We start from the raw sequence: 57340 nt of genomic DNA, 5'->3' as shown, positions 1-57340 counted from the left end.
ACCGCGGGCTTCTCGGTCGGTATCGGCGCCGGAGCGGCGGCGCTGCTGCTCGCGCTGTGCAGTCTGCCGATGCTGCGCGGCCGGCTGCGGAACGCCTCCGGGGCCCCCGCGCCCGCCGCGGGAGCCCCGGAGACCTCGGAGACCGAGCTCACCCCTTCAACGGGCCCTCGCAGCTGAAGTCCGACGTGCCCGCGCGGCCGTTGGACCAGATGTCCACCCTGCCGAACGAGCAGTTCATGTCGGTCAGGTTGTTGTCACCGGACGCGGCCCGGTCCAGGACGAAGTAGTCCACGGTCTCGGACATGTCCTTGAAGACGGCGTCGGGATCGCCGGACGCGCTGAGGTTCGCGGTGATCCTGCTCCTGCAGGTGAACCGCGGACGCTCCGGCGCCCCGTTCGACGTGCACACGGGGGTGATGCCCGTCGTCGCCGTGAAGGAGGCGCGCACCTGGTCGGCCGAGGTGTCACGCAACTCGCCGACCGGCACGTACGTCGTGTCGGGCACGAAGAGGTCGTCGACCCGCGCGATCTGCTTGTCGAGGAAGGCGTCGTACGCGCTCTGCAGACCGCCGTCCCTGCCGAGCCGATTGCGCCACGCGTCGAAGCCCGCCGGGTCGTCCGCCCGCAGGTACCCGTACATCTCCTTGAGCAACGCGGGGCGTTCGGTCCACAGGAACTCGAAGAACGTGCCCGCGTAGTTGTAGAAGCGGAAGCCGTCGCCGTCGTACGTGGCGTGCAGGATCCGGTCCACGCTCATCCGAGGACCGCCGTTCGCCGTGTCGGCGATGATGCCCTTGACCAGCGACTTGCGGACCTTGATGCCGTCGTCGCGGGTGGCGCCGTCGAAGAACTCGGCGGTGCCCTCGTCCATGGCGGTGGTCCGGTCGCCCTGGTACCACGCGCCCTCGCCGAAGAAACCGGGCACCGCCCAGCGGCCGTTGAGGTAGTGCGTGTACTCGTGGCGGAACAGTTCCTCCAGCGTCAGCGAGGAGTCCTGCGGGACGCGCCGCTGGTAGGTGTAGAAGGTCGCGCCGCGCTCGATGTAGATGCCGCCGTTGTTCGTGTCCATCCCGGTGAGCAGCGGGTGGTAGTTCTCGTACTCGGCGCGCGAGGCGTAAAGGACCGTCGTCAGCGTGGTGTTGGGGTCGCCCGCGAGCGGCTCCTCGGTGCCGACGACCCGGTGGAACTGCGCCTTGACCTGCTTGCTCGCGTAGTAGAGCTGGTCGACGGTGCCCCGGTCGAGCGCCGTGCGGACCTTCATGCCGCCCTTGTCGTACGTGTACGTGTACGGGAACAGACGGCGCTCGATGTCCGCCCTGCAGACCTTGTACGGCGCGCAGGCGTCGAACTCGTTCAGCCACGTGGCGACCTTCGCCCAAGGGGCGCTGCCCTCGCCGAAGTTGCGGGCCGTGACGTCGACGAGGCCGCCGAGGCCGGAGACGATCTCGGCGGTGAGCCCGTCGATCTGGCCGAACCTGCCGTACTCGAGGAGCGCGTCGCGCACCACCCAGGCGTTGTCGGCGCCCTTGAGGTGGGTGTACCCGGCGAATGCCTTGAAGGCCGCGCGGTAGGAGGCGTCGCCCTTGACCGCCGCGTGGAAGGCGGTGTCCCGGTTGCCGGGGTACACGCCGAGGTAGCTCACGGAGAGCGCGGCGAGCGCGGAGCCCGCCCAGGCAGTGTCCTTGGCCGTCTCGGGGTGGGCGGCGTCCATCGTGGCAAGGACCCGCTTGATCAGGGGGAGTTGGTGCTGACGCAGGCCGGGCGCGCTCGCCGCGTAGAGAGCCTCGCGCAGCGACTCGGCGTTGGTCCGGGTGACGTCGAAGGTGCGGGGTGCCGTGCCGAATGCCTCGACGGCACGGCGCATGGCGTCCACGGTCGGGCCGTCGGTGACGTCGATCTCGTCGTGCGAGAAGTCCTGGTACGCGACGGCGTGGAGATAGGTGAGCATCTCCAGGAGGTTGCTGCCGTCCCTGCCGTCGTGGGCGGCGGCGAGCCGGGCGACGCGTCCGGAGACCGCCTGGACGTGGGCGTCCGACATGACGGGCGCCAGGCGCGCGTCCCAGGTCCAGATGAGCGTGCGCAGACAGCCGTCGGCGGTGACGGCGGGGTCGGCGAGGAAGTCGGCGAACCGCTCGGGCGTCAGACCGGTGACGCCGTCGAGGGTGCAGGGCGCGGCCGTCGGCTCGGCGGTTTTCGCCTTGGCGGTCTTCGCCTCGTTGGCCTTCGCCTCGGTGGTCTTCGGCTTCGGTGTGCGGGCGCCCGGGGTGCCGCCGCCCGTGAGGCCGCCGGGTGCGGGGATCTTGAAGGCGCTCGGCTTGGGGGCCTTCGCCTTGCGTTCGACGACGTCCAGGGGGTTCGGCCCGGCGGGCGCGGTGGCCGCGGGGGCCGCAGCCGTACGGGACTTGTCCGCCGCGGACGAGGGTTCGGCCGCCTGCGAGTACTGGGCGGCCGTGACACAGAGGGTCGCCGCTATCGCACCGGCGAGCACGGATCTGCGCAGGGATCTTCGACAGGTTCTTCGACGTGGTCGGGACACGGATGGCTCCTGGGTGGGTGGAGGGACGGAGGGCGCCGCGTCGGTCAACCGCGGCGCACTCAGAGGTAGTTGAAGGCTCACCTCCGAGTTATGTGATGCGTAACGTAGTAATGTGAAATTGCACTGACAACCCCTGGGGACCCGACAACCTCAACGGGATTGCGGTTCGCGCAAGGTGCGCAGCAGGAGCCAGCCGAGGGCGGGCAGCGCGATCAGCGGCATCAGGGCCGTCCGCAGCGACGAGGCGTCGGCGACGGCTCCGATCACCGGGCTCATCAGGCCGCCGACGCTCACGGTGAGCCCCAGGGTGACACCGCTCGCGGTGCCCATGCGGCGGGGCAAGTAGTCCTGGCCGAGGGTGATGTGGAGGGAGAACGGCACGTACAGGCCGGCCGAGGCGAGCGCGACGAACAGGAAGAGCGGCGGTCCCGGGACGAGCACGACACCCGCCACCGCGAGGACCGTCAGGGCGTACGACCACCGCACGACCGGAAGGCGGCCGTGCCGCGCGGCGAGCCTCCCGCCGGCCATGGTGCCGACGGCGCCGCCGATGTAGAGCACGAACAGCGCGACGGTGCCAAAGACTTCGCCCCCGCCGGTGCGCTCGCGCACGTACAGGGCGATGAACGTGCTCAGTCCGGTGAAGACGACCGAACGGCAGACGACGGCGCCGGTCAGCCTGATGAAGGACCGCCAGTCGTCCTCGGCCTCGGCCGGGGTCCGCGCCACGCTCTCGGCGGATGCCGCCTGCGCGGCCCGCACGCCGCGCAGCGCGGCCGCGCACAGCGCCGCCCCCGCGAGGGCGGGCACGACGAGGAGCGGCGACGCGCGCAGTCCGCCGGTGGCGACGACCGCGGAGACCATGAGCGGCGCTGCGGCGAAGCCGAGGTTGCCGCCGAGCGAGAACCAGCTCATGGCGGTGTGGCTGCCCCGGCTCGCCTGCCGGGCCACGCGCGCGGCCTCCGGGTGGTAGGCGGCGACGCCGATGCCGGACACGGCGACGACCAGCAGGGTCAGGACGTAGTTTCCGCCGACCCCGGCGAGGGCGACGCCTGCGCCGCCCACCAGCGTGCTCACCGGAAGCAGCCAGGGCAGGGACCACTTGTCGGTGAGCGCGCCGAACAGCGGCTGCACCACCGAGGAGAGCAGCGACGCGGCGAGGACGATGCCGGACGCGGCGGCGTAGGTATAGGCACGTTCGGACACGAAGTACGGGACGAGGGCGGCGACGGCTCCCTGATAGACGTCGACGCAGGCGTGACCGAGGGAGAGGAGAGGGATCGGGCCGGTGCGGGGCGGCTTGGCCTCGGCTTTGCCGCTGACTTCGGCCTGGGCCTTGACCTGGGCATCGATCCGGGCCTCGGCTGAACTCCCGTGCGTATGTGGGGTCTGATTCGCTGACACCGTCCCATCGTCGCCACGCCCTGCCCTGGCGCGCTTCCGATAAAGTGCCAATCCGTGTCGAACATCCGCCACACCCCCGAGGCACCCACCACCGTCCGCGAGCTCGCTCCCGGCGAGCTCATCGACGCGCACCGCCACGACGACCACCAGATCATCTACGCGGGCTCGGGCGTCGTGGCCGTCACCACCGACGCCGGTACGTGGTTCGCGCCGGGGACGCGGGCCATCTGGGTCCCCGCCGGGTGCGTCCACGCGCACCGCGCCCACGGGCACCTAGCCCTGCATCTGCTCGGCCTGCCCGCGCGCACGAACCCGCTCGGGCTCGACGCCCCGACCGTCCTCGCCGTGGGCCCGCTGCTGCGCGAACTGATCCTCGCCTGCACCCGGGACCCGCACGACGACTCCCCCGAGCACCGTCGGCTGCGCGCCGTGCTCCTGGACCAGCTGCGCGCCTCGCCGCAGCAGCCCGTCCAGTTGCCCGCCCCCTCGGACCCCCGCCTCGCGGCCGTCTGCGACCTGCTGCACCATGACCCGGCCGACCCGCGCGGCCTTGCCGAACTCGCCTCGGAGGCGGGCGCGGGCGAGCGCACCCTCAGCCGGCTCTTCCGCCGCGACCTCGGCATGACCTTCCCGCAGTGGCGCACCCAGCTGCGGCTCTACCACGCGCTGCGCATGCTGGCCGACGGCACACCGGTCACCTCGGTCGCGCACCGCTGCGGCTGGTCGTCGACCAGCGCCTTCATCGATGTGTTCCGCCGGGCCCACGGCTATACGCCCGGCACCCACAACCGGCGCGACTGAACCCCCAACTGGCCACGTGACATTGTACTTTGGTGATCAGCTCGGGCGCGGGGACCACCGGAGGGATCACCATGGGCCACCTGAAGCAGAAGAACCTCATCACCACCAGGGAGCGGCTGCGGGACCAGGTCGGCCACGCCCTGCGCGCCACCCTGATCTCCGGCGAACTGCGCCCCGGCGAGATCTACTCCGCGCCCGGCCTCGCCGAGGACTTCGGCATCTCGGCGACGCCGGTGCGCGAGGCGATGCTGGACCTGGCACGGGAGGGCCTTGTCGAACCCGTACGCAACAAGGGGTTCCGGGTCACCGAGGTCGACGAACGCGACCTCGACCAGTACACGGAGATCCGCGCCCTGATCGAAGTCCCCATGATCGGCCGGATCACGAAGAACGCCGCCCGCGAGGACTTGGAGGCCCTGCGTCCGGTCGCGGAGGAGATCGTCCGCGCCGCCCGCGAGCACGACCTCATCGCCTACCTGGAGGCCGACCGGCGCTTCCACCTCTCCCTGCTCGCCCTCTCGGGCAACGACCGCCTCGTCGAGACCGTCGGCGACCTGCGCAAGCGCTCCCGCCTCTACGGCCTCACCGCCCTCGACGAGCGCGACCAGCTGACCCCCTCGGCCGAGGAGCACATCGAACTCCTCGACCTGATGCTCGCGGGCGAGGCCAAGGCCGCGGAGAAGTGCATGGCCAAGCACCTGGGGCACGTACGGTCGCTGTGGGCCGAGGACGAGACGTCGGCCGCACGGTAGGGCCGCACGGCCGACGGGCCTCGGCCCTCAGTCGGACCTCGGAAGTCAGGCGCCGGGCGTCACCGGCCCGCCTTGCGCGCCCGCGCAGCACGCTGCCCAGAGCGCGCAGTTTCCGCACCTGCGTGTCGGCGATGTCCACGAGCGTGGCGACGGACGCCAGCGTGAGCAGCGCCGTGCCGGACACCGCCATGTGCACGGGCCGGTGCTCGTCGCCCTTGACCTGAAGGAACTCCGGCTCCCTCGTGGGCGCGGGCATCGTCATGTCGACCGCGCCAGGACGCTGCTTGAGCGGCAGCTTCCAGATGCCGGGGATCGCGACGTGCGCCCGCAGGCCCACCTTGACCGCGGGGAGCCTCACACCGCTGTCCAGGCGCCAGATGGCGCGCCGCTCCAGGCTGCGGTGCCAGCGCCTGCGGCCCGACCCGGCGGCGGATACGGCTCCCCGCGCGGCGCCCGAATCGGCGACGCCGGGCGCGGCTTCCGACCCGGCACCCGACCCGGACGCGGGTACAGCTCCCAGACTGCGACCCGACCCATCGGCGGGTACGGCTCCCCGCCTGCGGCCCGACCCGGCGGCGGGCGCTGGTCCCCGCGCGGCGCCCGTCCCGGCTCCGGGTGTCGGCAGTTCGGGTGCCTCGGCGAGGATCACATGTGCGTTGGTGCCGGTGAAGCCGAAGCCCGAGACGCCGGCCACGCGCGGTCCCGCCGTGGCGCGCCACGGGGTGGCGCTCTCCACGACCTGCACGTTCATCGACACCCAGTCGATGCGCGGATTGGGCTCGTTGAAGTGGAGGTTGGCGGAGAGCACTCCGTGCCGCAGGGCGAGCACCGTCTTGATGACGGCGGCCATGCCGGCGGCGGACTCGCAGTGCCCGATGTTGCTCTTGACGGAGCCGACCCGCAGGGGCGCACCGGGCCTGCGGTCGGCGCCGAGGACCCGCCAGGCGGCGCCGATCTCGATGGGGTCGCCGAGCGCGGTGCCGGTGCCGTGCGCCTCCAGGTAGGAGACCTCGGCGCCTTCGGTGCCCGCGTCGGCGAGGGCGGCCGCGAGCATCCGCTCCTGCGCGGTTCCGCTGGGCGCGGTGAGCCCGGAGGCCGCGCCGTCCTGGTTGACGGCGCTGCCGCGCACCACGGCGAGGACGCGGTCGCCGTCGCGCCGGGCGTCGGCGAGCCGCTTCAGGACGAGCACGCCACAGCCCTCGGAGCGCACGAAGCCGTCGGCGTCGGCGGAGAAGGTGCGGCGGCGTCCGTCGGGCGACAGCATGTGGGCGCGGCTGACGGCGATGGACGCGGTCGGGTCGAGGATGACGTTGACGCCGCCCGCGAGCACCGTGCCGCTCTCGCCGGAGCGCAGCGACCGTATGCCCAGGTGGAGCGCGACGAGCGAGGACGAGCACGCGGTGTCCACGGCGAGGGCGGGCCCGTTCAGGCCGAGGACGTAGGCGAGGCGTCCGGCCGCGGCGTTCAGGGCGGTGCCCGTGCTGTAGTACGCGTCGAGGTCGCCGGGGCCCGCCTGGGCGAGGAGCCGGGCGTAGTCGGCATAGCTGACGCCGACGAAGACACCCGTCCTGGTGTCCCTCAGGCGGCGCGGGTCGATGCCGCCGTCCTCTAGGGCGCGCCAGGCAGACTCCAGGAGCAGGCGCTGCTGGGGGTCCATCGCGGTGGCTTCCCTGGGCGAGATGCCGATGAACTCGGCGTCGAACCGGTCGACTTGGTCGAGGAAGCCGCCGCGCAGGGTGCCCGGGGCGTCCACGGGCACATCCTCCGCCATCTTCGTGCCCGGCAGGGTCCAGCCTCCTTCCGGTACGTTCGTGACGGCGTCGCGGCCTTCGCGCAGCAGCCGCCAGAAGCTGTCGGGGTCGGGGGCTCCGGGCAGTCGGCAGGCCATCCCGACGACCGCCACGGCCCGCCCCTGGTCCTGCTCCCGCACGGTGGCCGTCCCGCTTCCGCCGATCACACCCACGTCCCCTCGCAGACAGCACCGGCAAGGCATCCTCGGCGCGGGGCGCGGCATCTCCCACGTTGCCGGGGTCGGGCGGGGCCGCGGACTCCGTGCGAAGTGGTTGCAGGGCTTCTCCGTCCCTGTTTTACTGATCGCGCCGTACGCATACCCCCTGGGAGTACCGTCGGAGCTCAAGGAGCGTCATGAACACCACCATTGCGGACGACCCGCGGGGCTTCCTCGAGAAGCTCTACAACAATTTTCAGGACGAGATCTTCAGCGACGAGGACGCGGGTGAGGTCATCGACCGCTACTACGCTCCTGGTTTCCTTCAGGTGAGTGACGGAATCGAGATCGACAGGGACCGTCTCGTCAAGCACATTCGCCCGGTGAAGAAGAGCATTCAGAGCGGCAGTTACGAAGTTCTCGAAGCCATCGCGGACGGCAATCGGCTCGCGGCCCGCTTTGTGATTCGCGCGGTCACCAAGCAGGGCAAGGAGTCGGAGAACGAGGTCCACATGTTCTGCGAGATGACGGACGACGGCCGGTTCGCACGCATCGACCAGATCACCCGCACCATCAAGGGCTGACCTCTCCCGGCGGCGCGGCACCCGAGGTCGCCGTGGCCGCCACGCCCCCGCCGCCATCTCCTCAATTGCCCTCCGACCGTGGCAACTTGAGAGATGCCCGCACGGTGACTCGCGGCGGAGAGTCCCTGTCCTGGGCCAGCGGGCCCAGGCTGGATTTCCGTGAGAGGGCATCATGTTCCGAACCTCGACAAGAGCCGCCGCCGCGTTCGCCGGAGTCCTGGCGGTCGTCTGCGCCGCCACACTCCCCGCCTCGGCCCATGTGAACATCAAGGACCCGGCCGAGGCCACCGTGGGCACCTTCCCGACGCTCACCTTCATCGTCCCGAACGAGCGCACCGAGGCCCACACCAAGAAGCCGCAGACAATCCTCCCCAAGGAATCCGCGTCAAAGATCACGAACGCTCTGGCGAAGCGGACTCCCGGCTGGAAGCACACCATCGAGAAGTCCGGAAGCGGCGGAAACCCGGGCGAGAACGTCGTCTCCTTCACCTGGACCGCGCAGTCGGGCGAAGCCGCCATCCACGCGGGCGAATTCGAGGAATTCAAGGTTCTGGTGGGCAGGATTTCCGACACCGACAAGATCTGCCGCGCGCTCGGCGACTGCCCGGCGGCCGCGCGCCCGCGGTGGCCCGGACCGCATGGTTCCGAACCACCGCCCCTCCCCTACCGAAGCCCCCGCCCCCTCTCCCCCTCCGGGATCCCACAACATGCCAGCGCAATACAGGAGTTGAGGGACCGGATTCCGCGGTGCCACTCTGATGCCGCATCAGGCCGACCAGAGGGGCTCCAGATGACACAGACCTCCCCGGAACCGGCGGCCCTGCCCACGGTCCGCAGCCGCCCGCTCGACCCGGCCCACCAGCTGGACCCCGCGCGACTGAACGACATCGCCGCGCTGGGCCACGTACGCGTCGCGGCGCACCGCACGGAGGCCTGAGAAGCATGAATCCGACACCACCCGCAACGCCGACGGTCACGGCCCGCCGTGACGAAGCCGCCGAGGCCGTCTTCCTGGAGATCATGCAGAACCCCGCGGTCGACGACCCGTACACGGGATACCGCACGCTGCGGGAGTCGGCACCCGCGCTGATCACGGGCGACGGCACGCTGGTCCTGACCGGCCACACCGAGTGCGACGCCGCGCTGCGGCACCGCTCGCTGGGCCGCAACGACGACATGGACGGGTTCCGTATCGCGTCCGTGCCCCAGGAGCAGGTCGCGGAGGTGATGTCCACGCTCAAGCGCAGCATGGCCTTCGTGGACCCGCCCCGGCACGCGCGCCTGCGCAGGCCGGTCAACTCCGTCTTCACGCACCGTCAGGTCGAGGCGCTGCGCCCGGCCGTGACGGCACACGTCGACCGGCTCCTCGCGGGCCTCGACGGGCCGTCCGATGGCGACTTCGGCTCGCCCGATGGCGACTTCGGCTCGCCCGATGGCGACTTCGGCTCGCCCGATGGCGACTTCGGCTCGCCCGATGGCGACTTCGGCTCGCCCGGCGGCGACTTCGGCTCGCCCGGCGGCGACTTCATGGCGGCCGCGGCCAAGCCGCTGCCCGAGATCGTCATCTCCGACCTGCTGGGCATCCCCGAGGCCGACAGGGCCTCCGTGCTGCCCCACTCGCAGGCGCTTGCGGTCCCGATGGAGCCGGTCACCTACGCGGAGGTGTTCCGCACAGCGGCGAACGCTCAGCGCGCCCTGTGCGCGTACTTCGCCGAACTCCTCGCGCGGCGGCGGGCGGAGCCGACCGACGACCTGCTGAGTCGGCTCGGCACGGCTCCCGAGGGCAGCGGCCTGAGCGACGACGAGATCGTCTCCACCGCTCTGCTGCTCCTCGGCGCGGGCGTCAAGACGACCACCCATCTGCTCGGCAACGGCCTGCGGGCCCTGCTCGACCACCCCGACCAGGTCGCGCGGCTGCGCGAGGACCCGGGCCTGATCCCGTCCGCCGTAAAGGAGTTGCTGCGGTACGACACCCCGGCACAGCTGGACGCGCGCGTGGCCCTGGAGCCGACGCGGTTCGCCGGGGTCGAGCTGAAGGCGGGGCAGACGGTCATGACCGTCATCGGCGCGGCCAACCGGGACCCCGCACGGTTCGCGGACGCGGAGAGCCTGGACGTCGGCCGCGTCGAGAACGCCCATCTGTCGTACGCGGCAGGGGTGCACTTCTGCCTCGGCGCCCAACTGGCCAACCTGGAGGCGGAAGTTCTGCTCGACCGGCTGATCGCCGGGACGCGCGCGTTCGCCCCCGCGGGCGCCCCACGGCGGCGGATCGGCCTCGGACTGAGGGGCTTCGAGACGCTGCCCGTGGAGCTCACGCGGTAAGCCTCAGTCCTCGAACGGGAGGGGCGGTGGCGACCTGGTCACCACCGCCCCTCCCGTCGCGCGTACCGCGCGGGCCGTGCCGCGTAGGCTGCGCCTGATGCTGCATGCCGCATCAGGCGCGTCTGACGCGTCAGACGCGTCCCGCGAGCTCGTACCCGATGTCGTCGAGCGCCTGGTTGACCGCGCCCTCCTCGAGTTCGCGCTCGGAGCTCACGGCCACACGGCCGCCCTCTACGTCGACGTCCACCTCGCGCACGCCGTCGAGGCCGGTGAGCGCCTCGGTCACGGAGGCGGCGCAGTGTCCGCAGACCATGCCCTCGACCAGATAGGTCACGGTGACGCCCCCTGCCGCGGAGGCTTCACCGGTCCCGTTCGCCTCGGCGTCACCGTGGGAAGTTGCAGGGGAGGCCATGAGCTACTCCTGTCGTCGGTGCCTCGGTTCATCGCACTGCGCGTAATACCCTCTGGGGGTATACAGGCTACCACTCGGCGACGAGGTTCACCGCTCGGCGACGAGATCCTTCTCCGCCGCGGGCTCCGCCTGCCGCGCCTCGGCCTCCGGCACCTCGATGGCGACCCGCGGCAGGACCTTGTCCAGCGGCCCCGGCAGCCACCAGTTGGCGCGGCCGATCACGTGCATGAGGGCGGGCACGAGCAGCATCCGCAGGACGAAGGCGTCCACGGCGACGGCCCCGGCGAGCGCGACACCCGTCATCACGGCGGACTGTTCCGCGCTCAGGACGAAGGAGGCGAAGACGCACACCATGATCAGTGCGGCACAGTTGATGACGCGGCTGGTGTCCGTCAGGCCGACGCGCACGGCGCGCGCGTTGTCCTTGATGTGCACCCACTCCTCGTGCATCCGGCTCACCAGGAACACCTGGTAATCCATGGAGAGGCCGAACAGCAGGGGCAGCATGAACGCCGGGATGAAGGAGGTGATCGGCCCCTCCTTGCCGAGGCCGAGCAGGTCGATGCCCCAGCCCCACTGGAAGACGGCGACGATGATGCCGAACGCGGCGCCCGCGGCGAGCAGGTTCATCAGCGCCGCGATCAGCGGCACCACCACGCTGCGGAAGGCCACCATCAGGAGCAGCGCGCCCAGTACGGCGATCAACGCGATGAACAAGGGCAGTCGGTCGCTGATCTCCGCCGCGAAGTCCTTCTGGACCGCGGTGTTGCCGCCGATGTGCACATCGAGCGTGCTGTCGCCCCGGGCCTGCGGCACGGCCGTGTCCCGCAGCTCCGTGATGAGGTCGTCGGTGGCCTCGTCCTGCGGCGAGTGCGTGGGGATCACCTGGTAGACCCGCGTCTCGGCGCCGTCGGGCGTGGGCAGTTCGGCGACCTCCTCGACGCCGTCCATGCCCTTCACCCGGTCGACGAGACCCTCCAAGGCGCGTACGTCGCCATCGCCACCGGGAACGTCCGCGACCAGCTGCAGCGGTCCGTTGAACCCGGGGCCGAAGCCGTCGGCGAGCAGGTCGTAGGCCTGCCGTGTGGTCTGCGACTCGGGCTGGTTGCCCTGGTCGCTCGCACCGAGCCGCAGCGAGAGCGCGGGCAGCGCGAGCACCACCATCGCCGCGACGGCGACGAGGGCGACCATGCGCGGCTTGCTCTCCACGAAGGCCGCCCAGCGCACCGCGAACGAGCTCGCGCCCTCATCGGACCGCGGCCCGTCCGCGGCGAGTGCGCGGCGCTCGCGGCGGCTGAGCACCTTCATCTTGAACAGCCCGAGCAGCGCGGGCAGCAGGGTGGCCGCGCACAGCACGCTGAGCAGCACAATGATGATCATCGCGATGGCCAGGCCGTTCAGGAACTCCATGTCGAGCGCGAACATGGCGAGGAACGCCACGCACACCGTGCCGCCGGCGAACACCACCGCGCGCCCCGAGGTGTTGAGGGCCCGTTCGGCGGCGGCCTCCGGGGCCAGCCCTGCCTTCAGCCCCTTGTGGTGCCGCGTCACCACAAACAGCGCGTAGTCGATGCCCACGCCGAGCCCGACCAGCGAACCGATGACCGGTGCGGAGGCGGGCAGCGCGAAGGCGTTGCTGAACACGCCGAGCAGGGAGATGCCGGTACCGACCGAGAAGAGCGCGGTGAGGATGGGCAGCAGCATGCCGAAGAGCGAACCGAAGGCGAGCAGCAGGACGACGGCCGCGGCCAGGATGCCCACGAGCTCGGAGGCACCCTCCGGCGGCTGCTGCGCGTACTCGATCGCCATGCCGCCCAGTTCGACGTCGAGGCCGTCGGTGCGGGCGTCGTGAGCGCGGTCGATGACCTTCTCGGTGTCGTCCTTGTCGAGGTCGTAGGCCTGCTCGGCGAAGGTGACCTCGGCGTAGGCGGTCCTGCCGTCCTCGCTGATGTGGGTGGCGCCCGCCTTGTCGTAGGGGCTCAGTACGCCGCCCACGTCGGGCATCTTCTCGATGTCCCGCAGAGCGTCCGTCATGCGCTCGCGCACCGCGACGTCACGGACCGTTCCTTCCTCGGTCCGCCACACCACCGTGTCCACGTCGCCCGAGACCTCGGGGAAGACCTTCTCCATGCGTTCCATGGCGCGGGTCGACTCGGTGCCGGGCACGTCGAAGTCGTTGGAGTAGGCACTGCCTCCCGCCGAGGCGGCCGCTGTGCCGAGCAGTGCCGCAAGCCATAGGAGGAGAACCACGATCCGGTGTCTGAAGCACCAACGCGCCAGGGCAGTCATGTGAATCCTCGTATCTCACGACAGGTATCAGGGGATCAGGGGATCAGAGGATCAGGGGGATCAGGGGGATCGATCAAGGAACCGATCAACCGACCGAAGAGGTCGGGCACCTCGAAAAGTTAGGTCGAAAAGGTCGGTCGAAAAGGTCGAGGGAGGGGGCGATGCGGACGCCGGGCCGCCCGGGGGAAAGCAGTCCTGCTCCGTGCCTCCCCCTCTCACCTGTCGGCTGGACGGCCAACGCCACCGAGGCTGCACGCACCCGCTCACAACTGACGCTCAAATCGCTCACATTGGGCAATCATTCGCAGCTCGCGCCGGGGATCCGGATGTCACCATGTGGGAATGCATGTTGGATTTCTCGGACCGCTGGAGGTCCGGGTCGGGGTGAAGCCCGTCGCCGTGGGCGGCATCCGGCTCCGTACGCTCCTGATCAGGCTGGCGCTGGAGGCGGGCCGTCCCGTTCCGGTCGGTTCGCTGTCCCTGGCGCTGTGGCCCCAGGAGCCGCCCGTCAACTGCGGCCACGCCGTACAGGCGTTGGTCAGCCGCCTGCGCAAGGCGCTGCCCGAAGACATCCCCCTGCACTTCGCCCACGGCGGGTACGTCCTGGACATCGCGTCCGACGCGGTGGACGCGCTGCGCTTCGAGTCCCTTGCGCGCGAGGGCAGTCGGCTGCTCCAGGAGGGCGACGCCCGTGCCGCGACGGATTCCCTGAACGAGGCGATCGGCCTGTGGCGCGGTGAACCGCTCACGGACATGGCCGATTCGGCGTTCGCGACCGGCACCGCGGTGCGCCTGACCGAGCTGAGGCTCACAGCCCTGGAGGACTGCGCGGCGGCCGGACTCGCACTGCGCACCGAACTGCCGTACCTGATAGCCGAGTTGGAGTCGCACGTCGCACAGCATCCGCACCGCGAGCGCCTGCGTTCACTCCTGGTGCGGGCCCTGCACGCGGACGGCAGGTCCGCCGAGGCCCTTGGCGCGTACGAACAGTTCCGCTCCTGGCTCGCCGACCAGTTGGGCACCGATCCGTCGCCGGAGCTGCAGGAGACGCACCTCGAAGTGCTGCGCGGGCAGCGGGACGCGTCCGCGCGGCTCGGCCCGCCCGCGGAACGGCGGCGCGACAATCTGCGCGCGGAGCTGACCAGTTTCGTCGGCCGCGGCCAGGAGAGCCGGCAGCTCGCCAAGCAGCTCGCGGAGCACCGTCTCGTCACGCTCGTCGGCACCGGTGGAACCGGCAAGACGCGCCTGGCCACCGCGGTCGCGGGCGAGTTGGCGGACGGCGTGCCCGGCGGGGTGTGGCTGGTCGAGCTCGCCCCGGTCACCGACGACGAGGACGTGGCACCGGCCGTGCTCGCCGCGCTCGGCACGCGCGGCATCAGCATGTCCGAATCCGCGGGCACCCCGCGCGACAGCACGAACCGGCTGATCGAGGTGGTGTCGGCCGCGGAGACGCTGCTGATCCTGGACAACTGCGAGCACATCGTCGAGGCCGCGGCCCGCCTCGTCGACGAACTCCTGGGCCGCTGCCCGCGGTTGAGGATCCTCGTGACGAGCAGGGAGCCGCTCGACATCCTCGGCGAGGCGCTGTTCCCGGTGCCGCCGCTGGGCCTGCCCGCGCCGCACTCGCCCGCCGCCGCGGTCGCCGGCTGCCCCGCCGTGCAGCTGTTCAGCGCCCGCGCCTCGGCCGTCCGCCCCGGGTTCGCGGTGACCGACGACAACGCCTTGGCGGTGGCCGACGTCTGCCGCAGGCTCGACGGACTACCGCTGGCCATCGAACTGGCCGCGGCCCGGCTGCGTACGCTGTCCGTCGAGCAGTTGGCCGCCCGCCTCGACGACCGCTTCCAGGTCCTGACCGGCGGCAGCCGCACCGCACGGCCCCGGCACCGCACCCTGCGCGCCGTCGTGGCCTGGGGCTGGGACCTTCTGACCGACGACGAGCGCGGCCTCGCCCAGACACTCTCGGTCTCGCCCGCCGCGATCACCCTGGAGGCGGCGGAGACGATGGGCGGCCTCGGTGCCCGCACGCTCGACACGCTCACCTCGCTCGTCGAGAAGTCGGTCGTCCAGGTCGTGGACAGCCAGGTCGTGGACAGCCAGGTCGTGGGCGGTCTGGTCACGGACGGCCAGGTTGTGGACGGCCAGGTTGTGGACGGTCTGGTCACGGACGGTCTGGCCGTGGACGGCCAGGTCACGGACGGCCCCGTTCCGCGCTTCCGCATGCTGGAGACGATCCGCGCCTACGGCATGGAACGGCTCGCCGAGAGCGGCGGCGTGGACGCGGCACAGCGCGCGCACGCCCACTGCTTCCTCGCCCTCGCCGAGAGCGCTGAGCCCCATCTGCGCGGCGGCCCCGGCCAGATCGAGTGGGCCCGCGCGCTCACCGCCGACCGGGACAACCTCCTCGCCGCGCTGCACTTCGCCTGTGAGTCGGGCGACGCCGACACCGCCGTGCGGCTCGGCGCGGCACTCTCGTACTTCTGGACGCAGCGCGGGGAGTACACCCAGGCCGTGCACCTCCTGCGCACCGCCCTGAGCCTGCCCGGCGAGACCGATCCGGAGAAGCGGGCCGTCGCCACCGCGGGCTGTCTCCTCAACTGCATCCTCTCCGGCGACTCGGTCGGCGCCCGGAGCGTTCCGATTGATCCCCGTCCCGGCGCGCTCCCGCCGCCGCGGCCCGGCGGCCACCCCGCGCTCGCCCTGACGACGCCGCTGCTCGCCATGGTCGGCGGCGACGTGGAGCGCGGCCTGCGGGCGATCGACGAGCACTCCCCCGCGCCCGATCCGTGGACCCGGGCGATGCTGTGGCTCATGCGCTCGATGTTCCGTCTGAACGAAGGGGACCTGCAGCAGGGCTGCCTCGAACTGCGCCGCTGCGCCCAGGAGTTCCGCATCGCACGGGAGCGCTGGGGCCTCGCCACGTCCCTGACGTATCTGGCGGTCGGCCTGATGTCCCAGGGTGAGTACGACGATGCGGTGGCCGCACTGACCGAAGCGATGGGCCCGGCCCGCGAGTTCGGCGGCGACGACCTGCAACGGATCTGGATCGCCGTCGCCCACCGGCACACCGGGCAGATGGCACAGGCCCGCGAGGATCTGCTCCGCGTCGTCAACAGCCCTTCGTCCACGCCCCACTTGAGGATGGCGCGGCTGAACCTGGGCGACCTCGCCCGCATCGAGGGCGACCTCGACGAGGCCGCCCGGCAGTACGCCCTGGCCCGGGGCACGTGCTCCCCCGACACCTTCGACGACCCGGCCTTCGACACCCTGCACTGGACGGGTACGGGCAGGCTGGCCCTGGCCAGGGGCGATCTCGCGGCAGGGCACACCGCGCTGCGCAACGCCCTCGGCCTGGCGCTCGAAACGGCGGACATGCTGCTGGTCTCGATCGTCGCCGCCGCGACCGCGGAACTCCTGTGGCACTACCGCGATCCGGAGTCGGCGGCGGCCTTGCTCGGCGTCTCCCACGTCCTGCGCGGCGCCCGCGACGTCGGCGACCCCGACGCGGCCCGGCTCCTGACGGCCCTGGTGGACGACCTCGGCGAGGCGGGGCACAAGGCGGCGTACGAAAGCGGCCGGGCCCTGGAGCGCGCGGACGCCGTCGCGCTGATCCGCACCGCCCTCGACCAGGACAGCGCGCTGCCGCTCGCCGGACCGAGCCGTACGTGACGCCGCGCCCGCGGCCGAGCGCCGGCCGACCCCCGCCACCGGCCGGGCCGCAGCCGATGCCCCGCCTCCGGCCGCGCGGCGCCGAACCGGCTCGCGCAGCAGAGCAATCGCGGACATGACATCACGTCATTCCCTGCACAACCACGAGTGCGTGATCTGCCCTCACCCTCTTGGGAGCGACGATGGCGCCTGCCTGCGAACCGCTGCCGGTCATGCTCGGAGCTCCCTCCCCGGGAGACCCGCACGGCCGGTACACCCGGCTCAGGGACGCAGACCCCGTCCATCCCGCGCGCGCCTGCCGGACGGCACGACCTGCTGGCTCGTCACCCGGCACGAGGAGGCCCGCACGGCCCTCGCGCACCCCTCGCTGAGCACCGAGTCCGCACACGCCGCGCCCAGGAACAAGCACGGATCATGGGAGCACGGCCCTCCGCACGCCCTGATGGCCGAGGCCGTCGACCGGCACATGCTGCACAGCGACCCTCCCGACCACACGCGTCTGCGCGCCCTGGTGAACCGCGCGTTCGCCAGGCGCCGCGCGACGTCCCCCCGCCCGCACATCGAGCGGACCGTCGACCGACTCCTGGACCGCCTGACGGGCCGCCAGGAGGCAGACCTGCTCACCGAGTTCGCCCTGCCCGTGCCTCTCTCGGTGATCGCCAGGCTGCTCGGGGTGCCGCCGTCCCGGCGCGACCGCCTGGAGAAGTCCGCGGACGCGCTCATCGCCGTATGCCACCGCACCGCCGGGCCGGAAGCGGTGCGCGACGCGACCGCCGACATCATCGAGGTGATGACCGAGCTGATCCGCGAGAAGCGCGCGGAGCCCGGCGACGACCTGCTCTCCGAACTGGCGCACGACACTGGCGCGAGAGGCGACCCGCTCGCCGAGGGCGAACTCGTCGCGATGGCCTGCCTGTTGCTCTTCACCGGCTACGAGACCGTGGCGTACGCCCTGTGCAACGGCGTCATCAACCTCCTGGCCCACCCCGACCAACTGACGGCCGCGCGCGCCGATCCCGCGCTCCTCCCGGCCGCGATCGAGGAACTCCTGCGCTTCGAGGGCCCGGGGGACTCGGCGGCGCTGCGCTACACCACCGCCCCGGTGCGCCTGGGCGACGTGGAGATCCCCGAGGGCGAGTGCGTCGTCGTCTCGATCCAGGCGGCCAATCGCGACGGGCGCCGGTTCACCGCGCCCGAGCGGCTCGACTTCCCCCGAACGCCGGGCGACCACCTGGCTTTCGGCCACGGCATCCACCATTGCGTGGGCGCCCCGCTGGCACGCCTCGAACTGGAGGTCGCGCTCAGCCGGCTCCTCACCCGCTTCCCCGCCTTGCGACTGGCCGTCGAACCCGCCGAGTTGGACTGGCACCACCTCATGACACTGCGCAGCGTGCACCACCTCCCCGTACACCTTTGAGCCACGCCCCTTCAACATCACTGGTTCACCGAGGAGTTGGGGTGTATACCCGGGGAGGGTATACAGCGACAAGATGATCCCGCAGGCAAGCACACCCCTTCAGACAAGCACACCCCTTCAGACAAGAACGCCCCCTCAGACAAGAACGAAAGGACCGGCATGACCGTCGATCTCGGCACCACCCCCAAGGAATTTGCCAGCAACTTCTTCAACTCGTACGTGAAGGAGGTCATCTTCGGGGGCGGCGATCCCGAGCAGAGCATCGACCGCTTCTACACCCCGGACTTCGTCCAGGTGAGCGACGGCACCGAGCTCGACCGAGCGGCGCTGGCCGAGCACGCCCCCGCCGCGAGCAACACCTTCGACGGCGCCCAGTACACGGTCCACGAGGCCCTGCAGAGCGGCGACACCCTGGCCGTCCGCCTCACCTTCGAGGGCGCCCTCAAGGCCGGCGGCATGATTCAGATGGAGTACTACACGTTCGCGGAGCTGTCCGACGACCGCCGCTTCAAGCGGGTCACCCAGATCACGCGCACACTCAAGAACGACATGATGCCGTCCTGAGCCCTGCGCCCCCACGACATCAACGCAAGGTGTCGGCCGGGCCCTCGGCCCGGCACCGACCGCCTCGCGGGGCGAGGGGGCCTTCCCCCCCTTCCCCACCTCACCCACCTCACCCACCTCACCCACCTCACCCACCAGGCTCACCGATGCGTCCACGGCGGGCTCGCCTTCCGCGCCCGGTCGAGGGAATCGTCCCAAGTGCCGTCCCGGTCGAAACTGGCGGCCCGGCAGCCACGGGACATGGGCGCCGCGTCACCATGACGCCAGGGATCGCCCCCGACCTGGGCTATTGCGCAACCGCAGTGTCGGCAGACTGCGTACCCCATTAACTCATCAGCCAGTCGCTCGAATTGCGCGGTGCGGTCCGCGACCTCTTCTTTGACGCCTCGCAGCACCTCCTCAGCGCTGGAAACCCCCGCCGAAGCGATGATGTCGCGTACGAGTACCGCCGCTTCGGTGGCGATGTCGGCCCGGCGTGCGGCATCGACAAGGCTCTGCGCGGAACCGCTCCCAGACCTCTTGCGCACCGTCCGTTCGGCCAGTCGAACCGACGGATGGCTCGACACCGATGATCTCCAAGGCATCGGCGTCATAGCCGCCGGCGGCGTTGCGGTGCCCCTGGATGTCGAGGAAGAGGTAGCGCGGAGCACCGGGGCTTGCAGCCGCAGCTTGCTTGAGTATCGAGAAGAGGCGCGTGGCGCACTTGGTGAAGTCCTCTTCAACCCGCATGTCGTGATAAAGCGCGATGCCCTTCGGCTTTGCATCGCCTCCCGGCCCTTCGGGTCGGACCCCCTCTTGGATGGCCTCTGGGCGGGCCGAGTTCTGAGCCGTAGTCAGCTTCTGCGCCCTGCCTTTCATGAGCGCACAGTAGGAGCCTCGACTGACAGTCGGTATTGGTGGCGTCCGACCTCGGGGGTTCGCTCGACTGTCGGCCACTCGACTGCTCGACTGCTGGCCACGCGATTGGTCGCACCGCACCCCGAGAAAACAGAAAAACCCCAGATCGACTGGGGTCCCTGCTGGTGTTGGTGTCCGAGGGGGGACTTGAACCCCCACGCCCGATAAAGGGCACTAGCACCTCAAGCTAGCGCGTCTGCCATTCCGCCACCCGGACCAGATGCCTGTCGCTTGGCGGGGCGTTCCCCGCAGCGACAGGCATAACCATAACAAGGTTTCGGAGCACCTCTCACCAGCGTAAACACCACCCTGCGAGCGGGAACTCGGCGCCGCACGGTGGGGACGACCGGCACCGGCCCAGCCCCTGCCGCTCGCCCTCGAACACGCCCTGGCGCCCTGGCTACCTGAGGGAAAACAAAAGGTCCCAGCCGAGATGGTGCTCGACCGGGACCTCAAGCGGATCCCTGGGATCGCTGTTGGTGTCCGAGGGGGGACTTGAACCCCCACGCCCGATAAAGGGCACTAGCACCTCAAGCTAGCGCGTCTGCCATTCCGCCACCCGGACTAGGTGTCTGCCGCCTGGCGGGGCGTTCCCCGCGGCGACATGGACAACAATACCAAGGTTTCGGAGTGCCTTTCACCTGCGTATCCGCCCACCCACCGTGGAATGCCGGGCCACCGGGACCGCCCGCCCTACAGTCTCACCATGAGTGACGGGTTGATTACGGGGATGGCCGGAGCGCTCGGTGACGTGAAGGTGCGCCGGCCCCGAATGCTGTCTCCTCTGCGGGAGCATCTGCGGGACACCATGTGGTTCGCGCCGACGGCGGGGCTCGTAGGAGTCATGCTCCTGTGGTGGGTCGCGGCGGAGCTGGACGCCGAGATCGTCAGGGCGCTGCAGGACGCCGAGGAGTACGACTGGCTCAAGGACCTGATCGGGGTCGCCGAGGACGCCAAGGCGGTGATCAACACCATCGGCAGCGCGATGATGACCTTCATCGGTGTCGTCTTCAGCATCTCGCTGGTGGCCGTGCAGATGGCGAGCGGGCAGTTCAGCCCGCGGGTGGTGCGCCTGTACGTCCGCTCGCGGATCACGAAGGCCACGCTCACCGGTTTCATGGCGACGTTCCTCTTCTCCCTCCTGACACTGACGTCGTTCGACAGTGAGCAGGACCCGCGCCTGGTGTCGAGCGTGCCGCTGATCGAGGCGCTGATCGCGATGCTGATGGTGCTGCTGAGCCTGCTGCTGTTCGTGGCGTACGTGAACGGGACGGTCCGGATGATGCGGATCGGCTTCGTCATCGACCGGATCGCCCGGGAGTCGTTCCGGGTCGCCGTGAAGCAGCCCACGGAGCTGCCGGTGGACACGGAGCAGCTCGGGCCCGAGACCGCCCGGATCACCCATCTCGGCAGGGCGGGCGTGCTGCGGGACGTGAACATCGCACGCGCCGTGCGGGCGGCCCGTCGCCAGGGGGTCGTGCTGCGGCTGATCCCGCGGATCGGGGACTTCGTGGTGCCGGGGACACCCGTCTTCACGGTGCACGGCGGGGCCGCGCCGTCGCGGCGTGCCCTCCGCTACACCGTGTCGGTGGGGGTGGAGCGGACCTTCCACCAGGATCTCGGGTTCGGCCTGCGGCAGCTGTCCGACATCGCGCTGCGCGCCCTGTCCCCCGCCGTGAACGATCCGACCACCGCCGTGCAGGCCCTGGACCGCATCGTGCAGTTCCTCGCGTCGGTCGCCCCGTACCCACTCGGGGCGCTCGGTCACCGCGACCGGCGCGGGGCACTGCGGCTCGTGCAGTCGGTGCCGGACTGGACGGCGCTGGTGGATCTCGGGTTCGCCGAGATCCGGGGGTGCGCGATCGGCAACCCCCAGGTGACCCGGCGCATGCTGGCCGGGCTCGACGACCTGCTGCTGCTCGCCCCCGAGGAGCGGCGCGAGCCGCTCCTGCGGCACCGGGAGCTCCTCGCGCAGGCCGTGGAGCGCTCGGTGCCGGAGGCCGCGGACCGCGCGTTCGCACTGCGGCCCGACCGGCAGGGCATCGGGTGACGTGACGTCCGCGTCGGGCGGGCACCGGGCGAGGCCGGCCCGTCCGGTGCCGCGCTCGCGTCACGCCACGAGATGGTGGCTCGGGAAGTTCCCCGGTGGCCGCTCCCCCGCCGAGCCCTGGGTGACGGCACGCACAAGGAGCTCGCCGCCGACGAACGCACCGCGCCAGGACGCGCCGAAGCCGCCGAAGAGCTCCTCGCGGTCACCGCGCGAGCGCGGCGCGCCCCGGCCCACCTTGAAGGCGCGGATCTGGGGAGCGAGGCGTTCGTACGTCGCCGGGTCGTCGGTGGAGAGCGTGGCGACGAGCGCGCCGTTCGACGCGTTCATGGCGGCGAGCAGTTCCGCCTCCGTGTCGACCAGGACGATCGTGTCGACCGGACCGAACGGCTCCGCGTGGTGCAGCGGTGAGGACGGCGGCGGGTCGAGGAGCGTGACGGGGTGGAGGTACGCGCTCGTGTCCTGGCCCGGCAGGAAGCGCCCCGCCTCCCGCGCGCCGCGGTACAGCGGGACGGCGCCCCGGTCCACGGCCTCGGTGACCCGGTCGTCGAGCTCCTTGGCCTTGGCCGCGTTGATGAGGGGCCCGAAGTCGAGCGCGGGGAACGGGTCCTCGGGGTGTACGACGGCGAGCGGGTGCCCGACGCGTACGGTGCGGACCGCCGGGAGGTACGCGGCGAGGAACTCGTCGAAGAGGGTGCGCTGGACGACGAAGCGGGGGTACGCGGTGCAGCGCTGCTTGCCGTAGTCGAAGAGTTTGGGAACGAGCGCCGCGAACGCGTCCCAGTCGGTGTGGTTCCAGATGCCCCAGGTGTTCAGACCTTCCTGTTCGAGGATGTGCCGCTTGCCGAGGTCGGCGACGGCCGTGGCGACCGCGGCGCCCGTGTCGCGGCCGCCGACGAAGGAGACGCAGCCGATCTCGGGCGCGCGCACGAGCGCTTCGGACAGCTCGCCGCCGCTGCCGCTGACGAGGGTGACGGGGAGCCCTTCGCGGGCGGCGAGGGCGCAGGCCAGGGTGAGGCAGGCGACGCCGCCGTCGGTCGGGGTCTTGGCGATGACCGCGTTCCCTGCCAATGCCTGTACCAGCATGGTGTGAACGAGCACGCTCATCGGATAGTTCCAACTCGCGATGTTGGACACGGGGCCGTCCAGCGGGGCCCTGCCCTCGACCATCGGTTCGATGCCGTCGACGTACCAGCGCACGCCGTCGATGGCCCGGTCGACGTCGGACCGCGCCAGGCGCCAGGGCTTGCCGATCTCCCAGACGAGGAGCAGCGCGAGCAACTCCCTGTGGCGGGCGAGGGAGTCGAGCGTGGCCGCGACGCGTGCGCGCCGCTCGGGCAGGGCGATGTGCCGCCAGGCGCGGTGCTGGTCGAGCGCGGCGCGCACGGCCCGCCGTGCGGCGGTGGCGTCGAGGCGGGGCGGTCCCGCGATGGGGGTGCCGTCGACGGGGCTGGTTGCGGGCAGGGCACGGCCGTCGGCCTGCCAGGTGCCGTTCCACAGGTTCAGGACGCGGTCGTCGCGGAAGGCCTCGGGCGCGGCGGTGAGGCAGCGCCGCCAGGCGTCGGACCAGGCGGTGCCGGCCTTGAGGACGGGGGCGTCCGGGGTGGTGTCGACGAGGGGGTCCGGGCCGGTGTTTCGGGGTGTCATGTGGTTGTCTCCGCTCACGGTGGGCGGTCGGGGCGGGATCAGGCGTCATCTCCCCCTCGAGATCAGGGGTCACTTCGCCAGGAGGTCGAGCACGAGCCGAGCCGTCTCGGTGGGCGTCTTTCCCACGCGTACGCCGACGGCCTCCAGCGCCGTCTTCTTCGCCTGCGCGGTGCCCGACGATCCGGAGACGATCGCGCCCGCGTGGCCCATCGTCTTGCCTTCGGGGGCGGTGAACCCGGCGATGTAGGCGACGACGGGCTTGGAGACGGACCGCTCGATGTACGCGGCCGCCCGTTCCTCCGCGTCGCCGCCGATCTCCCCGATGAGGACGACGAGTTCGGTGTCGGGGTCGTCCTCGAAGGCGGCCAGGCAGTCGATGTGCGTCGTGCCGACGACGGGGTCGCCCCCGATGCCCACGCACGTGGAGAAGCCGATGTCGCGCAGCTCGTACATGAGTTGGTAGGTGAGCGTGCCGGACTTCGAGACCAGGCCGATGCGGCCTGGCTTGGTGATGTCGGCGGGGATGATGCCCGCGTTGGACTGCCCTGGAGTCGTCAGGCCCGGACAGTTGGGACCGATGACGCGGGTGCCGCGCTCCTTCGCGTACGAGAGGAAGGCGACGGAGTCGTGCACGGGGACGCCCTCGGTGATGACGACGGCGAGACCGATCCCCGCGTCGGCCGCTTCGATCACGGCGGCCTGGGTCAAGGCGGGCGGCACGAAGACGACCGTGACGTCGGCGCCGGTGACGTCCATGGCGTCGCGGACCGAGCCGAAGACGGGGACGGCGCGGTCGTCGAAGTCGACGGTGCGGCCCGCCTTGCGGGGGTTGACGCCGCCGACGACGTTCGTGCCCGCGGCGAGCATGCGCCGCGTATGGTGCATGCCGACCGCGCCCGTCATGCCCTGGACGAGGACCTTGCTCTCCTTGGTGAGGTGGATCGCCATGTCCCGGCTCCTCAGGGTGCGTCGGTCGCGTGGGCGGGGCGGGGTGCGTGGAGTGCGCCGGCGAGTTCGGCGGCGCGGCGCGCGGCGTCGTCCATGGTGGTGGCCTGCTGGACCAGCGGGTGGGCGCGGGCGTCGAGGACGGCGCGGCCTCGGGCGGCGTTGTTCCCGTCGAGGCGGACCACCAGGGGTTTGGTCAACTGGACGGCCCCCAGGGCCCGGACGATGCCGTCGGCGACCGCGTCGCAGGCGGTGATGCCGCCGAAGACGTTCACGAAGACGGATCTGACGGAGGGGTCGGAGAGGACCACGGAGAGGCCGTCCGCCATGACCTCGGCGGAGGCGCCGCCTCCGATGTCGAGGAAGTTGGCGGGGCGGGCGCCGCAGCCCGCGACGACGTCGAGCGTCGACATCACGAGTCCGGCGCCGTTGCCGATGATGCCGACCTCGCCGTCCAGCTTCACGTAGTTGAGGCCCTTGGCGGCGGCCGCCGCTTCCAGGGTGTCGTCGTGGGTCTCCCGCTCGGCCCCCCAACGCTCCTGACGGAAGCGGGCGTTGTCGTCGAGGGTGACCTTGCCGTCCAGGGCGAGGATCTCCCCCTGGGCGGTGCGGACGAGTGGATTGACCTCCACCAGGAGGGCGTCCTCACGGATCAGAACGCGCCAGAGTTCGACCAAGGTGTCGGCCGTGTCGGCGGGCAGGCCCGCGGCGGCCGCGATGTCGGCGGCCTTCGCCCGTGTCACCCCTTCCTTCGGGTCGATCGCGAGACGGGCCACCGCCTCGGGGCGGCTCGCCGCGACCTCCTCAATGTCCATGCCGCCCTCGGCCGAGGCGATCGCGAGGAAGCGGCCAGCGGCGCGGTCCAGTACGTAGGAGACGTAGAACTCGGCTTCGATGTCGACGGGTTGGGCCACCATGACCGTGCGCACGGTGTGGCCCTTGATGTCCATGCCGAGGATCTGCCGTGCCGTGATCTGTGCCGCCGCGGGGTCGGTGGCCATCTTCACGCCGCCCGCTCTGCCGCGCCCCCCGGTCTTGACCTGGGCCTTGACGACGACTCGGCCGCCGAGTCGCTCGGCTGCCGCGCGTGCTCCCTCGGCCGTGTCGGCGACCTCGGCGTGTGGCACCGAGATGCCGTGTTCTTCGAAGAGTTGCCGTGCCTGGTGCTCGAAAAGGTCCATTCCGGCTCCTGACTGAAAGTGCCGCACGCCCCCTGGACACCACCCACCGGATGCGGGATAACAAGCTTCATACAGTATTCGTCGACTGTATGCAATCCACTGCGAGGGCGCCCCGAGAGCGTGCGAGCGCACTCCAACTCCCCTACGAAGGGACAGGACTTCGCCATGCCCGACGACAACAGCCAGCAGCACATCTCCGGTGGACACCTGGTCGCCAAAGCACTCAAGGCGGAAGGCGTGGAGGTCATCTACACCCTCTGCGGCGGCCACATCATCGACATCTATGACGGCTGCGTCGACGAGGGCATCGATGTCGTCGACGTACGCCACGAACAGGTCGCCGCCCACGCCGCCGACGGCTACGCGCGCATCACGGGCAAGCCGGGCTGTGCGGTGGTGACGGCGGGGCCCGGCACGACGGACGCCGTCACCGGGGTCGCCAACGCCTTCCGCGCGGAGTCCCCCATGCTGCTGATCGGCGGCCAAGGCGCCCATAGCCAGCACAAGATGGGGTCGCTCCAGGACCTGCCGCACGTCGACATGATGACGCCCATCACCAAGTTCGCCGCGACCGTGCCGGACACGGCCCGCGCGGCCGACATGGTGTCGATGGCGTTCCGCGAGTGCTACCACGGCGCCCCTGGCCCCTCCTTCCTGGAGATACCCCGTGACGTGCTCGACGCGAAGGTGCCGGTCGACAAGGCCCGCGTCCCCGAGGCCGGGCGCTACCGCGCCTCGACCCGCTCGGCCGGCGACCCCGAGGCCGTCGAGAGGCTCGCCGACCTCCTGGTGCACGCCGAGAAGCCCGCCATCCTGCTCGGCGGCCAGGTGTGGACGACCCGTGGCACCGAGGCCGCCATCGACCTCGTCCGCACCCTCAACGTGCCCGCCTACATGAACGGCGCGGGGCGCGGCACCCTGCCGCCCGGGGACCCGCACCACTTCCAGCTCTCGCGGCGCTACGCCTTCTCCAATGCCGACCTCATCGTCATCGTGGGCACGCCCTTCGACTTCCGCATGGGGTACGGCAAGCGGCTCTCCCCCGACGCCACCGTCGTCCAGATCGACCTCGACTACCGCACCGTCGGCAAGAACAGGGACATCGACCTGGGCATCGTCGGCGACGCCGGGCTGATCCTGAAGTCGGTCACCGAGGCCGCGTCCGGCCGCGTCAACGGAGGCGCGTCGAAGCGCAAGGAGTGGATCGACGAGCTGCGCGCCGCCGAGCAGACGGCCGTCGAGAAGCGCCTGCCGAGCCTCCGGTCCGACGCCTCGCCCATCCATCCGTACCGCCTGGTGAGCGAGATCAACGACTTCCTTGCAGAAGACTCGATCTACATCGGCGACGGCGGCGACATCGTCACCTTCTCCGGGCAGGTCGTCCAGCCCAAGTCGCCCGGTCACTGGATGGACCCGGGTCCGCTCGGCACGCTCGGCGTCGGCATCCCCTTCGTGCTCGCCGCCAAGCAGGCGCGACCCGACAAGGAAGTGGTGGCCCTCTTCGGAGACGGCGCCTTCAGCCTCACCGGCTGGGACTTCGAGACCCTCGTGCGCTACGACCTGCCCTTCGTCGGGATCGTCGGCAACAACTCCTCGATGAACCAGATCCGTTACGGCCAGAAGGCCAAGTACGGCCAGGAGCGCGAGCGGGTCGGCAACACCCTCGGCGACGTCCCTTACGACAAGTTCGCGCAGATGCTCGGCGGTCACGGCGAAGAGGTCCGCGACCCCGCCGACATCGGTCCCGCGCTGCGCCGCGCCCGTGAGTCCGGCAAGCCCTCCCTGATCAACGTATGGGTCGATCCGGACGCGTACGCCCCCGGAACCATGAACCAGACCATGTACAAGTGAGGAGCCCTGACAGCCATGACCAAGGCTCTTGAAGGCATTCGCGTCCTCGACATGACGCACGTCCAGTCCGGCCCCTCGGCCACCCAGCTGCTCGCCTGGCTCGGCGCGGACGTGGTGAAGCTGGAGGCACCCTCCGGAGACATCACGCGCAAGCAGCTGCGCGACCTCCCCGACGTCGACTCCCTGTACTTCACGATGCTCAACTGCAACAAGCGGAGCATCACCCTCAACACCAAGACCGAACGCGGCAAGGAGCTCCTGACCGAGCTGATCCGGCGCTCAGACGTGATGGTGGAGAACTTCGGACCTGGTGCCGTGGACCGCATGGGCTTCACCTGGGACCGCATCCAGGAAATCAACCCGCGGATCGTCTACGCCTCGATCAAGGGCTTCGGAGAGGGCCCGTACACCAACTTCAAGGCCTACGAAGTGGTCGCCCAGGCCATGGGCGGCTCCATGTCGACGACCGGCTTCGAGGAAGGACCGCCGCTCGCCACCGGCGCCCAGATCGGTGACTCCGGAACAGGCATCCACGCCGTCGCGGGCATCCTCGCCGCCCTCTTCCAGAGGGAGAACACCGGTCGCGGGCAGCGCGTGAACGTGGCGATGCAGCACGCCGTACTGAACCTGTGCCGGGTCAAGCTGCGCGACCAGCAGCGACTTGCGCACGGTCCGCTCGCGGAGTACCCCAACGAGGACTTCGGGGACGAGGTGCCGCGCTCGGGCAACGCGTCGGGCGGCGGGCAGCCCGGGTGGGCCGTCAAGTGCGCCCCGGGCGGGCCCAACGACTACGTGTACGTCATCGTGCAGCCCGTGGGCTGGCAGCCGCTCACCGAGCTCATCGGACGCCCGGAACTGGCCGATGACCCCGACTGGGCCACTGCGGAGGCACGGCTGCCCAAGCTCGGCAAGATGTTCCAGCTGATCGAGGAGTGGTCCTCGACGCTGCCCAAGTGGGACGTCCTTGAGCGGCTCAACGCCCACAACATCCCCTGCGGTCCGATCCTCTCCACCAGGGAGATCATCGAGGACGCCTCGCTGGCCGCCAACGAGATGGTCGTCGAGGTCGCGCACCCCGAGCGCGGTTCGTTCACCACCGTCGGCTCCCCGCTGAAGCTCTCCGACTCCCCCGTGGACGTGGTCAGTTCACCCCTGCTCGGCGAGCACAACGACGAGGTGTTCATCGGCGAGCTCGGCCTCGGCGACGAGGAAGTGCGTCTGCTCAAGTCGAACGGAGTGATCTGAGTGATGGCCGAAGACCGCCTGCTGAGGGTGCGCGCACTTCTCGGATCGGTGCGTGCCGAGGGGCGTACGTCACTGACCGCGCCCGAGGGCAAGGTGATCGCGGACGCCTACGGAATCGCCGTACCGGGCGAGGAGTTGGCGACCGACGTCGACGAGGCCGTGGCACACGCCGCGCGCTTCGACGGCCCCGTCGTCATGAAGATCGTCTCCCCGGACATCCTGCACAAGACCGACGCGGGCGGCGTGGTGGTGGGCGTGGCGGGCTCCGCCGACGTGCGTGCGACCTTCCGCCGGATCGTCGAGAACGCCCGCACGTACGCCCCTGAGGCCCGAATCGACGGCGTCCAGGTGCAGGAGCTGCTGCCGGGCGGACCCTCGGCCCAGGAAGTCATCGTGGGGGCGGTGACCGATCCGACGTTCGGGAAGGTCGTCGCCTTCGGGCTCGGCGGTGTTCTGGTGGAGGTCCTCAAGGACGTCACGTTCCGTCTCGCGCCCGTCGACGCCGACGAGGCCGCCTCCATGCTGGACTCCATCAGGGCGGCGGAGGTCCTGCGCGGGGTGCGCGGCGCGGAGCCGGTCGACCGGTGGGCGGTCGCCGAGCAGATCCGCCGTGTCTCCCAACTGGTCACCGACTTCCCTGAGATCGCAGAGGTGGACCTCAACCCGGTGATCGCCACGCCGCGGGGAGCGGTCGCGGCGGACATCCGGATCATCCTCTCCGAAGAGGCCCCCAAGGCGCGGCGCACCTACACGCGCGCGGAGATGCTCGCTTCGATGCGCCGACTGATGCGGCCCCGCTCCGTCGCCGTCATCGGCGCCTCCAACGAGCAAGGGAAGATCGGCAATTCGGTGATGCGCAACCTCGTCGACGGCGGCTTCTCCGGAGAGATCCATCCGGTGAACCCCAAGGCCGATGACATCTTGGGCCGCAAGGCGTACAAGAGTGTCACGGACGTTCCCGGTGAGGTGGATGTGGCGGTCTTCGCGATCCCCGCCAAGTTCGTGGCCACGGCCCTGGAGGAGGTGGGGCGCAAGGGCATCCCCAATGCCGTCCTGATCCCCTCGGGGTTCGCGGAGACGGGCGAACACGCCCTCCAGGAAGAGATCGTGGCGATCGGCGAGCGCTACGGAGTGCGTCTTCTCGGGCCCAACATCTACGGCTACTACTCGACGTGGCAGGACCTGTGCGCCACGTTCTGCACCCCGTACGACGTGAAGGGCGGGGTCGCCCTGACGAGCCAGTCGGGCGGCATCGGCATGGCGATCCTCGGCTTCGCGCGCACCACGAAGACGGGTGTCTCGGCGATCGTCGGGCTCGGCAACAAGTCGGACCTGGACGAGGACGACCTGCTGACGTGGTTCGGCGAGGACCCCCATACCCAGTGCATCGCCATGCACCTGGAGGACCTGAAGGACGGGCGTGCGTTCGTGGAGGCCGCACGGGCGACGGTCCCCAAGAAGCCGGTCGTGGTCCTCAAAGCAGGGCGTACGGCGGCGGGCGCGAAGGCCGCGGGATCGCACACGGGCGCGCTGGCGGGCGACGACGCCGTGTACGACGACATCCTCAAGCAGGCGGGCGTCATCCGGGCCCCAGGTCTCAACGACATGCTCGAGTACGCGCGCGCGTTGCCGGTCCTGCCCACCCCCAAGGGGGACGACATCGTCATCATCACGGGCGCGGGCGGCTCGGGCGTGCTGCTCTCCGACGCCGTGACCGACAACGGCCTGCGGCTGATGGACATCCCCGAAGACCTGGACGCGGCCTTCAAGGCGTTCATCCCGCCCTTCGGGGCCGCGGGCAACCCCGTGGACATCACGGGCGGCGAGCCCCCCTCCACGTACGAGGCGACGATCAGGCTCGGTCTGGAGGACCCCCGCATCCACGCGCTCGTCCTCGGCTACTGGCACACCGTCGTCACCCCGCCCATGGTCTTCGCCGAACTCACGGCCCGCGTCGTCGCGGAGTTCCGCGAGCGCGGCGTCGAGAAGCCCGTGGTGGCGTCCCTGGCGGGCGACGTCGAGGTGGAGGAGGCCTGCCAGTACCTCTTCGAGCGGGGCGTCGTGGCGTACCCCTACACGACCGAGAAGCCGGTCGCCGTACTCGGTGCCAAGTACCGCTGGGCGCGGGCGGCCGGGCTGTTGGGGGGCGGTCGATGAGGTGACCGGTGCGGGTCCTGCCGACGGTGCGCGCCGGCAGGGCCGGGACCCGTGCGCACACGAAAGGGACAGGACAGGGGGCGCTGGCCGGGATCTTTCCGACGCAAGGGGTGCTGAGCGACATGACGACTACCGACATACCCACAGCCGTCCCGTACCGGGAGGTGAGGGACGCCAACGGCCGGATGTACCGGGTCGGCGAGACCGACATCGACATCATGGGCCGCAAACGCAAGTGGATGGTCATCCTGCCGTGGGTGGGCATGATGGGCATCAGCTCGGCCGAGTACGCGTTCGCCTCCGCCGAGGACACGCTGCACACCGCGCACCACTGGAGCAGCCTGCACATCTTCTGGATGCTCGGTGTCTGGGTGTTCTTCCAGGCCGCGGTGGCCTTCCCCGCGGGCAAACTCCGCGAGAGCGGAAAACTGCCGGCGCGCTGGGCGATGATGCTCGGTGCGCTCGGCACCTTCTTGGGATATCTGTCACTGGCTTTCGCGCCGCACGTGATCGTCGCGTACATCGGTTTCGGCATGTTCAGCGGTATGGGCGCCGGAATGGTGTACGCGACCTGCGTCAACATGGTCGGCAAGTGGTATCCGGAGAGGAAGGGCGGCAAGACCGGATTCGTCAACGGCGGATTCGCCTATGGCTCGGTTCCTTTCGTGTTCCTCTTCACCGGCTACATGGACCTCACGAATTTCCGCTGGGTCCTGGTTTCCGTCGGTGTCCTCCTCGCGGTGGTGGTCGCCGCGGCGGGCTATTTCTTCCAGGATCCACCGAAGAACTGGTGGCCGGCCGACGTCGACCCTTTGCGCCCGCCGGACGACCCACGGGCCCGGCGCGCGCTGCGGATGAACCCGCCCGCCGTGCGGCAGTACACCCCGAAGGAGGCCTGGCAGACCGGCCGGGTCGCGCTGATGTGGTTCTGCCTGCTGTGCACGTCGGGCGTGAACATCTTCGGCATCGCATTCCAGGTGGACATCGGCGAGGAGGCCGGATTCACCGGCGGAATCGTCGCCACGGCCATGTCCCTCAAGGCCGTCGTGAACGGCACGGGCCGGGGCGTCATCGGCTGGCTCTCGGACCGCTACGGGCGGAAGCGCTGCCTGATCTTCGTCTGCGTCGTCCTCGGTCTCGCGCAGTACGGCATTCTGTGGTCCGCGAACATCAAGAGCCTTCCGCTCTTCCTGATCTTCTCCAGCATCTCCGGGTTCGGTGGCGGTGCCATCTTCCCGATGTTCGCGGCCATGACGGCGGACTACTTCGGCGAGAACAACAACGCCTCCAACTACGGCCTGGTCTACAGCTCCAAGCTGGTCTCCGGACTTCTCGGATCCGGCATGGGAGCCGTGGTGGTGAGCCACTGGGGCCACACCGGGGCCTTCACCCTGGCCGGTTCGATCTCCCTGTTCGCAGGGTTCGTCGCGCTCTTCCTGTCGCAACCCGGCAGGCCGAAATCCAAGGACATCAGTCCCAATCCGCAACCCCTCGGTGAGGAGATGGCTTGACATGACGGCGGAGCCCATCGCCGGACATCACGCGCCGGTCGACCCCGACGCGACATACAGAGAAGTCGTGGACGCGCGCGGCCGCGTCTACCGCATCGGCGAGAGCGACCGGGAGATCCTCGGCCGTCCACGCTGGACGATGGTGGCGCTGCCATGGGCGGCCATGCTCGCCATCAGCGTCTTCGAATACGCCTACGGGGCGGCCGAGGACACCCTCTCCGCCGCACACCACTGGACGTCGTCGAACACGTTCTGGGTGCTCAGCGTCTGGATCTTCTTCCAGGCCGCGGTCTCCTTCCCCGCGGGCAAGCTGCGCGAGAAGGGCATCCTGAGCAGCAGGGCGGCCATGCTGACCGGTTCGGTCCTGTCGCTCCTCGGCTTCGTCAGCCTGAGCCACGCGTCGAGCGTGGCGATGGCCATGGCCGGCTTCGGCCTGCTCGGCGGCGTCGGCTCCGGGCTGATCTACTCGACCTGCGTCAACATGGTCGGCAAGTGGTACCCGGAGCGGCGCGGCGGCAAGACGGGCTTCGTCAACGGCGCCTTCGCCTACGGAGCGGTGCCGTTCATCTTCCTGTTCTCGTACGGCTTCGACACGTCCAACTACCGGACCGTGCTGGACCTCGTCGGCTTCTATGTGCTCGCCGTGACCCTGGTGGCGGGCCTGTTCTTCAAGGACCCGCCGAAGAACTGGTGGCCGGCCGACGTGGATCCGTTGCGGCTCGACGGTGACGCGCGCACGGCGACGGCTCTGGCCAAGAACCCGCCCGCGGCACGGCAGTTCACCCCTGGAGAGGCGCTGCGCACCGGAGTGATCCCCTTGATGTGGGTGTGCATGCTGTGCTGCGCGGGTGTGTCGATCTTCGGGATCTCCTTCCAGGTGCCGTTCGCGAAGGAGATGGGCTTCGGTCCCCTCATCGCGGCGTCGTCGATGGGCGTGATGTCGGTGATCAACGGCACGGGGCGCGGCGTGGTGGGCTGGCTCTCCGACCGGCTCGGCAGACGGCACACCCTGACGTACGTCTGTCTGGTGCTCGCGGTGGGGCAGTTCGGGGTGCTGTGGGCGGGCGAGATCGGCAATCAGCCGCTCTTCCTGGCCTTCGCGTTCCTGTCCGGCTTCGCGGGCGGCGCGTTCTATCCGCTGTTTGCGGCGCTGGTGCCGGACTACTTCGGAGAGAACAACAACGCCTCCAACTACGGCATGGTCTACAGCGCCAAGCTGGTGTCCGGGCTGTTCGGCGGCGGCCTGGGCGCGATGGTCGTGCACTCCTGGGGGTACATCGGCGCCTATACGACCGCCGGGGTGGTGTCGTTGCTCGCGGCGGGCCTCTCCTTGCTGTTGCGCCAGCCGACGGCGTCACGCGCGCGTGACGCTCTCGCCTAGCGTCGCCACTTTCTCCACCGATGGAGCCCTCCCGCCGCCGGGCGGAAGGGCCCCATCGGTGTCCTTGCGCGGTCAGTCGCCGCAGCGGCCGCCGCGCAACGCGTGCAGGTGCTCGCTGGACTTGCGGGCGAAGGCGTAGGACTCGACGGGGTTGTCGTGCTCGGTCTGCCAGTGGTGGTAGCGCCGCCCCTGGTGGGTGCGGGCGGTCACCTTCGACAGGAACCTCTTGTAATCGATGTCGCCGTCCCCGACGTCCGTCATGCGGTAGCCGTCGCGCGTCGTCTCGTCGCGAACGCCGTCCTTGACGTGGAACAGCGGATAACGGTGGGGCCGCTTGAGTACGTAGTCGATCGGCTCGAAGGGGGCGGGCGTGCCGTCGGGCCGCTTGCCGAAACGGAACTGGGCGCAGTAGGCCCAGTAGATGTCCATCTCCAGATACACGAAGTCGGGGTCGGTCTCGGCGAGCAGCACGTCGTAGAGGCGGACGCTCGGCTTGTCTGTGGCGAAGGAGAACTCCTCGGCGTGGTTGTGCTGGTAGAACTTCATGCCGCGCTTGCGGGCGGCCTCACCATAGGTGTTGAAGTCCTCCGCCGCGCGCTTCCACGCGTCGACGGTCGTGCCGTAGCGGAAGGGTCCGGACGCGGTGCCGATGTGCTTGAGTCCGAGGGCCTCGGCGTCGTCGAGGACCTTGGTGAGGTTCTGCGCGAACGTGTACGCGCCCGGGTTGTTGTCGTCGTAGTAGCCGACGTGGGAGCCGATGGGGTTGAGCCCGTGGTCGCGGGCGAGCGCCTTGAGCTGGGCGAGGGTGATGGCGCCCGCCGAGCCCTGGGTGTATCCGGCGAACTCGATCTCGTCGTATCCGCACTTCTCCAACTCGGCGAAGACGGGGGCGAATCCGACGGTGGAGACCTTGTCGCGGAGGCTGTAGAGCTGGATGCCGAGCCGGCCGGGCGGCAGGACGGGGCGGCCGTGACCCTTGCCCGCGGCCGTGGTCGAGGCGGCGGCCGGGGTGGCCGCGCCGATGAGCGCAGCGGCGGCGGCACCGGCGGCCACGCCGAGCGCGCCGCGTCTGCTGAGTCTGTGGGCGAGTTCGGGGTCGGCGGAGGTGGGCTTGCGGCTCATGCGGTCTCCCGGGGTCACATCAGGGATGGGTTCGAATGAGGAGTCAGGGATCACTCGGGGTCGGGCCCTGATGGCAGGGCCCTCGCCTTCTGGTTCAGTGGAGATCACGCAGGATTCAGACCAGGCCTGCGAGGTGGAGCAGGAGCGATTTCACTTCGGTGGCCGCGACGCGGCCGCTGACGGCGCGGGGGGTGGAGCACAGAATGAGCGGACCTTCGTTCTCGCTCGTGGGAAGGCGGCCATGGCTGCCGCGAATAGGTGACGGGTCCAGCGGCACGACTGCCATGCGGTAGCGCATGCCGAGCTTCTTGCGGGCCAGCGCGCCCGCGGCCTTGATGCGGACGTAGGGGTCTTGGGGGTCCATGAAGAGCTCGACGGGGTCGTAGCCGGGTTTGCGGTGGATCTCGACGAGCTGCGCGAAGTCGGGCGCGCGGTCGTCGTCGAGCCAGTAGTAGTACGTGAACCAGACGTCCGGCTCCGCGATCGCGACGAGTTCGCCGGAGCGCGGATGGTCCAGGTGATGGGCCTTCTTGCCCTCGTCGTCGAGGAGTTGCTCGATGCCGGGCAGGTCGCTCAGGGCGGCGCGGGTGGCCTCCAGGTCCTCGGGGCGGCGGACGTAGACGTGGGCGATCTGGTGGTCGGCGACGGCGAAGGCACGGGAGGCCATCGGGTCGAGGTACTCCATGCCGTCCTGGGTGTGCACCTCCAGCAGGCCCGCGCGGCGCAGGGCGCGGTTGATGTCGACGGGCCGGTTCACGCGGGTGATGCCGTACTCGGAGAGGGCGACGACGGTTCGTCCTTCCGCCTTCGCGTCGTCGAGGAGGGGCGCGACGGTCGCGTCCAGGTCGGCGGCCGCCTGGTGGGAGCGAGGGTCGTCGGGGCCGAAGCGCTGCAGGTCGTAGTCGAGATGAGGGAGGTAGCACAGGGCCAGGTCGGGGTGGCGGGTGTCGATGATGTGGCGGGTCGCGTCCACGATCCAGCGGCTGGAGACGATGTCGGCGCCGGGTCCCCAGAAGTGGAAGAGGGGGAACGTGCCGAACTTGTCGGTGAGTTCGTCGTGCAGCGCAGGGGGGCGGGTGTAGCAGTCGGGTTCCTTGCGGCCGTCGGCGTAGTAGACGGGGCGGGGCGTGACGGTGATGTCGGTTTCGGCGCCCATGGCGTACCACCAGCAGATGTTGGCGACGGTGTAGCCGGGATGCGCGCGGCGTGCGGCGTCCCACAACTTGTCGCCGGCGACGAGGCCGTTGTGCTGACGCCACAGGAGTACGTCGCCGAGCTCACGGAAGTACCAGCCGTTGCCGACGATGCCGTGCTCGGCGGGCGTCGTGCCGGTGAGGAAGGTGGACTGGGCTGCGCACGTGACGGCGGGCAGGACGGTCCCGAGCGGGGCACGGAAGCCGGACTGGCCGAGGGCTTTGAGGTGCGGCATGTGATCGAGGAGGCGCGGGGTGAGGCCGACGACGTCCAGGACGAGGAGAGGAGTGGGTCCGCCACCGGTCGGGGTCATGGGAGCTCCTTCAGACCTAGGTCCGTCAACAGGTCGCGGGCGAGGGCGAGTTCGGCGGCGATTCCCTCGGCGAGCTGGGGGCGGCCCCGCGGGCGCAGCTCGGGCGGCAGGGCCTGCCAGGTGTAGGTCTCGACCTCGAGATGACGGGTGAGGGGGACGGGGGTGCCGACGAGTCGGGCCAGGGTGTCCTGGAGCACGGGGAGCGTGGAGGTGAGCGGCGCGGCGGGGGCCGCGTGCAGGGGGACGTGGAAGTGGGCGCGCCAGGGGGCCGCATCGGGCAGGGCGTGGGCGGTGAGAGCCTCGCCGAGGTCGTCGGTGCCGCGGAGTCCGGCGGCGGTCAGCGTGCGGGTCTGGTGGAGGAAGCGGGGCTCGTCGAAGGCGGCGAGGGCCTCGCGCACCTCGGGAAGGCGGGGGTGTTCGGCATGCAGGGCGGCGGAGAGCTGCGACTTGACGACGGGGATGCCCGCGGCGGCGAGGGCGTCGAGGGCGGCCCCCGGGTCTTCGAAGGAGGTGGCGAGGTGGCAGGTGTCGACGCAGACACCGATGCGGTCGTGGCCGACCGCGGTCAGCGGGCCGATCGCGTCGGCGGTCGTCTCGACGGTGCAGCCCGGTTCCGGTTCGAGGCCGATGCGGATCGAGCGGCCGGTCAGTTCGGCGAGGGCGTCCAGGCGCCCGGCGAGCGCGGCCAGGGCCGTGCGGGAGGTCTCGGCTCGGGCGGCGTCGAAGGGGGTGCGCCAGGCGAGCGGAAGGGTGGAGATGGTGCCTTCCGTGACGTCGTCGGGGAGCAGGGCGGCGAGCAGCCTGGCCAGGTCGGTGGTGTGGGTCAGCCGCTCCGGGTCGGTCCAGTCCGGCTTGTACACGCGGTACTTGACCTGTTCGGCGCCGAAGCCCTCATAAGGGAAGCCGTTGAGGGTGACGACCTCCAGGCCGCGCCGGTCGAGTTCGGTGCGCAGGCCGCGCAGCGCGGCGGGGTCGGTGACCAGGGCGTGGGCGGCGCCCTTGGCAAGCCACAGGCCGATGCCGATGCGGTCGCGGCCGAGCCGTCGACGCACGGGCTCGCAGTGGTCGCGGAGCTGGGCGAGGACACCGTCGAGGGTCTCGGCCGGGTGGACGTTCGTGCAGTACGCGAGGTGGACGGTGGAGCCGTCGGGGTGCCGGAAGCGCATGGGTCACGCACCGCCGCGCAGGATGGAGTTGCCCTCGTGGCTGGCGCCCGGCTCCTGGACGTCGAGGGCGAGGCGGCCGCTGAGCGAGTAGAAGGCGACGGGGTTGCGCCACAGCACCAGGTCGACGTCGTCCTCGTCGAACCCGTCGGCCAGCATGGCGTCGGCGACCTTGCGGGTCTTGAGGGGGTCGCTCTTTCCCCAGTCGGCGGCCGAGTTGACGAGGACCCTCTCGGGGCCGACGTCCCGCAGAATCGTGATCATCCGTTCCTCGTCCATCTTGGTGTCGGGATAGACGGAGAAGCCGAGCCAGCAGCCGCTGTCCTTGGCCTCCTTCACGGTGGTCTCGTTGAGGTGGTCGATCAGGACGCGGCCTGGGGACAGCGCGGACTCGCGCACGACGTCGATCGTGCGGCGCAGCCCGGCGAGCTTGTCGCGGTGGGGAGTGTGCACCAGGGCGGGCAGTTCGTGGTCGGCGGCCAGCTGGAGCTGGGCGGCGAGCGCGGCGTCCTCGGCCGGTGTCATGGAGTCGTAGCCGATCTCGCCGACGGCGACGACGTTGTCCTTGACGAGATAGCGGGGCAGTTCGTCGAGGACGGGGGTGCAGCGGGGGTCGTTCGCCTCCTTGGGGTTGAGGGCGATCGTGCAGTGGTGGGCGATGCCGTACTGGGCGGCGCGGAAGGGTTCCCAGCCGAGGAGGGAGTCAAAGTAGTCGTAGAACGAGGCCGGCGCGGTGCGGGGCTGGCCGAGCCAGAAGGCGGGCTCCACGACCGCGCGGACCCCCGCGGCATACATCGCCCGGTAGTCGTCGGTGGTGCGGGAGGTCATGTGGATGTGGGGATCGAAGATACGCATCAGGACTCCTGCTTCTCGCCGGTGGAAGGGGCCGCGGGGCCCGAGGTGGGCCCGGGAGCGGTCAGGGCCAGGGCGCGGTGCAGGTCGCCGGGGACGGTGCGGCCCGCCGCGGTGCGTTCGCTCGCGTAGTCGCCGAGCATGCGGGCGAGTTCGGCATCGCCGCGGGCACGCCTCGACAGGTCGGCGACGGAGTCCACGGGGACGCCGGTGAACAGGCACTTGAGGACGGCGTGCCGCCAGTCGTGCGGGGCGAGATGCACGGCGGCGTAGGGGCCGACGGCCGCGGCGACGAGCCGGGTGTCGTTGGTGCGCAGAGCGTCCTCGACCAGCGGCAGGGCCTCGGGCCCCGGCACCAGGTGGGGCAGGGCGTGCAGGACGGCCCGGCGCTCGGCTGCGGTGCCCTGCGCGTAAACGCGGGCAAGGGTGTCGGGGGTGGCGTGCGCGGCGTGCAGGAGCAGGACGCGGGCGGGGTCGGCGTGCTCGGGGCCGCAGCGGCGTCCGGCCTCGGCGAACCTCAACTCCCAGGTGGGAACCGGGCCCTGACTCTCGTGCTCCGGCCGGCCTCCGTGCGCCGCGGCCTCGGCGGTGGCCTGGTCGAGCCAGGCCCGCGCGGCTCCGCCGAGCTCCGCTGCGAGGTGGGTGCGGAGGGCGGCGATTCCGGGGGTGTCGGTCACGGGGTTCCTCCTTCGGCGAGGGCGGCGTTCGGGACCGCGGCGGCTCGGGGCGCTCGGGCTGCTTCGGGCGCTCCGGCTGCTCCAGCCGCTCCGACTCCTTCAGGCGCTCCGGCTGCTCCAGGCGCTTCAGGTGCTTCAGGTGCTTCGGGTGCGCCGGCTGCTTCCGCAGCGCGGTGCAAGAAGTCGATGGAGTGCGCGGCGAGTTGGGGGCCCGCATGCGAGTGGCGGGGCAGTTCGACGACGGTCAGCCCTTGGTAGCCGGTGGCGGCGAGGGCTTCGAGTACGGGCGGGAAGTCGATCTCCCCGTCCCCGAACGGCAGATGTTCATGGACGCCGCGGCGCATGTCCTCGATCTGGACGTGCTTGAGCCAGGGGGCGGCGGCGCGTACGCAGTCGGCGGGAGGGAGCGGTTCGAGGCACTGGCAGTGACCGATGTCGAGGGTGAGGCCGAGGAGCCCGGGGTCGGGGTCGCCGAGGGCTTCACGCAGGCGGTGGAAGTCGGCGAGGGAGGAGAGGAGATGGCCGGGTTCGGGTTCGACGGCGAGCGGGATCCCGGCGCCGGACGCGGCGTCGAGGACGGGACCGAGCGCGTCGGCCAGGCGACGCCAGGCGATGTCGTCCGAGGTGTCCGCAGGGGTGATGCCGCTGAAGCAGTGCACGGCGTGGGCGCCGAGGTCGGTGGCGACCTGGACGGCGCGGATCAGGAGGCGGACACGGTCGGCCCGCCGGGCCGGATCGGGATCGAGGAGGGAGGGGCCGTGCTTGCGGCGCGGGTCGAGGACATAGCGGGCGCCCGTTTCGACGGTGACGGTCAGGCCCAGTCGGTCGAGCCGACGGGCCACGTGACGGGTGCGGGCGGCGAGGTCGTGGGCGAGGGGGTCGAGGTGCATGTGGTCGAGGGTCAGCCCGACGCCCGCGTAGCCGAGGTCCGCGAGGAGGCCGAGGGCGTCGTCGACGCGGAGGTCGGTGAGGCCGTTGGTGCCGTACCCGAAGCGGAGCCCGTCGAGCGGGGAGCGAAGGGTCCGGGACGCTGTGCCGCTCATGTGACGCTCACCTTCCGTGCGAACTTCCGGGCGGCGGGTGCGAGGGCGGCCGTCAGCAGGGCGGTGCCCACGGCTCCGGCGCGGGCGGCGAGCGCGGCCTGCAGCGGGATCATGGCGCGGATGCCGCCGCCGACGGCGCATTGCGTGAGAGGGGGTGAGGGGTTCAGGGCGGCGTGGAAGAGGGGCTTGGCCGTGGTCCCGACATAGGCGAGGGCGAGCGCGCCGCGGAGTGCCTGCCGACCGGGGGCCCGGCCCGGTCCGGCGTCGGTGCCTCGCCTCAAGCCCCGCCTCCCGCCCACCACTTGCGCCAGCGCGGTCGTCGCCGCCAGCGCGGTCAGCGGGGTGACGGAGGAGCCGCCCTGCGCCTCGTTGCGGGAGACCGCGGTGACGGCGAGGGTGTGAGCGGCGAGAACCCCGGCGGAGGACACGGCCGCCTTGGCACTCGGGCGGTGGCTCGGCTTGCGACTCGGGCCGTGGCTCGGCTTGCGACTCGGGCGGTGGCTCGGCTTGCGGCTCGTCCCCCGGCCCACCGTGGCGGTCGCGCCCAGGAGCAGGTCGAGGCCGCGTGCCGCGGCCATGGCTGCCGGGCCCGCGGGGGTGCGCTTCACGCCGAGGTCGTAGGCCCACACCGTCCCGGCCAGGGCACCCGCCACCGCGAGGGACGGGCGGCCAGCGCGGGAGGCGAGGGTCAGGCCCGCGGCCGTGAGGGCGGCGGCTGCGGCGAGGGCCGCGGGTGGGGCGATGCGGCCGGAGGGCAGGGGCCGCTCGGGGCGTTCGACGGCGTCCTCGGCTCGGTCCGCCCAGTCGTTCAGGGCCATGCCGGCCTCGTACAGGCAGAGGGAGGAACCGATGGCAAGGAGGGTGCGGTGGTTGGGGCGCAGCCCGGTCGCCGCCGCCCCGGCGAGGGCGTCGCCGGGGACGGTGAACAGGGCGGGGACGCGCAGCAGCTCGGCCCAGTCGCGCGCGGCACTCATATGCCCTCCCTCACCGAGCTCCCCCGCGGCCTTGGGTCCCCCTGCTCCCCCAACACCTCCGCAAACCGCACCAGTTCCGCGAACTGCTCCCCCAGTGCGGCAGGCGCGTCCCCCACCGGGTCCTTGAAGTAGAAGGCGAGGGCGGGCAGCGGGCCGGTCAGGCCTTGGGTGTGGGCTCGGGAGATCAGGCGGGCGAGGTCGAGGATCAGGGGGGCCGCGAGGGCCGAGTCGCAGCCCTGCCAGGTGGTCTGCAGGACCATCCGCGTGCCGAGGAAGCCGTCGAAGGCGATGTGGTCCCAGGCCGTCTTCCAGTCGCCGAGGGACGGCACGTCGTCGATGTGGACCTCGCCCTCGGGGGCGGCGCCCAGCGTGTCGGCGAGGACGCGTTCCTTGCCGGCGTTCTTCGCGGCGGCCGCGGCCGGGTCGGCGAGGGCCGCGCCGTCGCCGCCGCCCAGCAGGTTCGTGCCCGACCAGGACCGCACGGCGAGCGCCCGCTGCGCGAACATCGGGCCGAGCACCGAGCGCAGCAGCGTCTGGCCCGTCTTGCCGTCACGGCCCGCGTGGGGCAGGCCGGAGGCGAGCGCCGCGTCGGCGAGGCGGGGGTGGTGCAGCCCCGCCGAGGGGGTGAAGTTCACGTACGGGCAGCCGGCCCGCAGCGCGGCCGCCGCGTAGAGGGAGCTGGCGGGCAGCCGCGGGTTGCCGTCCGCGGGCAGGGGTTCCGTCGAGGCGACGTTCACGACCACCGCGTGGGCGAGGCCCCGGCGGCGTACGAAGTCGCGCAGGTCGGCGGCGAAGGCGTCGATCAGTTCCTCGTCGGTGCGCGAGTCGCCCGGCAGGGGCCCGCCCGGACGGATCTCCGCGTCGGCCGCGGCGAGTTCGGCGCGCACCGCCGAGGGCAGGCCGTGCGGCAGGACGCCGCCGGAGGCGAGTTCCTCGGCCCGTTTGGGCAGGGGGCAGTTGACGGTGTCGTGGCCGCCGAAGACGAGCGACGACAGCGCGGGCATCCCGCTGTCCGTGAAGGGAGGCGTCTCGGTGACCATGCCGGTCGGCGGCCGCAGTCCGGCCGCCACCGCCGCGCACCCGGCGACAGCCGTGGTCGCGACCGAACCGCGCGCCCCGATCAGCCAGACCCCGACGAGTGGCGTCCCTCCCGCTGCCCCGGCGGACGTAGTGGACGAAGTAGCGAGCGCGGATGTGGACACGGCTGCCTCCTGCCTTGGCTCATTGGCTCATTGGCTCATTGGCTCGTTGGACACACGGGCGGGTTGACGGCGCGGACGTGCACCCGCACGAACCGCGCAGGTGCACGACGATCCGCGCGGGTGCACGCGGACGCACGTCCGCGCATGCCCCGGGGCCGCACGCGGATGCGCGAACGCGCCGATGGTGAAAGACGGCGGGCGGAGGTCCGGCGTCCTCCGCCCGCCGCCGTCTAACGCCCCGCGCCCGAGCCGGACGACGCGGCTGGACCGGAGTGGTGTGCGGGCGGTGCGGGCAGGTCCTTCAACCGGATGTTCCGGAAGGAGACCTCATCGGCGTCGCCGTGGTTCTGGATGCCGATGTGCCCTTGGCGCAGGCTCCGCGCCGGATCGGAGTTGGTGAAGTCGTTGATCTTCACGCCGTTGAGATACACGCGAAGGCGTTCGCCCTCGACGCGGATCTCGTAGGTGTTCCACTCCCCGGCCGGGTTCAGCGCCTTGTCGCGCTTCTTCAGGTCGGCGGACTTGAAGCCGTAGACGGAGCCCGTGGTCTTCTCGGGGACGTCCGTGGCGTCGATCTGGATCTCGTAGCCGTTGTTCACGGCCGACCAGGGGTCGTCGGAGGGCGGGAAGCCCACGAAGATCCCGGAGTTGTCGTCGCCCCGCATCCGCCAGTCGAGCTTGAGCGAGTACGAGCCGAACTCGCGCCGGTCGTACCAGAGCATGCCCATGCCGCCGGTGGTCGTCAGCGTCCCGTCGCCCTCCTCCAGCGCGAAGGAACCGGGGCCCGCCTGCTTCCAGCCCTCCAGCGAGGCCGCCGTTCCGTCGAAGAGCGGTGTGTAGCCCTTCTCCGGGCGGCAGTCCGCCTGGGCCGCGCCGACGGCCCAGCGGATCCCGCCGAGGAGATGCTGCCGGAAGGCGGGTTCGGCGTACGACTCCTTGGTGTGGCCGCCACCGGTGTAGAAGGCGCGCCCTCCCCGGTAGTCGCTCTGGCACCAGGCGATGGGGTGGTCCCCCGCCATCGTGCCGCCCGTGTACGACGACTCGTCGAGGGAGGCCAGGACTCGGGCCCGGTCGCGTGGATTGGAGCGGTAGTTGTACCACTCGTCGGTGCGGTCCCACGCTCCCGCGCCCAGGTGCGCGGTGGCCGGGTGGGCGTGGTCCTCGACCTGGACCTTCGCGGGCTGGATCGCGGGGTGCGACTGGAAGTACGCGCCCGCGAGCCCGCCGTAGAAGGGCCAGTCGTACTCGGTGTCGGCGGCCGCGTGCACCCCGACGTAGGCACCGCCGCCGTTGATGTACTTCTCGAACGCCGTCTGCTGCGCGGCGTTCAGGACGTCCCCGGTGGTCGAGAGCCAGACCACGGCGTCGTACTGCGCGAGATTGGCGTCCGTGAAGGCTCCCGCGTCCTCGGTGGCGTCGACGGTGAAGCCGCCCTCGGCGCCCAGTTCCTCGACGGCCGCGATGCCCGCGGGAATCGAGTCGTGCCGGAATCCTGCCGTCCTGGAGAAGACCAGGACTTTCTCCCCTGCCCTCTCCCCTCCCCTCTCCCCCGCCTTCTGCCCCATCGTCTTCGGCGCCGTCTTCCCCGCCGTCTTCGGCGGCTCGGGCTTCGATGCCGCGGGTCCCGACACACAGCCGATGAGCAGGGCGGCCGCGGCGGTCGCGGTGGCCAGCCGTGCGGATGCGCGCATGTGCTGACCCCTCTCAGCTCGTCGTGAAGGTGAAGTCGTCCACGTCATAGAGCGCTCCCGTGCCGGAGCCCTTGAAGACGAAGTACAGGGTCGTGGTCTTCGTCGGCGGCTTGGAGATGGCGGTACTGACGTCCGTGTACGTCTCCCATCCGCCGGTCGGCGCGACCTTCGCGGTGCCCAGGAGCCTGCCGCCGACCGATCCGCTGCGCACCTCAAGCGTGCCACCGGCCCCCGCGGACGCGACCCGCGCGGTCAGTTTCGTGGCGTTGCCGAGGATGTACGGCTTGAAGGAGATCCAGTCGCCGTTGTGGATGTCGCCGACCGTCTTGCCGCCGTGCGCCGGGGTGTGGTTGACCACGGAGACGCCCTTGGAGTCGCCGTAGTGCTCGCCCTGGCGGTGCTTGGGCTGGACGACGTTCTGGTCGTGGGTGGTCAGCGCGGGCTGGCCGTTCGCGCCCTTGTCGGTGTACTCGGCGTCGAAGACCCCGAAGATGTTGGCGTTCGGGTCGTGCTCGCCGTCCGCCGAGGTCTGGATGGTGCCCTCGCAGCCGTTGGCCGAGGTGACCGGGTGGCCGTGGCTGTCATGGCCGAGGATGTGGGTGACCTTGACCTTGGCGCAGTCGATCGCCCCGTCCTCCGGATCGCTCACCTTCACCTTGAAGGGCACCTTGTCGCCGAAGGTGAACAGCTGCCCGTCGCCGGGGAGTTCCAGGGTCACCTTGGGCGCGGTGTTGCCGACGGTGAGGTGCGCGCTGGCCGAACCGGTGCGCCCTGTGGAGTCCTTGACGGTCACGGTCGCGGTGTAGACGCCGTTCTTCTTGTACGTGTAGGTGGGGTTCTGCTGGGTCGACTTGCCGCCGTCCCCGAAGTCCCACGCGTAGGTCAGGGTCCCGCCGTCGGCGTCCGTGGCCTTCGCGGTGAACGTGGTCCGCAGCGGTGCCTGGCCGCTGGTCTTGGACGCGGTGGCCTCGGCGACCGGCGAGTGGCCCGTGGTGGCGTTCTCGATGCGGTAGAGGCCGGAGTTCTCGTCGCCGCCGAACCAGGCGGTGCCGTAGTCGAGGACGTAGAGGGCGCCGTCGGGGCCGAACTCCATGTCCATGACCTGCGTACCGGTCCACGGGAACGGGTTGATCTTCGAGACGGTGCCGTCGGCGCCCTGCTCGATGCGCTTGATCCAGCGGCGGCCGAACTCACCGGCGAAGAAGTCGCCGTCGTAGGCCTCGGGGAACTTCACCGGGGAGGTGTTCGCGGCGTCGTAGCGGTAGACCGGGCCGCCCATCGGGGACTCGGAGCCGGTGCCGAACTCGGGGACCGAGCCGCCGTCATAGGGGATCCAGGCCTCCTCGGCGGGCGGCAGGTCGGTCAGTCCTGTGTTGTGCGGCGAGTCGTTCTTGAGCGCCTTGCAGTCGAAGGTCGCGCCGGAGGTGCCGGTGGCGAAGTCGTAGTCGACGTACGGCTCGTTCTTGCCGGTGCAGAACGGCCAGCCGTAGTTGCCGGGCTTGGTCACGCGGGCGAACTCGACCTGGCCCGCAGGTCCGCGCTTGGGGTCGGCGGCGCCCGCGTCCGGGCCGTAGTCACCGACGTAGACCGTGCCGGTCGGCTTGTCGACGCTCATCCGGAAGGGGTTGCGGAAGCCCATCGCGTAGATCTCGGGGCGGGTCTTCTCGGTGCCCTTGGCGAAGAGGTTGCCGTCGGGGACGGTGTACGTCCCGTCGTCGGCGACCTTGATGCGCAGGATCTTGCCGCGCAGGTCGTTGGTGTTGCCCGCGCCGCGGCGCGCGTCGTAGGCGGGGTTGCGGTTGGCGCGCTCGTCGATGGGCGTGAAGCCGTCGGAGGCGAAGGGGTTGGAGTCGTCGCCCGTCGAGAGGTAGAGGTTGCCGTCCTTGTCGAAGTCGATGTCGCCGCCGACGTGGCAGCAGATGCCGCGGCTCGCGGGGACGTCGAGGACCTTCTTCTCGCTGGCGGCATCCAGGGTGCCGTCGGCCTTCAGGACGAAGCGGGAGAGGCGGTTCACGCCGTCGAACTTCTTGAAGTCCTCCGCGGTGCCCTCGTTCGGGGCGTCGCCCGCGGGGGTGTCCAGCGGCGGTGCGTAGTAGAGGAAGATCGCGCGGTTCTCGCTGAACTTCGGGTCGACGGCGACGCCTTGGAGGCCCTCTTCGTCGTGCGTGTAGACCGGTATCTTCCCCGCGATCCTGGTGTTGCCCGCGGCGTCGGTCAGGCGCAGAGTGCCGTCGCGCGAGGTGTGCAGGACCGAGCGGTCGGGGAGCACGGAGAGCGTCATCGGCTCGCCCGTCTCGGGCTCGCCCTTGGCGAGGGTGACCTGCTGGAAGTCCTCGGCGGCGGGGGCGGCCGTCGAGGGCGGGTCCGCGGGGACGGCGCCGGCCTGCGGTACGGCGAGGGCCAGCGACGCGCCGGTCAGAAGCGTGCCGGTGAGCAGGGCGAGGGATCTGCGGAGTCTTTGGCGTTTCCAGTGCACGGGGGTTCCTCCGGGAGGGGGACGGTCGTACGCGGGTGTGTGCGCCGTGCGCCGGGGTGCGCCGTCACCCCGGACGTTTCATGTCCTGTACACATCAGGGACGGTAGCGAGCTTTGTACGTGGCCGAAAGCCCTTGCGCGGTACCAGAGTTCCGCTTCTTCCTCGGACAGGACAAAGCCGTGACGGGGCCGGAGGTCACTCCGAGCCGAACGCCGCGTCGAACGACGCGCTCGGCGGCTCGAAGTCGTACGCCTTCAAGCGGGCCAGCGCCTCCGGCGCGCCCTGGAGGCGGTCCATGCCCGCGTCCTCCCACTCCACCGAGATCGGGCCTTCGTACGCGATGGAGCGCAGCATGCGGAAGACGTCCTCCCAGGGGACGTCCCCGTGGCCCGCCGAGACGAAGTCCCAGCCGCGGCGCGGGTCGCCCCACGGCAGGTGAGAGCCGAGGCGGCCGTTGCGGCCGTCCAGACGGCGCCGGGCCTCCTTGCAGTCCACGTGGTAGATGCGGTCGCGGAAGTCGTGGAGGAAGCCGACCGGGTCCAGGTCCTGCCACACGAAGTGCGACGGGTCGAAGTTCAGACCGAAGGCGGTACGGCGGTCAACTGCCTCCAGGGCCTTGTGGGTTGTCCAGTAGTCGTACGCAATCTCGGACGGATGCACCTCGTGCGCGAACCGCACGCCTTCGGCGTCGAAGACGTCCAGGATCGGGTTCCAGCGCTCGGCGAAGTCCTCGTACCCGCGCTCGATCATCGACTCCGGGACCGGCGGGAACATCGCTACCAGGTGCCAGATCGACGAGCCCGTGAAGCCGACGACCGTATCGACGCCGAAGGCCGCCGCCGCCCGCGCGGTGTCCTTGATCTCGGCGGCGGCCCGCTGCCGCACGCCCTCGGCCTCGCCGTCGCCCCAGATGCGGGACGGCAGGATCGCGCGGTGCCGCTCGTCGATGATCGCGTCGCAGACGGCCTGGCCCACCAAGTGGTTGGAGATCGCCCAGCACTTGAGCCCGTACTTGTCGAGCAGGGCGTGCCTGCCGTCCAGGTAGGCGGGGTCGGCGAGGGCCTTGTCGACCTCGAAGTGATCGCCCCAACAGGCGAGTTCGAGACCGTCGTAGCCGAAGTCGCGGGCGAGCCTGCAGACCTCTTCGAGCGGCAGGTCGGCCCACTGACCGGTGAAGAGCGTGAACCTACGGGGCATGACGAGGCCTCCTCGGAACGGGGATCAAGGGAGATCGGGCGAGGGTCGCGCGGGGATCAGGCAGGGACCAGGCGAGGACCAGACAGGGACCAGGCGGGATTCAGGCAAGGACCAGGCGAGGACCAGACAGGGACCAGGCGGGATTCAGGCGGGAATCGTCGTGTACACGGAGTTCTTCGCCGCGCTCTCCTCCGCCGCCGCGAGCACCCGCTGCACGGAGAGGCCGTCGGCGAAGGAAGGTTCGGGCGGCGTCCCGGTGGCGATGGCGTGCAGCAGGTCGCGGGCCTGGTGCACGAAGCTGTGCTCGTAGCCGAGGCCGTGGCCCGGCGGCCACCAGGCGTCCAGGTAGGGGTGGTCGGGCTCGGTCACGAGGATGCGGCGGAAGCCCGACGAGGCCGCCGGTTCGGTGTGGTCGTGGAACGAGAGCTCGTTGAGCCGCTCCAGGTCGAACGCCAACGAGCCGTCGGAGCCGTTGAGTTCGACCCGCAGCGCGTTCTTGCGCCCGGCGGCGAACCGCGTCGCCTCGAAGGAGGCGAGGGCGCCGGACGGGAAGCGGGCGGTGAAGACCGCCGCGTCGTCCACCGTGACCGTGCCGCGCCGGGTGCCGCCCGCCGCGGTGAGCCCGCCGGACGCGCCCGCCGCCTCGTCGACGAGCGGCCGTTCCCGCACGAAGGTCTCGATGAGCGCGGACACCCCCGCCACCGGCTCCCCCACCAGGTACTGCGCGAGGTCCACGATGTGCGCACCCAGGTCACCGAGGGCACCGGAGCCCGCGCGGTCCTTGCGCAGCCGCCAGGTGAGCGGGAACTCCGGGTCCACCAGCCAGTCCTGAAGGTACGTCAGACGTACGTGACGCAGCGTGCCGAGCCGGCCTTCGGCCACCATCCGCCGGGCGAGCGCGAGGGCGGGCACCCGGCGGTAGTTGAAGCCGACCATCGCCATCTGCCCGCGCGCGCGGGCCCGTTCGGCGGCCTCGGCCATCGCCTCGGCCTCCTCGACGGTGTTGGCGAGGGGCTTCTCGCACAGCACGTGCTTGCCCGCCTCCAGGGCGGCGACGGCGATCTCCGCGTGACTGTCGCCCGGGGTGCAGATGTCGACGAGGTCGACGTCGTCCCGGGCGATCAGGGCGCGCCAGTCGGTCTCGGCCGCGGCCCAGCCGAGCCGGTCCGCGGCGGCGCGCACCGCGCCGCCGTCGCGGCCGCAGACGGCCGAGAGCACGGGCCGCAGCGGCAGATCGAAGACGCGCCCCACGGTACGCCAGCCCTGGGAGTGGGCGGCGCCCATGAAGGCGTAGCCGACCATGCCCACGCCCAGCGGCCGCCTGCCCGCCGCCTCGGGACCGACCCCTTGCTCGGCACCGGTCCCCCGCTCGGCACCGGTCCCCCGCTCGGAATCGGCCCCCTGCTCGGAATCGGCCCCGGCCTCGGTTTCCGTCTCACGCATGCGGTACTCCTCCTCGTCGACGCTCGGTGGGGGGTGCGGACGCGCGCATCACTTGAAGCCGGTGGACATGTACTGGTCGACGTTGTCCTTGTCGACGACGGCCGAGTAGCAGGTGACGAAGGACGGGATCTCGAACTCCGCCATACCGCTGACGCCCTTGCCCTGGCCGAGGGCGCGCGCCAGGTCGATCGCGGACGCGGCCATGGTGGGCGGGTAGAGGACGGTGGCCTTCAGGACGCTGTCGTCGGCGTCGATGGCCTGGAAGGCGGAGAGCGCGCCCGCCCCGCCGACCATCAGGAAGTCGTCGCGCCCCGCCTGCTTGATGGCGCGCAGGGCGCCCACGCCCTGGTCGTCGTCGTGGTTCCACAGGGCGTCGAAGTTCTTCTGGGCCTGCAGGAGCCCGGACATCTTCGACTGGCCCGACTCGACGGTGAACTCGGCGGCCTGGCGCGCGACCTTCTTGATGTTCGGGTAGTTCTTGAGGGCGTCGTCGAATCCTTTCGTGCGCTGCTTGGTGAGTTCGAGGTTGTCGAGCCCGGCGAGTTCCACGACGCGCGCGCTCTTCTTGTTCTTGAGCTTCTCGCCGATGTAGTGCCCCGCGCTCAGGCCCATGCCGTAGTTGTCGCCGCCGATCCAGCAGCGGTAGGCCTGCGGCGAGGCGAAGACGCGGTCGAGGTTGACCACGGGAATGCCCGCCTTCATGGCCTTCAGGCCGACCTGGGTGAGCGCCTTGCCGTCGGCCGGCAGGATCACCAGGACATCGACCTTCTTGTTGATCAGCGTCTCGACCTGGCCGATCTGCGCCGCGGTGTCGTTGGAACCCTCGGTGGACTCCAGGGTGACGTCCTCGTACTTCTCGGCCCGCTTCTTGGCGTTGTCGTTGATGGCGTTGAGCCAGCCGTGGTCGGCCTGCGGTCCCGCGAAGCCGATGGTGACCTCCTTGCCCGGCTTGTCGTCGGCGACCTGCTGCTCCCTCTCGCCCGACCCCTCGTCCTTGGGGTCGTTGCTGGTGCAGCCCGCGAGCAGGGCTCCGGACGACAGGGCGGCGGCTCCGAAGAGGAGCCCTCTGCGGCTCGTGTTGGTTGGCATGGTGAACCCCTCGACTCAGGTGGTGTGGGCCGTACGTCGTTGGACGAGCACCGCGGCGACGATGATCGCGCCCTTGGCGATCTGCTGGGTCGCGGTCTCCAGGTTGTTCAGCGCGAAGATGTTCTGGATCGTGGTGAAGATCAGCACGCCGAGCACGGAGCCGGTGATGGTGCCCCGGCCGCCGCTGAGCAGCGTGCCGCCGATGATCGCCGCCGCGATGGCGTCCAGCTCGTAGAGATTGCCGTTGGTGTTCTGTCCCGAGCCGGACAGGACGATCAGCAGGAAGGCCGCGATGCCGCAGCACAGTCCGGAGAGCAGATAGAGGTAGAGCCGCTGCCTTCGTACGTCGATGCCGGCGAGGCGCGCAGCTTCCGCGTTGCCGCCGACCGCGACGGAGCGCCGCCCGAAGGTGGTGCGGTTCAGGAGCAGCCAGCCGACGACGGTGACGGCGGCGAAGACCAGGGCGAGCGGCGGGATGCCGAGGATGTAGGAGTCGCGGTAGCCGAGGTCCAACACCCCTTCCACAGTGACCATTTGGGTCTTGCCGTCGGTGATCTGCAGGGCGAGCCCGCGGCCCGAAGCGAGCATGGCGAGGGTGGCGATGAACGGCACGATTCCGCCGTACGCGATGAGCAGGCCGTTCACCAGGCCGCACCCCATGCCGACGATCACGGCCGTGAAGAGGATGCCCGCGAAGCCGTACTCCTGGGTGGCGACCGTCGTCGCCCACACGGAGGCGAGCGCGACGATCGCGCCGACGGACAGGTCGATGCCGCCGGAGATGATCACGAAGGTCATGCCGACGGTGACGACGCCGATGACGGATGCCTGGGTGAGGATCAGCTGGAGGTTGTCGGTATCCAGGAACGAGTCGGGCTGGGTGATGCCGCCGATCAGGATCAGCACGGCGAGCACGCCGACCAGGGAGAGCGTGCGCACGTCGGCGCGCGCCACCGTGGTGCGCCACGGGCTCTTGCCGTCGGCGGGGCTGCTCTTGCGGGTGGCGGCCTCGGCCGCCGGTGCCGGCTGGGTCATGCGGCCGGGCTCCCTTCGATGACGAGGTCGAGTACGCGGTGTTCGTCGAGGTCACGGGCGGGTGCGGTGTGGACGACGCGGCCCTCGCGGAGCACCAGGACGCGGTCGGCGAGGCCGAGCACCTCGGGCACCTCGCTGGAGACGAGGAGCACGGCGAGGCCGTCGTCGGCGAGGCGGCGGATCACCGCGTACAGCTCGGCGCGGGCGCCGACGTCGACGCCTCGGGTGGGTTCGTCCAGCAGCAGGACGCGGCAGCCGCGCAGCAGCCAGCGGGCCAGGACGGCCTTTTGCTGGTTGCCGCCGGAGAGGGTGCGCACGGGCGCGGAGGGTTCGTCGGGGCGCAGCGACAGCTCGCGAGTCGCGGTGCGCGCGGCTTCGCGCTCGGCGCTCCGGTCGATCCAACCGCCTTGCGAGAAGCGGGACATGGAGGAGACCGACACATTGCGGGTGACGGACTCCAGCATCAGGAGGGCCTGCGCCTTGCGCTCCTCGGGGGCGAGGCCGAGCCCCGCGCGGACGGCGGCGCGGATGCTTCCCGGCTTCAACTCCTGTCCGTCCACGGCGATATGGCCGGAGCTGGGCTTGCGTGCTCCGTAGATCGTCTCCAGGATCTCGGAGCGTCCCGAGCCGACGAGTCCGGCGAGGCCAACGATCTCGCCGGGGCGCAGGTCGAGGTCGAGGGGTTCGAACTCACCGCGCCGCGACAGGCCACGCACGGTCAACACCGGGGGCACGTCGTGCTGTTGTGTGGTCCATGTCGGCCGGTCGGGGAAGACGTACTCGACGTTGCGGCCCGTCATCAGCGACACGACGTCCTTGGTCGGCGTGGACTTCGCGGGGAGTCCGCCCGCCACGGCGCGGCCGTCCTTCAGGACGGTGACGCGGTCGCCGATGCGGCGGATCTCCTCAAGGCGGTGCGAGATGTAGACGACGGCGACGCCGTCCGCCGTGAGGTCGGCGACGATGCGGAAGAGGTTGTCGACCTCGTCGGGGTCGAGGGCGGCGGACGGCTCGTCCATGACGATGAGGCGCACCTCGTGGGAGAGGGCACGGGCCATCGAGACGATCTGCTGCTGGGCCGCCGAGAGGTCGCCGACGAGTCGGCCCGGGTCGATCTCGCCGTGCCCAAGTCGCTTGAGGAGAGCGGCAGTCGAGTCCTTCGCCGCGCGTGCGCGCACCACGAATCCGGCGGCGGTCGGCTCGTGCCCGAGGTGGACGTTCTCGGCGACGGACAAGCCCTCCACCAGGTCGAGTTCCTGGTAGATGGTGGCAATGCCGAGCCGCATGGCCGCGATGGGCGAGCGGAGCGTGGCGCGTTCGCCGCGCCAGGTGATCTCGCCGCCGTCGGGCTGGTGCACGCCCGCGAGGACCTTGATGAGGGTGGACTTCCCGGCGCCGTTCTGGCCGAGGAGGCAGTGCACTTCCCCGGCCTGCACCTGGAGGTCGACGCCGTCGAGGGCACGGACGCCGGGGAACGACTTGGTGATGCCGGACATGGTGAGCAGCGGTGGTTCTGGTGCCATGACGGTTCCCCTCGGCGGCGGCCGCAGCAGGGCAGGGCGGATTCAGGGCAGGGCAGGGCAGAGCGAAGCGCTGTGCTGGGTGGTGGTGTTCGCCGGCGGTCGGTGTGACGCGGACGGCGTGACGCGGGCGGTTTACGCGGGCGGTTTACGCGGGCGAGAACAGGTGGTCGCTGATGAGCCGGGCGCCGCCGATGACTCCGGCGGTGGGGCCGAGCTCACCCAGGACGATCGGGAGGTTGCCGGTCGCCAGGGGCAGCGACTGGCGGTAGACCTGGGTGCGGATCGCGGCGAGCAGCGTGTGGCCGAGGCCGGTCACACCACCGCCGATCACCACGAGGCCGGGGTTGAAGAAGCTGACGAGCCCCGCGATGACCTGGCCGGTGCGGTTGCCGCCGTCGCGGATGAGGTCGAGCGCGGTGGCGTCCCCCGCGGCGGCGGCCGCCGCGACGTCGACGGCACTGAGCCGCCCCGCCTCTCCGAGCCGCCCCGCGAGCTCCCGCGAACGCCCCTCCCTGGCCGCCTCCTCGGCGTCGCGGGCGAGCGCCGCGCCGCTGAAGTAGGCCTCCAGGCAGCCCTTGTTGCCGCAGGCGCAGGGGCGTCCGTCCGGTTCGGACTGGATGTGGCCGATGTCGCCCGCACTGCCCGTCGTACCGCGGTAGACCTCACCGCCGACGACGATGCCGCAGCCGATGCCCGTGCCGATCTTGACGCAGAGGAAGTCGCCCACGGAGCGTGCGACGCCCGCGTGCTGTTCCCCCATCGCCATGAGGTTCACGTCGTTGTCGACCATGACGGGGCAGCCGAGGTCCTGGCTGAGGGCCTCCCTGACGGGGAAGCCGTCCCACCCCGGCATGATCGGCGGCGCGACCGGTACGCCTTCGGGGAAGCGGACGGGACCCGGGACGCCGATCCCGGCACCGTCGAACCCTTCCGCGAGCCCGGAGGCCTTCAACTTGGCGGCCATGGAGAGGACTTGCTCGAAGACCGCGACCGGGCCCTCGCGCACGTCCATGGGCTGGTTGATGTGGCCGAGCACCTCCAGCTCGGCGTTGGTCACCGCGACGTCGACCGAGGTCGCGCCGATGTCCACGCCGAGGAAACGGAGGGCGGGGGCCAGCCGGATGTTGTGGGAGCGACGGCCGCCGCGCGAGGCGGCGAGCCCGTCGGCGACCACGAGTCCGGTCTCCAGGAGCCGGTCGACCTCCACGGCCAGCTTGGACCGCGAGAGGTCGACCTGGTCGCCCAGCTGGGCACGGGAGTTGGGGCCCCCGTCACGCAACAGCCGCAGCAGCCGCGCCTGGTGCGCGTTGGCGGGTCGAGCCGTCATACGTCTCACGCGCCCCTCCCCGCCTCATCGGGCTTCCCATGCCGTTGCCCTCGGGCTCCAACAGCCGTGCCTTCGGGCTTCCTTCAAGCTTTCGAGGGGAACGTAGCAGTGCCTGCCGGGGGTGGGAAGAAGTTGAGCGCGAATTACCCATGACTTTCTCCAGTCACAGGACAAAGGTGGGCGCGGGGCCCCGGGCGGCGGCCCCGGCGAGGATCCGGCGGCGGCGCCGGGCCTGCCGCTACGCCCTCGGCTCCCGGAGCATGCACCACGTACGCGGGCCGTTGTCCGGCAGGTGGACGTCCGCGGTGACGGCGAAGCCGAGCCGTTCGTAGAAGGCGACGTTGCGCTCGGTCGAGGTCTCCAGGAAGCAGGGGTGCCCGGCGCGGTCGGCGGCCTCGATGCCCGGTCGGATCACCGCCTTGCCGAGCCCCTGGCCCTGTGCGTCGGGGTGGACGCCCACCGTGGCGAGGAACCACGCGGGGCGCTGCGGGCGGTGCGGCGCCAGCGCCTGGTCGGCCGACGCGAACCAGGCCGCACGGTCGCCCGCGAGCTCGTCGACGAGCGGGCCGATCGCGGCGAAGCCGGGGCCGGGGTCGCGCTCCGGGGTGGTCCAGACGGCGACGGCGCGCCCGGCGCCCGCGACCCAGACCTTCCCGTACACCATGCCGATGCGGGTCAGGAAGAGCTCCTGGAAGCGGCGGATCCGTTCCTCGTGCCCTTCGGCGGCGACGACGTGGCGCGTGAAGGGGTAGTCGGCGAAGGCCCGTGCGAGGGTGTCCACGGCCAGCGGCACGTCTTCCTTGATCACGGGGCGTATCCGGTGGTGCGTGGGGTGCGTGGCCATGTCGGCTCTCCCGGTCGTTTCGGTGGCGCGGTCCTACCTCTGAGGTAATCGACACGTCGAGGACCGTGGCGCACGGTGGCGTTCCCCGGTCCCTCGCTGGAAGGTCACCCCATGTCGGACACCCTGCCTCAGAACGAACGGCATGCCCAACTGCTCGCCCGGGTCCCCTTCGCCGCACACCTCGGCATCGCCTTCGTGGAGACCGGCACCGCGCGCGTCGAGGGCGCCCTGGAGTGGTCGCCGGAGCTGTGCACGGCGGGCGGCGTGCTGCACGGCGGGGCGCTGATGTCGCTCGCCGACACGGTGGGCGCGGTGTGCGCGTTCCTCAATCTGCCGCCGGGCGCGGCCACGTCGACGGTGGAGTCCAAGACGAACTTCTTCCGGGCCGTGCGCTCCGGCACGGTCCGTGCCGTGGCCCGCCCCTTGCACGTCGGGCGGTCCTTCGTCGTCGTACAGACCGATGTGTACGACGACGAGGGACGGCCCGCGGGTCAGACGACGCAGACGCAGGCGGTGCTTGCGGGCGCGGGCGCCTGATCAGTGGCGGGACTCAGCCCCGCTCGCGCTCGTGATAGGTCTTCCGGGTGTGCTCGGTGTGGGCGCGCATGATCTCCGTGGCCCGCTGCTCGTCGCGCTCGGCGATGGCCGCGATCAGTTCGCGGTGCTCCAGCCAGGACTGCCTGCCGCGCTGCCGGGCGACCGGGGTGTAGTACCAGCGGACCCTGCGGTCCACCTGTCCGGCGAGCTCGGCGAGGACCACGTTGCCCGCGAGCTCCATCACCTTGGCGTGGAAGGCGGCGTTGAGGGCGACCACGCGCTCCACGTCTCCGTCCGCCACGGCCTGTTCGCCCTGGGTGCAGAGCTCGTCCAGGGCCGTGATGCCCGCCGTGCCGGTGTTCGCCGCGGCGAGCCGCGCCGCCTCGGCCTCCAACAGCGTGCGCACGGTGAGGAGTTGGTCGGCCTCCTCCTCGGTCGGCTCGTGCACGAAGGCGCCCTGGGCGGGCCGCAGGTCGACCCAGCCCTCGGTGTTGAGCCGCTGCAGGGCCTCGCGCACCGGCTGCCGCGACACCCCGAGGTGCCCGGCCAGTTCGCTCTCGACGAGGTGCTGTCCCGGTTGCAGCGAACGGGTCGTGATGAGTTCCAGCAGCGCCTCGTAGACCCGCTCCCTGAGCGGCCCGGGGCGTTCGAGCCGTGGCACCGCCCCCTGCGGAAGTCCGGTGGACAACATCGCGGTCCCCTCCTCGACGATTGCCTTTTGTCTACAGTCTACGAGCTACAAGGGCCAGTGCCAGGGGGAGTTGAGCCGGTCACACAGGACCGACGTGGCCGGATCAGGGACAGCGCACGACCTGTCCCGCGTACGACAGGTTCCCGCCGAAGCCGAACAGCAGCACCGGGTCGCCGGAGCGGACCTCGCCGCGCTCCACCAGCTTGGACAGGGCCATCGGGACGCTCGCCGCCGAAGTGTTACCGGAGTCGACGACATCGCGCGCGACGACGGCGTTCACGGCGCCGATGCGCTCGGCGAGCGGCTCGATGATCCGGAGGTTGGCCTGGTGCAGGACGACCCCGGCGAGGTCTGCGGGGGTGAGCCCGGCGCGCTCGCAGGCCCGGCGGGCGAGCGGCGGCAGCTGGAACGTCGCCCAGCGGTAGACGCTCTGTCCCTCCTGCGCGAAGCGCGGCGGCGTGCCCTCGATGCGGACGGCGTTGCCCATTTCGGGCACCGAGCCCCACAGCACGGGACCGATGCCGGGCTCCTCACCGGGCCCGCACGCCTCGACGACGGCCGCGCCCGCGCCGTCGCCGGTCAGGACGCAGGTGGTGCGGTCCGTCCAGTCGGTGACCTCGGACATCTTGTCCGCGCCGATGACCAGGGCGCGGGTCGCGGCCCCGGCCCGCACGGTGTGGTCGGCGGTGGCGAGGGCGTGCGTGAAGCCCGCGCACACGACGTTGATGTCCATCGCGGACGGCCCGGGGATGCCGAGGCGCGCGGCGACCCGGGCTGCCATGTTCGGCGAGCGGTCGATGGCCGTGGAGGTGGCGACCAGGACCAGGTCGATCGCGTCGGGGGTCAGGCCCGCGGCGGCCAGTGCCTTGCCTCCCGCGTGCGCGGCCAGCTCGTCGACCGGCTCCTCGGGGCCCGCGATGTGCCGCGTCCGGATGCCCACCCGGGAGCGGATCCACTCGTCGCTGGTGTCGACCATGCCCGCGAGCTCCTCATTGGTGAGGATCCTGGCGGGCTGGTAGTGGCCGACGGCGGCGATGCGCGAGCCGTGCATGGACGGGTCCCCCTTGTTGCCGGAGATGCGGGACCGTCCAGTCTGGTCAGCGACTCACCAGTAACGGTGCACGTAAAGCGACAGGAAAGGCGCGCGTGGTTTGGATGCTTCTCATGAGGCCGTCACCCTCTGAAGAGCTGTGTGACCTTCTGTACGAGTTCATAGAGGCCGTATCCGAGCGGAAGCCCCACCCAGAGCCACGCGAACACGATCAGAGCGCGGCGGTCGCGTGGCTGCGAGCCGTCACGTGGTGGCGTGGTCACCGGCGGCCTCCTTCGGGGCGGGGACATGGTGGCGTGGATGGACGGGGCGGACGAGCTCGTTGGCGACCAGACCCAC

The 57340-nt window shown here is 70.9% G+C and carries 45 protein-coding genes, 2 tRNA genes and 1 pseudogene (2 of these 48 cut by a window edge); 16 read left to right on the top strand and 32 right to left on the bottom strand.

The features are described from left to right. A protein-coding gene (locus AB0B50_RS05730; RefSeq protein ID WP_362326104.1) for an MFS transporter crosses the window boundary here: on the top strand, window positions 1–177 show its 3' end. Its footprint begins 1104 nt before the window's first position; the window shows 177 of its 1281 coding nt (coding positions 1105–1281); its start codon lies off the left edge, out of view; its stop codon occupies window positions 175–177. On the opposite strand, the gene AB0B50_RS05725 is transcribed toward AB0B50_RS05730, so the two are convergent. Together AB0B50_RS05725 and AB0B50_RS05720 are read right to left on the bottom strand one after the other, a co-directional pair. Beyond that, window positions 149–2536, bottom strand: coding sequence for a collagenase (locus tag AB0B50_RS05725; protein WP_362326101.1), 2388 nt, complete (start codon window positions 2534–2536; stop codon window positions 149–151). The two genes, AB0B50_RS05730 and AB0B50_RS05725, sit on opposite strands and share 29 nt — an antisense overlap. A 150-nt stretch (window positions 2537–2686) precedes the next feature. Beyond that, a complete protein-coding gene (locus tag AB0B50_RS05720; RefSeq protein ID WP_362326850.1) occupies window positions 2687–3817 on the bottom strand; it encodes an MFS transporter in 1131 nt (376 codons plus the stop codon). 177 nt (window positions 3818–3994) lie between these two features. On the opposite strand from AB0B50_RS05720, the gene AB0B50_RS05715 reads away from it, so the two are divergent. Together AB0B50_RS05715 and AB0B50_RS05710 are read left to right on the top strand one after the other, a co-directional pair. Further along, complete coding sequence (locus tag AB0B50_RS05715; RefSeq protein WP_362326098.1) at window positions 3995–4741, top strand: helix-turn-helix transcriptional regulator; 747 nt, start codon at window positions 3995–3997, stop codon at window positions 4739–4741. A gap of 71 nt (window positions 4742–4812) precedes the next feature. Next, window positions 4813–5493, top strand: coding sequence for a GntR family transcriptional regulator (locus AB0B50_RS05710; protein WP_362326847.1), 681 nt, complete (start codon window positions 4813–4815; stop codon window positions 5491–5493). Window positions 5494–6049: 556 nt separating this feature from the next. Here the strand turns inward: AB0B50_RS05710 and AB0B50_RS05705 are convergent. Continuing rightward, window positions 6050–7486: pseudogene (locus AB0B50_RS05705) on the bottom strand (polyketide synthase); the annotation flags it as partial. 152 nt (window positions 7487–7638) lie between these two features. Here AB0B50_RS05705 and AB0B50_RS05700 point away from each other — a divergent pair. The 3 genes from AB0B50_RS05700 (at window position 7639) to AB0B50_RS05690 (ending at window position 10347) form a co-directional block, all read left to right on the top strand. After that, window positions 7639–8025, top strand: coding sequence for a nuclear transport factor 2 family protein (locus AB0B50_RS05700; RefSeq protein WP_362326095.1), 387 nt, complete (start codon window positions 7639–7641; stop codon window positions 8023–8025). A 172-nt stretch (window positions 8026–8197) separates the two neighbouring features. After that, window positions 8198–8962: a DUF1775 domain-containing protein gene (locus AB0B50_RS05695; protein ID WP_362326092.1), complete on the top strand. Its 765-nt coding sequence runs from the start codon at window positions 8198–8200 to the stop codon at window positions 8960–8962. 5 nt (window positions 8963–8967) lie between these two features. Then, entirely contained in the window at window positions 8968–10347 is a 1380-nt protein-coding gene (locus tag AB0B50_RS05690) for a cytochrome P450 (RefSeq protein WP_362326089.1), read from the top strand. A gap of 130 nt (window positions 10348–10477) precedes the next feature. Here the strand turns inward: AB0B50_RS05690 and AB0B50_RS05685 are convergent, their stop codons facing one another. Further along, window positions 10478–10759, bottom strand: coding sequence for a heavy-metal-associated domain-containing protein (locus AB0B50_RS05685; RefSeq protein WP_362326086.1), 282 nt, complete (start codon window positions 10757–10759; stop codon window positions 10478–10480). Window positions 10760–10846: 87 nt separating this feature from the next. After that, window positions 10847–13009 carry an MMPL family transporter gene (locus AB0B50_RS05680; protein ID WP_362326083.1) on the bottom strand — a complete coding sequence of 721 codons (2163 nt, stop codon included), beginning with the start codon at window positions 13007–13009 and terminating at the stop codon, window positions 10847–10849. 381 nt (window positions 13010–13390) lie between these two features. Here AB0B50_RS05680 and AB0B50_RS05675 point away from each other — a divergent pair, with 381 nt between their 5' ends. From AB0B50_RS05675 to AB0B50_RS05665, 3 genes are all read left to right on the top strand, one after another. After that, entirely contained in the window at window positions 13391–16714 is a 3324-nt protein-coding gene (locus AB0B50_RS05675) for a BTAD domain-containing putative transcriptional regulator (protein ID WP_362326080.1), read from the top strand. A 442-nt stretch (window positions 16715–17156) separates the two neighbouring features. Next, window positions 17157–18131 carry a cytochrome P450 gene (locus AB0B50_RS05670; protein WP_362326077.1) on the top strand — a complete coding sequence of 325 codons (975 nt, stop codon included), beginning with the start codon at window positions 17157–17159 and terminating at the stop codon, window positions 18129–18131. A gap of 159 nt (window positions 18132–18290) precedes the next feature. Continuing rightward, window positions 18291–18695, top strand: a complete 405-nt coding sequence (locus tag AB0B50_RS05665; RefSeq protein ID WP_362326074.1) for a nuclear transport factor 2 family protein — start codon at window positions 18291–18293, stop codon at window positions 18693–18695. Between the two features lie 399 nt (window positions 18696–19094). Here the strand turns inward: AB0B50_RS05665 and AB0B50_RS05660 are convergent, their stop codons facing one another. The 3 genes from AB0B50_RS05660 to AB0B50_RS05650 all read right to left on the bottom strand — a co-directional run bounded on the left by AB0B50_RS05660 (window position 19095) and on the right by AB0B50_RS05650 (window position 20157). Continuing rightward, window positions 19095–19553, bottom strand: a complete 459-nt coding sequence (locus AB0B50_RS05660; RefSeq protein WP_362326071.1) for a hypothetical protein — start codon at window positions 19551–19553, stop codon at window positions 19095–19097. A gap of 168 nt (window positions 19554–19721) precedes the next feature. Continuing rightward, window positions 19722–19809: transfer RNA gene (locus AB0B50_RS05655), tRNA-Leu, on the bottom strand. Between the two features lie 260 nt (window positions 19810–20069). After that, a tRNA-Leu gene (locus AB0B50_RS05650) sits at window positions 20070–20157 on the bottom strand. 165 nt (window positions 20158–20322) lie between these two features. Here AB0B50_RS05650 and AB0B50_RS05645 point away from each other — a divergent pair. Next, window positions 20323–21642 carry a DUF2254 domain-containing protein gene (locus AB0B50_RS05645; protein ID WP_362326844.1) on the top strand — a complete coding sequence of 440 codons (1320 nt, stop codon included), beginning with the start codon at window positions 20323–20325 and terminating at the stop codon, window positions 21640–21642. Window positions 21643–21702: 60 nt separating this feature from the next. Here AB0B50_RS05645 and AB0B50_RS05640 read toward each other — a convergent pair whose 3' ends face one another. From AB0B50_RS05640 to sucC, 3 genes are all read right to left on the bottom strand, one after another. Further along, window positions 21703–23286 carry an aldehyde dehydrogenase family protein gene (locus AB0B50_RS05640; RefSeq protein WP_362326068.1) on the bottom strand — a complete coding sequence of 528 codons (1584 nt, stop codon included), beginning with the start codon at window positions 23284–23286 and terminating at the stop codon, window positions 21703–21705. A gap of 69 nt (window positions 23287–23355) precedes the next feature. Further along, window positions 23356–24234: a succinate--CoA ligase subunit alpha gene (gene sucD / locus AB0B50_RS05635; RefSeq protein WP_362326065.1), complete on the bottom strand. Its 879-nt coding sequence runs from the start codon at window positions 24232–24234 to the stop codon at window positions 23356–23358. Between the two features lie 11 nt (window positions 24235–24245). Beyond that, the gene (gene sucC, locus AB0B50_RS05630) at window positions 24246–25412 is read right to left on the bottom strand and encodes an ADP-forming succinate--CoA ligase subunit beta (protein WP_362326062.1); all 1167 of its coding nucleotides are present in this window, start codon (window positions 25410–25412) and stop codon (window positions 24246–24248) included. Between the two features lie 165 nt (window positions 25413–25577). Here sucC and AB0B50_RS05625 point away from each other — a divergent pair, with 165 nt between their 5' ends. From AB0B50_RS05625 to AB0B50_RS05605, 5 genes are all read left to right on the top strand, one after another. Continuing rightward, entirely contained in the window at window positions 25578–27263 is a 1686-nt protein-coding gene (locus AB0B50_RS05625) for a thiamine pyrophosphate-binding protein (protein WP_362326059.1), read from the top strand. 15 nt (window positions 27264–27278) lie between these two features. Continuing rightward, window positions 27279–28508 (top strand): formyl-CoA transferase, encoded by a 1230-nt coding sequence (frc, locus tag AB0B50_RS05620; protein WP_362326056.1) that lies wholly within the window; start codon window positions 27279–27281, stop codon window positions 28506–28508. Window positions 28509–28511: 3 nt separating this feature from the next. After that, window positions 28512–30665 carry an acetate--CoA ligase family protein gene (locus AB0B50_RS05615; RefSeq protein ID WP_362326053.1) on the top strand — a complete coding sequence of 718 codons (2154 nt, stop codon included), beginning with the start codon at window positions 28512–28514 and terminating at the stop codon, window positions 30663–30665. Window positions 30666–30787: 122 nt separating this feature from the next. Next, on the top strand, window positions 30788–32176 hold the full coding sequence (locus AB0B50_RS05610; RefSeq protein ID WP_362326050.1) for an OFA family MFS transporter: 1389 nt from the start codon (window positions 30788–30790) through the stop codon (window positions 32174–32176). Window position 32177: 1 nt separating this feature from the next. After that, the gene (locus tag AB0B50_RS05605; RefSeq protein ID WP_362326047.1) at window positions 32178–33557 is read left to right on the top strand and encodes an OFA family MFS transporter; all 1380 of its coding nucleotides are present in this window, start codon (window positions 32178–32180) and stop codon (window positions 33555–33557) included. A gap of 72 nt (window positions 33558–33629) precedes the next feature. On the opposite strand, the gene AB0B50_RS05600 is transcribed toward AB0B50_RS05605, so the two are convergent. The 17 genes from AB0B50_RS05600 to AB0B50_RS05520 form a co-directional block, all read right to left on the bottom strand. Beyond that, window positions 33630–34679 (bottom strand): sugar phosphate isomerase/epimerase, encoded by a 1050-nt coding sequence (locus tag AB0B50_RS05600; RefSeq protein ID WP_362326044.1) that lies wholly within the window; start codon window positions 34677–34679, stop codon window positions 33630–33632. A 115-nt stretch (window positions 34680–34794) separates the two neighbouring features. After that, window positions 34795–36186 carry a nucleotide pyrophosphatase/phosphodiesterase family protein gene (locus AB0B50_RS05595; RefSeq protein WP_362326041.1) on the bottom strand — a complete coding sequence of 464 codons (1392 nt, stop codon included), beginning with the start codon at window positions 36184–36186 and terminating at the stop codon, window positions 34795–34797. Then, a complete protein-coding gene (gene eboE / locus AB0B50_RS05590) occupies window positions 36183–37352 on the bottom strand; it encodes a metabolite traffic protein EboE (protein ID WP_362326038.1) in 1170 nt (389 codons plus the stop codon). The genes AB0B50_RS05595 and eboE overlap by 4 nt, the downstream gene beginning before the upstream one ends. A 3-nt stretch (window positions 37353–37355) precedes the next feature. Then, window positions 37356–38204, bottom strand: a complete 849-nt coding sequence (locus AB0B50_RS05585) for a TatD family hydrolase (protein ID WP_362326035.1) — start codon at window positions 38202–38204, stop codon at window positions 37356–37358. Then, complete coding sequence (locus AB0B50_RS05580; protein ID WP_362326841.1) at window positions 38204–38860, bottom strand: EboA domain-containing protein; 657 nt, start codon at window positions 38858–38860, stop codon at window positions 38204–38206. Before AB0B50_RS05580 ends, AB0B50_RS05585 begins: the two co-directional genes overlap by 1 nt. A 14-nt stretch (window positions 38861–38874) precedes the next feature. Then, the gene (locus AB0B50_RS05575) at window positions 38875–39921 is read right to left on the bottom strand and encodes a sugar phosphate isomerase/epimerase family protein (RefSeq protein ID WP_362326032.1); all 1047 of its coding nucleotides are present in this window, start codon (window positions 39919–39921) and stop codon (window positions 38875–38877) included. Then, the gene (locus AB0B50_RS05570; protein ID WP_362326029.1) at window positions 39918–40895 is read right to left on the bottom strand and encodes an SCO3242 family prenyltransferase; all 978 of its coding nucleotides are present in this window, start codon (window positions 40893–40895) and stop codon (window positions 39918–39920) included. Before AB0B50_RS05570 ends, AB0B50_RS05575 begins: the two co-directional genes overlap by 4 nt. Next, complete coding sequence (locus AB0B50_RS05565) at window positions 40892–42019, bottom strand: inositol-3-phosphate synthase (RefSeq protein ID WP_362326838.1); 1128 nt, start codon at window positions 42017–42019, stop codon at window positions 40892–40894. The genes AB0B50_RS05570 and AB0B50_RS05565 overlap by 4 nt, the downstream gene beginning before the upstream one ends. A gap of 308 nt (window positions 42020–42327) precedes the next feature. After that, entirely contained in the window at window positions 42328–43788 is a 1461-nt protein-coding gene (locus AB0B50_RS05560) for a ThuA domain-containing protein (RefSeq protein WP_362326026.1), read from the bottom strand. Window positions 43789–43801: 13 nt separating this feature from the next. Further along, on the bottom strand, window positions 43802–46264 hold the full coding sequence (locus tag AB0B50_RS05555) for a PQQ-dependent sugar dehydrogenase (RefSeq protein WP_362326023.1): 2463 nt from the start codon (window positions 46262–46264) through the stop codon (window positions 43802–43804). Between the two features lie 195 nt (window positions 46265–46459). Continuing rightward, on the bottom strand, window positions 46460–47461 hold the full coding sequence (locus AB0B50_RS05550) for a sugar phosphate isomerase/epimerase family protein (RefSeq protein WP_362326020.1): 1002 nt from the start codon (window positions 47459–47461) through the stop codon (window positions 46460–46462). 144 nt (window positions 47462–47605) lie between these two features. Beyond that, complete coding sequence (locus tag AB0B50_RS05545) at window positions 47606–48763, bottom strand: Gfo/Idh/MocA family oxidoreductase (RefSeq protein ID WP_362326835.1); 1158 nt, start codon at window positions 48761–48763, stop codon at window positions 47606–47608. A 189-nt stretch (window positions 48764–48952) separates the two neighbouring features. Further along, a complete protein-coding gene (locus AB0B50_RS05540) occupies window positions 48953–49993 on the bottom strand; it encodes a substrate-binding domain-containing protein (protein ID WP_362326017.1) in 1041 nt (346 codons plus the stop codon). Window positions 49994–50008: 15 nt separating this feature from the next. Beyond that, window positions 50009–51028 (bottom strand): ABC transporter permease, encoded by a 1020-nt coding sequence (locus AB0B50_RS05535; protein ID WP_362326014.1) that lies wholly within the window; start codon window positions 51026–51028, stop codon window positions 50009–50011. Then, window positions 51025–52551 carry a sugar ABC transporter ATP-binding protein gene (locus tag AB0B50_RS05530; RefSeq protein WP_362326011.1) on the bottom strand — a complete coding sequence of 509 codons (1527 nt, stop codon included), beginning with the start codon at window positions 52549–52551 and terminating at the stop codon, window positions 51025–51027. Before AB0B50_RS05530 ends, AB0B50_RS05535 begins: the two co-directional genes overlap by 4 nt. A 145-nt stretch (window positions 52552–52696) precedes the next feature. After that, a complete protein-coding gene (locus AB0B50_RS05525; RefSeq protein ID WP_362326008.1) occupies window positions 52697–53878 on the bottom strand; it encodes an ROK family transcriptional regulator in 1182 nt (393 codons plus the stop codon). 238 nt (window positions 53879–54116) lie between these two features. Further along, a complete protein-coding gene (locus AB0B50_RS05520; RefSeq protein ID WP_362326005.1) occupies window positions 54117–54722 on the bottom strand; it encodes a GNAT family N-acetyltransferase in 606 nt (201 codons plus the stop codon). Window positions 54723–54833: 111 nt separating this feature from the next. Here AB0B50_RS05520 and AB0B50_RS05515 point away from each other — a divergent pair, with 111 nt between their 5' ends. Continuing rightward, window positions 54834–55259: a PaaI family thioesterase gene (locus tag AB0B50_RS05515; RefSeq protein ID WP_362326002.1), complete on the top strand. Its 426-nt coding sequence runs from the start codon at window positions 54834–54836 to the stop codon at window positions 55257–55259. Between the two features lie 13 nt (window positions 55260–55272). On the opposite strand, the gene AB0B50_RS05510 is transcribed toward AB0B50_RS05515, so the two are convergent. The 4 genes from AB0B50_RS05510 to AB0B50_RS05495 form a co-directional block, all read right to left on the bottom strand. Then, window positions 55273–55950 (bottom strand): GntR family transcriptional regulator, encoded by a 678-nt coding sequence (locus AB0B50_RS05510; RefSeq protein WP_362325999.1) that lies wholly within the window; start codon window positions 55948–55950, stop codon window positions 55273–55275. A gap of 103 nt (window positions 55951–56053) precedes the next feature. Beyond that, on the bottom strand, window positions 56054–57001 hold the full coding sequence (locus tag AB0B50_RS05505; protein WP_362325996.1) for a beta-ketoacyl-ACP synthase III: 948 nt from the start codon (window positions 56999–57001) through the stop codon (window positions 56054–56056). A gap of 122 nt (window positions 57002–57123) precedes the next feature. Beyond that, window positions 57124–57264, bottom strand: a complete 141-nt coding sequence (locus AB0B50_RS05500; RefSeq protein ID WP_362325993.1) for a hypothetical protein — start codon at window positions 57262–57264, stop codon at window positions 57124–57126. After that, a protein-coding gene (locus AB0B50_RS05495; protein ID WP_362325990.1) for an OFA family MFS transporter crosses the window boundary here: on the bottom strand, window positions 57245–57340 show its end. 1236 nt of this gene lie beyond the right edge of the window; only the last 96 of its 1332 coding nucleotides appear in the window; the start codon falls outside the window, past its right edge; its stop codon occupies window positions 57245–57247. Before AB0B50_RS05495 ends, AB0B50_RS05500 begins: the two co-directional genes overlap by 20 nt.

Source organism: Streptomyces sp. NPDC041068 (genome assembly GCF_040647455.1).
GTDB lineage: Bacteria > Actinomycetota > Actinomycetes > Streptomycetales > Streptomycetaceae > Streptomyces.
This window is presented reverse-complemented; position numbering and strand designations above follow the sequence as displayed.

Bases quoted from the DNA above. Each gene is read 5' to 3' on its own strand.
- AB0B50_RS05710 (WP_362326847.1), top strand. From the start codon at position 4,813: ATGGGCCACCTGAAGCAGAAGAACCTCATCACCACCAGGGAGCGGCTG.
- AB0B50_RS05700 (WP_362326095.1), top strand. From the start codon at position 7,639: ATGAACACCACCATTGCGGACGACCCGCGGGGCTTCCTCGAGAAGCTC.
- AB0B50_RS05695 (WP_362326092.1), top strand. From the start codon at position 8,198: ATGTTCCGAACCTCGACAAGAGCCGCCGCCGCGTTCGCCGGAGTCCTG.
- AB0B50_RS05690 (WP_362326089.1), top strand. From the start codon at position 8,968: ATGAATCCGACACCACCCGCAACGCCGACGGTCACGGCCCGCCGTGAC.
- AB0B50_RS05685 (WP_362326086.1), bottom strand. From the start codon at position 10,759: ATGGCCTCCCCTGCAACTTCCCACGGTGACGCCGAGGCGAACGGGACC.
- AB0B50_RS05675 (WP_362326080.1), top strand. From the start codon at position 13,391: ATGCATGTTGGATTTCTCGGACCGCTGGAGGTCCGGGTCGGGGTGAAG.
- AB0B50_RS05670 (WP_362326077.1), top strand. From the start codon at position 17,157: ATGGCCGAGGCCGTCGACCGGCACATGCTGCACAGCGACCCTCCCGAC.
- AB0B50_RS05665 (WP_362326074.1), top strand. From the start codon at position 18,291: ATGACCGTCGATCTCGGCACCACCCCCAAGGAATTTGCCAGCAACTTC.
- AB0B50_RS05660 (WP_362326071.1), bottom strand. From the start codon at position 19,553: ATGAAAGGCAGGGCGCAGAAGCTGACTACGGCTCAGAACTCGGCCCGC.
- AB0B50_RS05645 (WP_362326844.1), top strand. From the start codon at position 20,323: ATGGCCGGAGCGCTCGGTGACGTGAAGGTGCGCCGGCCCCGAATGCTG.
- AB0B50_RS05640 (WP_362326068.1), bottom strand. From the start codon at position 23,286: ATGACACCCCGAAACACCGGCCCGGACCCCCTCGTCGACACCACCCCG.
- sucD (WP_362326065.1), bottom strand. From the start codon at position 24,234: ATGGCGATCCACCTCACCAAGGAGAGCAAGGTCCTCGTCCAGGGCATG.
- sucC (WP_362326062.1), bottom strand. From the start codon at position 25,412: ATGGACCTTTTCGAGCACCAGGCACGGCAACTCTTCGAAGAACACGGC.
- AB0B50_RS05625 (WP_362326059.1), top strand. From the start codon at position 25,578: ATGCCCGACGACAACAGCCAGCAGCACATCTCCGGTGGACACCTGGTC.
- frc (WP_362326056.1), top strand. From the start codon at position 27,279: ATGACCAAGGCTCTTGAAGGCATTCGCGTCCTCGACATGACGCACGTC.
- AB0B50_RS05615 (WP_362326053.1), top strand. From the start codon at position 28,512: ATGGCCGAAGACCGCCTGCTGAGGGTGCGCGCACTTCTCGGATCGGTG.
- AB0B50_RS05610 (WP_362326050.1), top strand. From the start codon at position 30,788: ATGACGACTACCGACATACCCACAGCCGTCCCGTACCGGGAGGTGAGG.
- AB0B50_RS05605 (WP_362326047.1), top strand. From the start codon at position 32,178: ATGACGGCGGAGCCCATCGCCGGACATCACGCGCCGGTCGACCCCGAC.
- AB0B50_RS05600 (WP_362326044.1), bottom strand. From the start codon at position 34,679: ATGAGCCGCAAGCCCACCTCCGCCGACCCCGAACTCGCCCACAGACTC.
- AB0B50_RS05595 (WP_362326041.1), bottom strand. From the start codon at position 36,186: ATGACCCCGACCGGTGGCGGACCCACTCCTCTCCTCGTCCTGGACGTC.
- eboE (WP_362326038.1), bottom strand. From the start codon at position 37,352: ATGCGCTTCCGGCACCCCGACGGCTCCACCGTCCACCTCGCGTACTGC.
- AB0B50_RS05585 (WP_362326035.1), bottom strand. From the start codon at position 38,204: ATGCGTATCTTCGATCCCCACATCCACATGACCTCCCGCACCACCGAC.
- AB0B50_RS05575 (WP_362326032.1), bottom strand. From the start codon at position 39,921: ATGAGCGGCACAGCGTCCCGGACCCTTCGCTCCCCGCTCGACGGGCTC.
- AB0B50_RS05570 (WP_362326029.1), bottom strand. From the start codon at position 40,895: ATGAGTGCCGCGCGCGACTGGGCCGAGCTGCTGCGCGTCCCCGCCCTG.
- AB0B50_RS05560 (WP_362326026.1), bottom strand. From the start codon at position 43,788: ATGCGCGCATCCGCACGGCTGGCCACCGCGACCGCCGCGGCCGCCCTG.
- AB0B50_RS05550 (WP_362326020.1), bottom strand. From the start codon at position 47,461: ATGCCCCGTAGGTTCACGCTCTTCACCGGTCAGTGGGCCGACCTGCCG.
- AB0B50_RS05545 (WP_362326835.1), bottom strand. From the start codon at position 48,763: ATGGTCGGCTACGCCTTCATGGGCGCCGCCCACTCCCAGGGCTGGCGT.
- AB0B50_RS05540 (WP_362326017.1), bottom strand. From the start codon at position 49,993: ATGCCAACCAACACGAGCCGCAGAGGGCTCCTCTTCGGAGCCGCCGCC.
- AB0B50_RS05535 (WP_362326014.1), bottom strand. From the start codon at position 51,028: ATGACCCAGCCGGCACCGGCGGCCGAGGCCGCCACCCGCAAGAGCAGC.
- AB0B50_RS05530 (WP_362326011.1), bottom strand. From the start codon at position 52,551: ATGGCACCAGAACCACCGCTGCTCACCATGTCCGGCATCACCAAGTCG.
- AB0B50_RS05525 (WP_362326008.1), bottom strand. From the start codon at position 53,878: ATGACGGCTCGACCCGCCAACGCGCACCAGGCGCGGCTGCTGCGGCTG.
- AB0B50_RS05520 (WP_362326005.1), bottom strand. From the start codon at position 54,722: ATGGCCACGCACCCCACGCACCACCGGATACGCCCCGTGATCAAGGAA.
- AB0B50_RS05515 (WP_362326002.1), top strand. From the start codon at position 54,834: ATGTCGGACACCCTGCCTCAGAACGAACGGCATGCCCAACTGCTCGCC.
- AB0B50_RS05510 (WP_362325999.1), bottom strand. From the start codon at position 55,950: ATGTTGTCCACCGGACTTCCGCAGGGGGCGGTGCCACGGCTCGAACGC.
- AB0B50_RS05505 (WP_362325996.1), bottom strand. From the start codon at position 57,001: ATGCACGGCTCGCGCATCGCCGCCGTCGGCCACTACCAGCCCGCCAGG.